This is a genomic window from Pseudoalteromonas sp. SWYJZ12 (assembly GCF_015864395.1).
Lineage (GTDB): Bacteria > Pseudomonadota > Gammaproteobacteria > Enterobacterales > Alteromonadaceae > Pseudoalteromonas > Pseudoalteromonas arctica.
In genome coordinates, this window is record NZ_JADYXH010000011.1 from 1 (window position 1) to 57,671 (window position 57,671).

The window sequence follows — 57,671 nt, forward strand, 5'->3', positions numbered from 1 at the left end:
CAGTAGTGAAACGAAACAGCGCCGATGATAGTGTAGCATTTGCTATGTGAAAGTAGGACATTACCAGGCTTCAAATTCAGTCGAAGGACTTTAATCTTAATAATTAAAAACAAGAAAATTGAAAAGAATTTTCTTGGTGACAATAGCGTTTTGGACCCACCTGATTCCATGCCGAACTCAGTAGTGAAACGAAACAGCGCCGATGATAGTGTAGCATTTGCTATGTGAAAGTAGGACATTACCAGGATTTAATTAAGAGAAACCCGTTACAGCAATGTGACGGGTTTTTTGCTATTTTAAATTAGTAAAACATTGCGCACTTAGAGATGACACGGTTAATAATAGTGTAGCATTTGCTATGTGACTCTCTATCGCTGTGGGCAATACGACATTACCAGGATTTAATTAAGAGAAACCCGTTACAGCAATGTAACGGGTTTTTTGCTTTTTGAAATTAGTAAAACTCTGCACGCTAAGAGACGACACGATTAATAATAGTGTAGCATTTGCTATGTGACTCTCTACTGCTGTGGGCACTACGACATTGCCAGGATTTAATTAAGAGAAACCCGTTACAGTAATGTAACGGGTTTTTTGCTTTTTGAAATTAGTAAAACTCTGCATACTAAGAGACGATACGATTAATAATAGTGTAGTATTTGCTATGTGACTCTCTACCTCTGTGGGCACTACGACATCCTACTGCGTAGCGCACCGACTTCACATTGTAGAGCGCTCGAATTTAAGATTCGGGCTTTTTATGTCTGCAGAAAAGTGAAAAACACGCAATTAACACACACTCACATCAACACCTATCACGTAGGTCGGGCGAGCGTAGCGACTCCCGACACTAAAATCATAAAAATCTCCGCTCGACAATGAGTTCGTAGCATTTGCACTGTGACTCTCCACCGCAGTGGGCATCATGACATTACCAGGATTTAATTAAGAGAAACCAGATACAGTAATGTGACGTTTTTTTCTATTTAAATTTAGTAAAATCTCACCGTTAAATTCGACAACAAAACTAGGTGCACCTAATAGCGCGTGTTAAAATCCAATTCTTATGAATGACGATATAGAGGTCTAGATTGCCTACAGCTGATTACCAAAAGGTGCTTGATGAAATAGCACATGAAGTACGTCCTTTATTATCACAAGGGAAAGTAGCTGATTATATACCGGCGCTTGCCGAGGTTGATCCGGAACAATTTTCTATCGCTATTTATACAACTGATGGTGAAACTGTGTGCGCAGGGGATTGTTCTCAACGCTTCACTATTCAATCAGTTTCTAAAGTTATGACACTTACTATGGCACTACAGCGTTATGGTGATGAACTTTGGCATAGAGTCGGAAAGGAACCCTCAGGTACAGCCTTTAACTCGCTTACACAGCTTGAATTTGAAAAGGGGATTCCTCGTAACCCATTCATCAATGCAGGCGCAATTGTAACGTGTGATGCATTATACAGCCGCTTATCTGCGCCAATGCATTCTATGCTCGAAACCTTCAGGTTATTAGCTGGTAATAGAGGCGTAGTAATTGATAAAAAAGTCGCTAATTCAGAGTATGAGTTCAGGCACCGAAATGCTGCGATGGCGCATTTGATGAAATCGTTTGGTAATTTTGAAAACGAAGTAGATGATGTTTTGTGGGCTTACTTTAACTTTTGCTCTATTGAGCTCAACTGTATTGAATTAGCAAAAGCTTATAATTTTTTAGCTAATAAAGGTGTTGATTATAGCTCTGGTAAACGCGTTTTAAGTAGTCGTCAGAATAAACAGCTTAATTCGCTTTTATTCACGAGTGGTTTATATGATGCTGCGGGGGATTTTGGTTACAGAGTGGGTATGCCTGGTAAGTCGGGAGTATCAGGAACTATTTTAGCTGTACTACCAAATAAGTTTACAGTGGCTGTTTATTCACCGGGGCTTAATTCGTTTGGTAATTCGGTTGCAGGAATTGCAGCGCTCGAGCTGTTATCTAAAAAACTCGATATTTCTATTTTTTAGGTAAACAAAAGGGAGCAATAATTGCTCCCTTTGTAATTTATTGTTCCCAGTAAACCTGTTCTAAACAATCTTCACGTTCAGGTAAGCCACGAGATAAACGCGGAGAGTGTTGAACTAATACTTCATAACTCGCTCGGTTAGCATATTTACTAATTTGCGATAGTGACGAGTAAGTAATAGCTTGTTGCTGATGCTTAGCTGAGTTTGCCACATTAAGTTTATGATAAACATTCGCTGACAAATCATGTAGTACAGCCGCAAGTGCACAATCGCCTGCACCATTGGTGTTTTTGATTGAATCAGGCCCGCCCATAAATGGGGCAGTATGACTGTATGCCCTGATAGGCTCATCACATTCATCTTTACGCATAGCGCGTGAAAATTCGTAACGGTTAAAATCAGGTATGGCGCCCGGTAGTAACGGGTATTCAGTTTCACGTTTTAAACTTTCATCAACGTAGCCGGCCATAAATAAGCCTTTTTCGCCAGCGGTACAAATTACCAAATCTACCCAATCAAGTGCTTTATCAGCAGCTAAAAGGGGATCTTCAAAACCCGTAATAGCTAACCCTTCTTCTTCGTTCATAGCAAGAATATCAACATGCTTTTCGACAAAGTTTGCCCACCAAGTAGGGTCTTGTTCAATTAAGAACTTAGTACCGAGTGTAAGCACAACTGGCACACCTGCATCATTAGCGTATTTAACTGCTTGCATAGTGGCTTCAGTCATTGTTTCGCTACCTTGAGTACGCATAAGGTAGGCACTAATCACTAACGCTGATGAATTCTCAATAAGGTCTTTATCGATAGATTCAGGACGTAAGTGATTCATTAGACCTGCACTTATTGCAAAAGTACGCTCACCGGTTTCATCAATTAATGTAAAACAACGGCCTACAGGCCCATCAACTGGTTGAAGGTAGTTTAAGTCTACACGGCTTGAGGTATTACATAAAAAACGGTAAGCGTAGCTACCTATTTTTATATTTTCGCTCATTACGCCTAATAAAACTGAGCGATCATCTGCAAGTACAGAGTAGTTGTGCATAGTGTTACCAATGGTTCCACCGGCAAACTCAAAATCAACCATATTGTTTAATTTTAAACGATCGTATAAGGCGTTTGTTGTATCGCTATCAATAACTTGCGACATCCCCCTACGTAGTTGAAATTCGTCAAGGAAAGCTTGATCAACTTTTGCCTCTATATCAACAACGATCTGATCGATACCCGTAATATAACTACGTTGTAATCGCTCTGTTGCGTTAAGTTGATTGGTAAGTGGATCTTTGGCTTCCACTGGAAAATAATGTTTATGCCTGCGGCGTCCAGGAAATTTCATTTGCTACCCGTGTTGTGAGCTAAATAAAAAAAGCGTGAGATTATAGCGTAAATCAGCACGAGTGAGCCATTACAAACGGGTAAATATTGTTTTATTTTTGCAATAAAGTAATGAATGGCGCACTTTAGAGTGCTAACTAGGTATAATTACAGCATAAAAGGTTATTTAAGTAGAAATAATGAACGAACCATTTGATGATTCCTACTGGATGGAACAAGCGCTTTTGTATGCAAAGCAAGCAGAGCTGCTTGATGAAATTCCGGTTGGAGCAATTGTAGTCAAAGATAACCAGCTAGTTTCAGTTGGGTATAACCGCTCAATAACGGATAATGACCCATCTGCCCATGCCGAAATGATTGCAGTGCGAGAAGCTGGAAAAGTCCTTAACAATTACCGCTTAATTGATTGCACCCTATACGTAACGTTAGAGCCTTGTTCTATGTGTGCGGGATTGTTAGTGCATAGCAGAATAAAGCGTTTAGTATTTGGAGCAGTCGATGCTAAAACAGGATCTGCGGGTTCAATTATGAATTTATTACAAGAGCCTAAGTTAAATCATCAAGTTGAGGTGTGTGGTGGTGTTTTGGCACAGCAGTGCGGTGATACTATTTCGAATTTTTTTAAACGTAGAAGAGCGCAAATTAAAGCAGCTAAGAAAGCTGCTCGTGATGATCAAATAAATAAGCCTAACTAAAGTTAACTAGCGATTGGCTCTATTTCTGATTCAGCCATTTGCTGCATAGCAAACATTCGGCGACGCCAGATGATTTTTTTGTGTAGTTTTCGCAACATAACACGACGACGTGTGGCCGTTGAATAAATGACATTGCGTTTTAATCTTTGTGTGCGTCTACGTTTTAGCATGTTTTCTCCTAATGCAAGAGTGAGAAAGGCACGGGTATATCTTATAAAATAATGATATACAATTAACACACATTAGTGATCATTTGGTGACAAGTAAACAGATATTTAATTTACTTAAATTTTGCTTACTGACATACTCAATAAACGGGTACTTATATTAATCTTAGCCATTGTTTTCACTCGACTGTTCGGGTTCGATTATAGGTTGTTTTTTTTCTGTTTGAGCTTCATCGGCCTTACTTTTTACTTCACTTTTCACTTCACTTTTTTCGTTTAGCCTTAGCTCAGTATCAGTGCTCAACTCTGTAATTGGTTCTGGCTCAGGCTCTGCAGCAATAGCATCATTTTCATCTAGCCAAACAAGTGCATCGTAATAGCGACGAATATTATCGACATATTTAACAGCTACATCGCCTCGGGCATAACCGTAGCGAGTTTTACGGTAATAGCGCTTTTTAATTAATAGCGGTAGGCGTTTTTTTACATCAGCCCATTTGTCAGGACTTGCGCCTTGCTGTTCGGTAATTATACGTGCGTCGTTAACGTGCCCCCAACCTACATTGTATCCGGCCAAAGCAAGCCATGTGCGGTCGGGTTGCGGGATACGGTCAGGAATACGTTTAATAAGCTTGCTTAAGTATTTAGCGCCACCACGAATGTTTTGCTCTGGTTCTAACCGGTTAGTAACACCTACTTGTTTGGCTGTACTGCGAGTTAGCATCATGATGCCGCGCACACCTGTTGGTGATTTAGCGCGAGGATTCCACATAGATTCTTGATAGCTTAGTGCCGCTAATAACCGCCAGTCAAGGCTACCTGCATATTGTTCAAACCATGGCTGGTATGTTGGTAAGGTTTCTTTAATTGCTTCGATATAAGCAAGGGTATTTACATAGTTAAATTGGCGTACGTGACCAAAGTATTTTTCTTCAAGTACATAGAGCTGGTTACTTTGCTTAACGTCACCAAAAAATGGCACCAACAACGCATATAAAGAGTCGTCTTTAGATTTATTAAGTATCCATGCAATCGGGTCGTTATGGCTAACTGAAAAACCAATGCTTAAATTTGGGTGATAACGGCGAAACAGCGATAGCGTGTGCGTATCAGCGAGTGTGTAATCTATCTCGCCATCAATAACTGCTTGAAGTAGTTCTTCTTCATCAAACTCTTCGCTTTCTATCCAAGTGAGATCTGGATTGTTCTTCTTCATTTTTTGTAGAGTAAGCGAGTGGCTACTTTTAGCTATAACAGTAAAGTTGCCATCTAAATCGTCAAATTCTCGAGGACGAACGCGCCCTTGTTTATAAACTAACTTTTGGCTGATTGTTCTGTAAGTTGGTCCGTAACGGTATTGCTCTGCACGGGTTTTATTATAGGTAAGTCCTGACGCTATTAAGTCTAAATCACCGCTTTCAAGGCGTTCAAACATATCAGATAAGTTAAAGAAAGGGACTATTTCAAGCTCTACACCTAAATATTCAGCGAAGGCTTGAGATAACTCATATTCAAAGCCTTGCTCACCTTGAACAGCTTGATAATAATTACTAGCACTGGCAAGGGTACCCACACGTATTTTATTGTGTTCTTTTATTTGGGCGAGTTGAGTTGGCTGCTCTTGCATATCGCATGCACATAACAGCATAACTAAAGTAATGATTATTATTAGTTTTTCTTTGAACATTGAGTGCCCCTTAAGCTCGCCAGTCACCGTTATAGCAAAACTAAGCCATCGCGTCACTTTACCTTTTATTTTATTAACCAAAAGAGGCTATAAATAAAGCTAAAAAGTTAATTTTATGAAAAGCGTAATTTTGAGTTAAATCTGAATGCTAATTGGACTATAATGCGTGCCTAAAATATCGTTCAATCCCTAACCCCGGATGAAATTACCTATGTTGATCCTTCGTGGTGCACCAGCACTGTCAGAGTTCAGAGTTAATAAAATTTTAGCGCGTTGCCAACAATCGCAACTTCCAGTCACTAACGTATACGCCGAGTATGCTCACTTTGCCGATTTAACATCGCCGTTGAGTAGCTCCGAGCAAACCAAGCTTGAAAAACTATTAACTTACGGTCCAACTATTGCTGAGCATACCCCAGCTGGCAAACTTGTACTTGTTACACCTCGCCCAGGTACCATTTCACCTTGGGCATCTAAAGCAACCGATATTGCCCATAACTGTGGTTTAAAACAGGTTCACCGTGTTGAACGCGGTATTGCTTATTATGTTGAAGGTGACTTAAACGCAGAACAACTTGCACAAGTAATTGCGTTATTACACGACCGTATGACCGAAGCCACGCATAGTGAGCTTGAAGATGCTGCACAACTGTTTCGCAGTGATGCACCGCGCCAAATGTCGTCTGTTGATATTTTAGGTGGCGGACGCGAAGCATTAGCAATAGCCAATGTTGAGCAAGGTTTTGCCCTTGCTGATGACGAAATAGATTACTTGGTAGAAAACTTTATAAAGTTAGGACGTAACCCTAACGACATCGAATTGTTTATGTTTGCACAAGCAAACTCAGAGCATTGTCGCCATAAAATATTTAATGCTGACTGGACAATCGATGGAAAAGAGCAGCCAAAATCGCTGTTTAAAATGATTAAAAATACGTTTGAGTTAAATCCTGAAAATGTATTGTCGGCGTATAAAGATAACGCGGCAGTAATGAAAGGCTCAAAAGCGGGTCGCTTCTTCCCAAATGCGCAAGGTGAATATGCGTATCATCAAGAAGACATTGAAATACTAATGAAAGTTGAAACGCATAACCACCCAACAGCTATTGCCCCATTCTCAGGTGCGGCTACAGGCTCTGGTGGTGAGATTCGCGATGAAGGCGCAACTGGTCGTGGCTCTAAGCCAAAAGCAGGTTTAGTTGGCTTTACTGTATCAAACTTACGTATTCCAGGTTACGAGCAACCATGGGAAAGCGATTTTGGTAAGCCGAGTCGTATTGTTAACGCGCTTGATATAATGACAGAGGGACCACTAGGTGGCGCTGCATTTAATAATGAGTTTGGTCGTCCTAACTTATTAGGCTACTTCCGTACTTACGAAGAAAAAGTAACAAGCCATAATGGCGAAGAAGTACGTGGTTACCATAAACCAATTATGCTTGCCGGTGGTTTAGGTAATATTCGCTCTGATCATGTTCAAAAAGGCGATATTCCTGTTGGCGCTAAATTAATTGCGCTAGGTGGACCTGCAATGAACATTGGTTTAGGCGGTGGTGCTGCATCAAGCATGGCTTCAGGTCAATCAAACGAAGATTTAGATTTTGCTTCAGTACAACGCGAAAACCCAGAAATGGAACGTCGTTGCCAAGAAGTTATCGATAAATGCTGGCAGCTAGGTGACGAAAACCCAATTGCATTCATCCACGATGTAGGTGCTGGCGGTTTATCAAATGCGTTCCCTGAGCTTGTTAATGATGGCGGACGTGGTGGTAAGTTCCAATTACGTAGCATTCCTAACGATGAGCCAGGCATGGCACCACACGAAATTTGGTGTAATGAATCACAAGAGCGTTATGTACTCGCTGTTGGCGTAGAGGACTTTGACCGCTTTGAAGCAATTTGTAAGCGTGAACGTGCCCAGTACGCTGTTATTGGTGAAGCAACCGCTGAACCTCACTTAACAGTGTCAGACAGCCACTTTGAAAATAACCCTGTTGATTTACCGCTGGACGTATTATTAGGTAAAGCACCTAAAATGCACCGCGATGTAACGTCAAAGCAAGTTGTTGGTAAAGCGCTTGATACTACATTAATAAATGCAGCAGATGCAGCGCAGCGCTTAATGCGTTTACCTGCCATTGCAGAAAAAACATTCCTAATCACAATCGGCGATCGCTCAGTTACGGGTTTAGTAGCGCGCGATCAAATGGTCGGTCCTTGGCAAGTGCCTGTTGCTAACTGTGCAGTAACTGCGGCAACGTATGATACTTACCACGGTGAAGCTATGTCACTCGGTGAGCGTACTCCTGCAGCATTACTTAATTACGGTGCATCTGCTCGTTTAGCTGTAGCTGAGTCGTTAACTAATATTGCCTGTGCAAACATCGGTAGCCTTGAAAACATTAAGTTATCGGCAAACTGGATGGCAGCAGCGGGTCACCCAGGTGAAGATGCTGGTTTATATGAAGCTGTTAAAGCCGTAGGCGAAGAGCTTTGCCCTGCGCTTGGTTTAACTATTCCAGTGGGTAAAGATTCTATGTCGATGAAAACGACATGGAAAGATGAAGGTGACTCACAAGAGAAATCAGTAACATCGCCGCTTTCACTGGTTATAACTGCATTTGGTCGTGTTGACGACGTACGCAAAACAGTAACGCCACAACTGCGCACAGATAAAGGCGATACATCGCTTATATTAGTTGATTTAGGTGCGGGTAAAAACCGCATGGGTGCATCAAGCCTTGCACAAGTTTATAAGCAATTGGGTGATGTAACACCTGATGTTGATAACCCAGAGTTATTAAAAGGCTTTTATAACGCAATGCAAGCGCTTGTGGCTGATAGTAAGTTACTTGCTTATCATGACCGCTCAGACGGTGGTTTATTTACCACGGTTGCTGAAATGGCGTTTACAGGTCATACCGGTGTAACGGTTGATTTAGCTGGTTTAACAGGCTCTGACATTGAAGCGCTTTATAACGAAGAGCTAGGTGCGGTAATTCAAGTTGCAAATGCTGATTTAGATGCAGTAAATGCGGTGTTTGAACAACATGGTATAGCAGCAATTAGCCACAACATTGGCACGCTTAACAGTGACGATACAATTATATTTAACCGTGGCGAAAATACGGTACTTAATCATACGCGTACTGAGCTTCGTACTATTTGGGCTGAAACAACGTATCAAATGCAAGCACGCCGTGATAACCCTGAATGTGCTAAGCAAGAGTTTGATGCTAAATTTGATGCAAAAGATCCAGGCTTAAACGTAAAACTAAACTTTGATTTAAACGAAGATATAGCGGCGCCATACATTGCAACCGGTGCTAAACCGCAAATGGCTATTTTACGTGAGCAAGGTGTTAACTCTCATTTAGAAATGGCTGCTGCGTTTAATCGTGCTGGTTTTGCTGCCATTGATGTACACATGAGCGACATTTTAGAAGGTCGTTTAACGCTAGAGCAATTTAAAGGTTTAGTGGCATGTGGTGGTTTCTCATACGGTGACGTACTTGGTGCGGGTGAAGGTTGGGCTAAGTCTATTTTGTTTAACGACATGGCACGCGATCAGTTCCAAAACTTCTTCCACCGCGAAGATACCTTTAGCTTAGGTGTATGTAACGGTTGCCAAATGTTATCAACATTAAAAGAGTTGATCCCTGGCACTGAACATTGGCCGCGCTTTGTAACTAATAAATCAGAGCGTTTTGAAGCACGCTTTAGTTTAGTAGAAATACAAGAAAATCCGTCTGTGTTCTTTAACGGAATGGCTGGCTCGCGTATGCCTATAGCGGTTTCTCATGGTGAAGGTCATGCTGAGTTTGCAAACGACGCAGCCACTAAAGCGGCGCTTAATAGCGGCACTGTAGCGGTTAAGTTTGTAGATAACTACGGTAACCCTACAACGCAGTACCCAGCTAACCCTAATGGTTCTCCAGAAGGTATTACAGGTATTACGTCAACTGATGGTCGCGCCACTGTAATGATGCCGCATCCAGAACGCGTATTCAGAAGCGTTGCCAACTCTTGGCATCCTGATGAGTGGATCGAGGATAGCCCGTGGATGCGTATGTTCCGTAACGCACGTAAAAACGTAGGTTAATTACATTTGCGTTTATACAAGTTAGATTCATAATCTTACTGTAAAATAAAAAAGGCTGCATTGTGCAGCCTTTTTTGATTAGTATAGTTTTAGCTAAAAGCACAAAGCATTTAAGGATAGTATGTTTAAGCGAGTTGGTTTAATTGTTGGGGCTGTATTACTAAGTACCTTGCTACTTGGTTATGTATTTCGTTTACCATTATTGCAGTGGGTTATAGCGCCTGAGCTTAAAAAAGCAGGCATTACGTTAAGTTGTCTCGATTTTTCAATTACGTCTGAACTAAATATTCATGCTGATAAAGTGTGTGTAAATTACCAAAATCAACAATTACAACTCACTGGTATTACTGCAAATACAAAGCGTGTAGATATTAAAAATGCAGTGTTAACGGTTAATACACTCCCTAAAAGTGATAATGCTAATCAAGGTGCTAAAAATCTCGATTTAGCGCTTCCCTTAAATCGCCCATTAATCAGCATTAAACAGCTTGTAGTAAAAAGTGACGAGCTCAATAAGCCACTTAAAATAAGTATATTAGAACCCGAGCTAAATCAATTTAATGTTACGGGTGATATAAACGCGAGTGCAATTTTGACTGCTAATAAAGTAAGTGGTCAGTTTTTAATTAATGACACTTTTTTAAAGCAAGTTATAAACACTAAAAATACATTAATTGCAGATTTTAACTTTAATACTCAGCAAGCATTTAGCTTTGACGGTATAAAGTTTGAGTTAAATGGCGATATTAGCTCCCAGTTTACTCACACGTATGAGTTTTCTCATACAAATCAGCAGTGCAAAGTTAACGTATTAACTACAGGTAAGTTGGCGACTCATTTTGATTTAAATAGCCAAGTGTTAATGTTTAATACCGATTTGCTTAATAACAAAATTAATTTAACACCAAGCTGTACTGAGTTAATACCACCGAGTGAATATGCAGGCTTTATTAGCAAACAAGTTCCTTTAAATTGGCAACTTAAACTCCCTCAATCAATTCGCTTAGAGAGTAGTGAGTTGAGGGTACCTGTAATTAATTTGGTAAGCGTGGGCGGTAAGCTATTTGATTTTTTAATAACAGATACAACACTAAATATTACATCTCCGCTTGAATACTTACAGACAAATTTATCAGCTCACATAAATACACCCGATATAAATAATATTAACGTTAATGCTCAGTTATCTGGCGCTGCAATTGAAGGCGATTACGCCGTTATGCTTGAAGGCTTGCCTGAGTTTGCACCTGCAACAGCAACAGCGAATGGGCTTAACCTTAGTGGTCACTTTAATATAAGTGAGTTTATAGACTCAAAACCTGTTGGGCTTATAAATGCTAAATTAACGCTTAATAATGTAGATGCGTTTGATATAAGTGCAGTGCAATACCAAGGTGATTTAACTGCAAAAATGGATAAACAGTTAAACGCAGAGGTAGCGTTAACGCAGCAATTAAAAAGCGCAGAATATAAAGAATTTAAAGTCACAGATATAAGTAACACATTAACAGCAAATGCTAATTTAGGCGTAGGTGAGTTATTTGCTGATCTAACAGCAAAAACCAATATAAAGGCTGTTAATAGCCCTGACATAAAACTTAATAATATAAAAGTAGAGTCTACAGGCTTGCAAAGCCGTGCACTAAAAGCCACGCATCACGCATTTATAAACGATGTTGAGTTAGTTGTAAATCATCATATGTCGTCGCAAGCTCATCCGTTTGAAGTCATTATTCCTGAACAAAGTACGCTGCCGTTAAATGCGTTTATTAGGCAATTTGAGCCACTTGCACAGCTAACTAAGGGCGAATTTAATGGCTATATTAGTGGCGATGTAAACTTACAAAGTGCATCGTTCAATATGGGAATTAGTCATACAAGTGCACTGTATAACGATTACCTTGCGAGTGATTTAAATAGCATGTTTAGTGGAGAATATAATTCAGGTAAGCTTAATGTAAAACCAACTACCTTTAATTTAAATGAATTTAGAGCCGGTGCTGTAGTTAAAGCGATTAAAGGGCAATGGCAAGTGAGTAACAATACCGCGCTTATAAATGATGTAAAGGGAAGTGTGTTTGGTGGCGAATTTTCGTTAGATACCTACACAATAGGGAAGCCAAACCAAGTTGCCAATGTTAAGTTTGAAAATATTGATGCAAGTAAACTCGTTACACTCGACGATAAGTCGGGCATTGTATTAACGGGACGCTTGGCGGGGTCTTTACCTGTCCATTTTGATAGTGGAAAAATTGAAATAATTGACGGTAGTTTATTTAGCCAAGGAACAGGTAATTTAAAAATCACCAATAATGCCGCGTTTGATTCAGTAATGCAGCAACAGCAAGAGTTGCAACCTGTATTAGGGCTATTAACTAATTTAGATATTCAAAAACTTAATAGCAGTGTGGCATTAAAAAACGATGGCTGGTTAAAGCTTGGGGTTAATTTACAAGGCTATAATAAACAAGAGCAGCAGCAGGTTAACTTTAATTATAACCACGAAGAAAACGTATTTACACTTTTACGCGCACTGCGTTTAAGTGACGAAATTACACAAAAAGTTGAGCAACAATACTCACAAAAAGGAAACTAATAATGAGACAGTCGTTATTGATAAAAGTACTGCTCGCGCTAGGTGCTATTAGTGCACTAAGTGCCTGCACGCACCGTGTTGAGGTGTCTGCTAAAGAGCCCATTACTATTAATTTAAATGTGAAGGTCGATCACGAAATTCGCGTAAAAGTAGATAAAGAACTCGACAGTTTGTTTAGTGACGACAGTGAGTTATTTTAAGGAGCTAAAACATGAATACGAAGAAAAAATTAAATATTATTACGTTAGTTAGTGCAGTATGTATGTCGTTCTCTGCGTGGGCTATTAGCCTTGATGATGCTAAAAACCAAGGTTTTGTAGGTGAAGATAGCTCTGGTTATTTAGGACTTGTTGTACAAAACGCAGAAGCAAAAGCAGTTGTTGATGACATAAATGCAAAGCGTAAAGCGCAGTACCTAAAGCTGGCTAAAAAGAATAACTTGTCACTTTCACAAGTAGAAGCGCTTGCTGCCGCTAAAACAATTGAAAAAACCCAAAGTGGTCATTACGTTGAAGTAAATGGTAACTGGGTTAAAAAATAAGCGTTAGTTATTGCCTTGTTTTGTAAAAAGTTTTGCACAAAGTTTTGTACAAACCAAAATAAAACCGAGCATTTAAGCGCTCGGTTTTTTACAGCCTTCAAGTAACTGCTGCCAAAAATCAATACCCTTACGCCTTGCTAGGTTTATATTGTGCTCTGGAATAGATTCGGGCTCGTTATAACTATCAAGTGCTTCGCTCATACTTGCTTCGCGAATTAAATGCAAAGTAGGAAAGGGCGCTCTATTTGTGTAATTTGCGGCATCAGTTTCATCGCTGTCGGCAAATACGTAATCAGGATGAAAGTTAGCAATTTGATACTTCCCTTCAAACCCCTGCGCGACTAAAAGTGCATTAGCTAAATCGACCAAGTCTAAAAAGTCTTCAAAATCACTAAAGCCGTTGTCAAACATGATAAGGGTTGTTTCGCGCTCTGGTTCGCGGTCAAGCTCAACACATTGCTCAAGCATATCCATTACGGCATCATCCATAGTTGCTGCAGGGCTTACTATGTAATGAATACAGTTGTTTTCTACTTCTTTTCGAGCAAATGGGCAAAAATTATATTTAACAATAACAGATGACACCCATTCACGGGTTTGGCTTATAGCTATGTTGGTCACGGTTTTGGCTCTAAATATTGATTAATAATGGTAAGTGTTTTTTGTATAGCACCTTGGTTTTTAGTTACGCATTGCGCAGCTTTAATACCTAAGGTTTGGCACGCTTTTGTGTTTTGGCTAAACGTTATGAGCTGCTTTGCTAATTCGTCGTTGCTATCAACTACTACAGCGCCTTTAAGCTTTATTAGCTCGGGGTACACATGATCAAAATTATATGTGTGTGGGCCTGTTATTACACCTACTGAAAACGCAGCTGATTCTAATGGGTTATGTCCACCTCTACGTATTAAGCTGCCACCAATAAAGCTCACATTTGCAGCGCCATATAAACACTGTAATTCACCAAGCGTATCAGCAAGGAGTACTTGTTCATTGTTGTAGTTATTTTGGCTACGACGGCTAAAACTAAGTGGGCTTTGCGTTAAAAGCTCTGCCACTTTGTCAAACTGCTCTGGATGGCGCGGGGCAATTATAAGTAATGCGTTCGGTTGCTTTTTTAGTAACTGTTGGTGAGCCGCAAGTACTAATTCATGCTCTACAGGATGTGTTGAGCCTGCTACCCATACGAAGCGTTCATCGTTATTGTCTTCATTACTGTTATAAAGCTGTTTAAGGTTGAGTACTTTGGCTAATTGCTCGTCACTTGGTGTTATATCAAATTTTATAGAGCCTGTTACATGGCTTTTTGAAGCTTCAAGACCAAGTTCAATAAAACGTTTAGCATCTGTTTTATTGTGACTCGCAAGTACCGTAATTGAGCGCATAATAATATGCGTTAATTTAGCGACCTTTTGATAGCCCTGCTGCGATTTCTCTGAGAGTCTTGCATTGATGACAAGCACTGGTATGTTTTTTTTGTGGCTTATCGCCATTAAATTTGGCCATAGCTCTGTTTCTAAAATACACAATGCTTGTGGCTTTATACGCTTTAAAAATCGGGCTGTCGCAAACGGAAAATCGATTGGTAAGTAGCTACACGCCACAGTATTTTTAAACTGGTTAAGTATTTGCTCTCTGCCTGTTGGAGTATTACAGGTTATAAGTATATTTAAATTTGGATGCGCTTTTTGAAGAGCTTTAATAAGCGGCGTTGCGGCTAGTACCTCACCAACAGAAGCACAATGAAAAACTAAAGGTTTGGTTTTAGTCGTAAATAAAGACTTACTGACAAACCCAAAGCGCTCTTTAAAGTGTGCACGATAACCTTGGTTTTTTTTACCTCGTAAAATATAGAGATAAAATACAATCAGTGGGCTAATAAAAATTAATGCTAATGAGTAAAAAATGCGTGCCATACTGATCTTTCTTTAAGGGAAGTGGCGTTAGTTTACCGTGAAATAGCCGTTTTCTAAACATACTCGCAATAAAATATGGTCAGGGTTCAGTTATAATCCGATAAAATGCACACAATTAAATAAAATTATGGAATAATGGATTTAATTTTTCCCTGCTATTTCAGTTCCTAGAGGAATTTTTCATGTCAATTATCGATTCAGTGGCAACTAGCTACGTTGAAACATTAAACCGTCATCAAGCATTATTTGAAACGATGGAAGCTTATCATCAAGAATCTATGCAACTGTTAGAAGCATGCCACAGTGCATTACAAGCTGGTGGCAAGATTGTTTGGTTTGGTAACGGCGGTAGTGCAGCCGATGCGCAGCATTTAGCAGCAGAATTTGTAGTGCGTTATAAATTAGAACGTGGTCCGCTTGCCTCAATGGCATTGACTACAGATACATCAATTTTAACAGCACACAGTAACGATTATCACTTTGATACGGTGTTTGAACGCCAAGTTCAAGCGCTATGTAAGCCAGAAGATTTAGTGATTGGTTTAACCACATCAGGTACTAGTAATAATATTAATTTAGCATTAGAAGCTGCAAATAAACTAGGCGCTTTTACAGTGGCATTAACTGGACGTGATGGCGGTAAAGTAAAAGATATTGCTAAGTTACCTATCATTATAAAAAATGACGAAACAGCACGTATTCAAGAAGCTCACATGTTTATAGGTCACTGGTTATGTGAAGCCATGGATATGGTTGTTGCGGAGCAGCAGTAATGGATTTATCGTTATTAAAAAACTTATCAGCGGCACGAATATTAGTTGTTGGCGACGTAATGCTAGACCGTTATTGGTATGGTGATACAGGTCGAATTTCGCCTGAAGCGCCAGTACCGGTTGTTAAAGTAAGTAAATTTGAAGACAAAGCGGGCGGCGCAGCTAACGTTGCAAAAAATATAGCGCGGTTAGATGCAAAAGTTGGCTTACTGGGCTTAATTGGTGAAGACGAAAGCGGGCAGATTTTAGAGACTATTCTAAAAGGTGAAAAAATAAGTTCACAATTAGTCAGTGTATGTGATTTACCGACTATTTCAAAAATGCGTGTTATTAGCCGCCACCAACAACTGGTTCGCCTTGATTTAGAGGAAACATTTACCGAGCAACATAGCCAACTTTTATTAAACCGCTTAGAGCTTGTACTTGATGAATACGATTTTATTGTGTTCTCTGATTACAGCAAAGGATCTTTAAGCTTAATTAAAGAGATGGTAAGCCTTGCTAAGAGCGCCGGAAAAACGGTTTTAATCGACCCTAAATCGCCAGATTTACATTTATATGAAGGTGCTGATTACATTACGCCTAATTTACATGAGTTTAAGTTAGCGGGTGGTCAAACCGATTCAGAAGAAGCTTTAGCAGCAAGTGCGCGTGATTTAATTAGCAAAAATGGCATTAAAGCCATGTTACTTACGCGTTCTGAGCAAGGTATGTCGTTAATTAATGCAGATGAAAAGTTTGATTTTGCAGCACAAGAACTTGAAGTAAGTGATGTGACTGGGGCCGGTGATACGGTTATAGCTACATTAGCCGTTATGCTTGGTGCGGGCATGGAACCTAAAGATGCAGTCGAAATTGCTAATTTAGCGGCAGGTATAGCGGTTAGTAAATTTGGCGCAGCTACAGTTTCGCCAGAAGAGTTAAGTCGTAAGCTTGGTCAATATTTACATACTAATGGTGAGCATTACCAAACACCATTTGATGATGTACTTCAGCATATTGAATTTGCAAAACAAAACGGCGAAACAATTGTATTTACTAATGGCTGTTTTGATATTTTACATGCTGGGCATGTGCGTTATTTAGCACAAGCTAAAGCCCGAGGCGATAGACTCGTTGTTGGATTAAATAACGATGAATCTATTACGCGCTTAAAGGGAGCAGATCGTCCTATTAACCCGCTAGATGAGCGTGCAATGGTACTTAGCGCACTTTCATCAGTTGATTGGGTTATTCCGTTTGGCAGCTTAGATGAAAACGATACTCCCGCTAAATTAATTGAGCAAATAAGCCCAGATATTTTAGTTAAGGGTGGCGACTACACCGTAGAGCAAATAGCGGGTGCTGAGCATGTACTTCGCCATGGCGGAAAAGTTGAAGTGCTTGAATTTTTAGATGGATGTTCAACATCAAAAGTAATTAGTAAAATTAAACAGTAATTACTGATTTAGTTTGCTAAAAAATACAAAAAAGGGATGAAAACACTGTTTTCATCCCTTTCTTACTTTTAATACGTTACTTTATTAAAAGTAACGTATTAAAAGTTATATTCGTACTTAGCAAACGCAGAAGTATCGTTTTCAGCACCGTCGTTGTTAGATGCAAAAGCACCTAAAGTGACGCGCCCTCCCATAGAAAGCATTCTGTAACGCAGTTCTAATTGCTTAGAGTTAAACCCTGTTTTAGTGATGGTATTTCCTAAGTCAGGATTGTTAGTATAACGATCGCGATTGTCACTATTATAATCAACACTGCGCAGTTTTACCTGCCAATCATTACCATTCGACAGCTGGCCTAATAAAGTTAAAACAACTGATTGGGCATCGTTATCATAAGTTGAACCAATTGTACGGCCGTGGTAACGATAACCCGATTTGTAATCTGAGTGCTCATAGTAGCAATTTTCATTTGTAGACTCTGCTGAACATGAAACACCTGTATCTATGTACTCTACATTTATTAATACGCTTTGATCGTATATTCGTTGTGTAGTTTGCACACCATACAAATAGGCTCTGTCAACTGGTTTTATACCGCCACTAGTATCCTCGCCTATGGTGCTGGCATAGACTGCATATGGTTGATTAAATAAAGTATCTGACCAACGTATATCTATACCCGCAAGTTGATTACCTAAGCGAGTTTCTCCTTCTTTTTGACATTGCTCAGCATTACCTACACACTCTCCGCCACCCGTAACTAAATCAATAAAATCACCGGCTGAACTAGGCTGACCGTCACCGGCCCATTGTGCAGACCAGCTAAGTGCAATTTCTAACTGTTGAATAGGGCGAAAATTAACACGAGTGCTCCACAATAACGCATCAGGAATAACTCGCGTAGACTCAAGTTTAGCCATTTGTGCTGTAAAGTTCCATTGACCAATCCAACTTAACCACGGTGTTTCAAAAGCGGTACTTTTTTCTCGAGTAACACTCAACGCAGGGAGTGGTTTTGCATTACCAGACATTATTAAGCTGTTATCAACACCTGGGCCCCAAAACTGCTCAACTGCACCGGCTCTAAAAATCCAATTACCTAAGCGGTATGCTAAGTAGCTGTCATCAAATGAGGTATCGTTACAATCAGTTAAAGCTTGCTCATCAGTGGCTATATCGTCAGTCGTTTTCCCATCAACTAAACATTTTTTACCATCTTTAAGATAATTTACAGCTATTTTAGCCGCAAAGTTATCACCTAAATAGGAATAAGCAGCAGAAAGTTCGGTTTCTTGAGTCTCGGTGGCGCCAAAGCTCGTTGCTACAATCGGGTCTGTCGCTGAAAATGCTGATAATTGAAAACTATGCGAACTACTATTTTCTGATTTATATCGATGTTTAACGCGTAATAAAGCATCTTGCAAGCTTGGAGATAATTGCTCCAGCGGCATGCTTTCAACATCACTTATAAAACTCTTCCACATAAGCGGGTATGTGGTTACAGGTGCTAAAATAACACCCGCATCAGCTAATTGTTGAATATCAGCTCTTAGACCGTAATCATCAGGCTTTACCCAGGGTTCAGCATTTACTGATGCGCTTACTGCGCAAAAAAGAGTAGAGAGAAGAAAAATTCTGTTTCGCAAAGTTCAGATCCTTGTGATTTATATTGTGGCTAAGTTTATCAATCAAAGCGGTGGAATGCAGTAAATAATCAATTTTTTGGCGTTAATTTAATGCATAAAAATGTAACCTGTCTATCGCATGAAGTATCTGATTGATATACTACTGCTCAAATAGGAAATTGAGAATGCAATGAGCAACAAACGACTTTTATTTATTCCAGTATCATCGCCAGAAGGCATTGGTGAGTATATGCGCTCGTTGTTGTTAGCTCAAAGTTTACAGGCAGAAGTTGCTGATTCTCTCGATATTCATTTTATATTAAATAAGCATACTCCTTATGCTAAAACTTGTCCTTTTAAAGCTACACTGCTCGAACACTCAGCAACTAAAGAGCTAGATTCTGTTTGCGATTTTATAGCGCAATTTAAACCTGATGTCGTTGTTTTCGATTGTGCAGGGCGCGCGGGCCACATGAAAGCAGCTAAAAAAGTTGGGGCCAAGGTAGTATTTATATCTCAGCATGCTAAAAAACGTGCCAAAGGCTTAAAGCTTAATAGGGTAAATTTAATTGATGCACATTGGGTGGTTCAACCCGATTACTGTATTGAACCACTTACATGGACAGAAACTACTAAGCTAGACATGTTTTCTTTGGCACATCCTCGCAATGTAGGTCCTTTTGTTACATTTGCCTCTTGCGCGCAAAAACGTGATGTTTTAAATCGCTATAACTTAGTACCTGAAGGCTATTTTATTGTAAATGCTGGCTCAGGCGGCCATAGTGTAAATAACCTAAACTGCGCTGATGTATATTTTGAAGCTGCACTTAAAATAACTAAACTCACAGGCTTAAAAGGCGTTGTTGTTTTTGGTCCAAATTATAATAAAATCATTCCCAAAAGTGATGAGCTAATTTGTTTAACAAGCTTGCAAAGCACTGATTTTTTGGCATTAATGAGCCAAGCTAAAATCGCATTACTAAGTGGCGGCGATACCCTACTACAAGCAATCGCCGTTAAAACACCTATTGTTGCATGTGCAATTTCTAAAGATCAAAATACACGTTTGGATCACTGTGTTAATACGGGTGTTGTAATTAAAACAAATCTTGATATAGATGAAATCACTACAAAAATAGCCCAAGTTATTACCGAACCTTTTTATAGTGAGCTTATTGATAACTACAACCGGTTTGATAATTCAAATAGTTACGATGTAATCATTAATGGCATAAAAAGTATGCTTGCAGAAGAAGGTTAATAAATATTGTTAATGTAATAGATTCATTAGTGGGGGAAGAGCTGAGAAAGTAATGCTTACTTTGGCTGAAAAAAATGGCGAAACTACATCACAATATCACTATTTTATCTCTTGCTAGCAGTGTTGAATATGATATTCCTGATATAGTTAATGTTGATAGTTTATTTACTGATAGAGCATCTAAAGTCGATAGGTTTTGGCAACGTAAAAATAGCATTTTAACACTACAAACTTGGTTAAAAAAAAACAGAGCGAGATTGGCAATATTGATTTAGTGCTTTCTAATCTTGATAGAAGTAATAACTTGCTCGCGCGTAGTAATATCAAAAATGTTCATTTTGTTATTCATAATTCTGTTAATGCAGAACTTGCTCGTCAAAAAAAGTTAGGTCCATTTTCATATTTATATCTTAAAAAAAGTAAGCAAAATTTAAATGGTAAGTCACTTATTTGTGTCTCAAAGGGGGTTGAAAAAGAAATAACACAAGGGAATTTAATTGACCCAAGTGCAATTGCGACTATTTATAACCCGTTCGATTTTGACAAGATAAAACAACAAGAAAATGAGCAAAATAACAATATTCCCAATGAGCCTTACTTGATTCATGTAGGAAGACTCGCCAAGCAAAAACGCCACGATATATTATTTTCAGCATTTGCAAAGCTTGATAAAAAATACAAGTTAGTCCTTTTATGTAATAAACCCGCAAAAGCGCTAAAGCTTGCACAGGAGTACGGCATAGAAAAACAGCTAGTAGTGCCAGGGTTTCAACAAAACCCTTATAACTGGATTAAGCAGGCCAAAGCTTTAGTGTTGAGTTCTGATTTTGAAGGACTTCCAACGGTATTAATTGAAGCTTTAGCGGTGGGTACTCCGGTAGTTAGCACTAATTGCACATTTGGCCCAAGCGAGATATTAACAGGCGAGCTAAGTAAATATTTAGTACCTGCTGGACAAAGTGAGGCATTAGCCAATGCAGTTAAGCAGGTATTAGCTGACAAACCTAATCTAGAAAACGCTGAAATTCTAAAACAAGTACAGGCAGAGCAGGTCGCTCTGCAGTATTTAGCCTTGGCTGATTAAGTTAACTTATATTAGCGAGTGCTTTAAGGTAGTTGCTGTGTAGAGTTTGAAAGTCACTCACTTGCCAATTAAATACATTATTTCGACCCTGTTCTTTTAAAAACGAGCGCTCAAGACGTGCCATATTACTTTGTTGCCATTGTGGGTTAGGCGCTCTTATTTCACCTCTATCAAAGTCGATAATATACACATCACCAGTATCATCAAACAAAATGTTATTAATGTTTAAATCGGCGTGATACACGCCTTTTGAATGAAATAGCGCGATTGTTTTAGCTATGCGCTCCAACTCATCTTCGGTCAATGGGCGTTCAATTAATATGTCGAGTACACTTTTAGCGCCTTTAACAGCCTCGGTAATAATATCACCACGGTAAATTAATCCGCTACGCGTTACTTTAGCTGCAATAGGGGTTGGTACGTTTAAACCAAGCTCTATAAGCTTACTCATTAAGCTAAACTCTTTATACACACGGGTTTGTTCAAGCCCTGGATATAAATATTGATCGCTTAGCAATTTACCCACTAAGCCTCCGCGCCAATAATGCCTAAGTACGGCTGTTAATTCGTCTTGTTTAAAAAACCACGCAGTTGCTCGGCCCTTTTTGGCACCCACAATTTTATTTTGTTGTTGCCAATAATTTGCATCAAACCAATCGAGGGTAATTTGGCTCGTGTATTTAGGGTGGCTTAATACAGTGTGATTGCCTTGCATGTGTTGTTTAAACATAGCTCTGCGTAATTGCTAAATAATGTGCCTATATTAGCGCGTTTTAAAGCTGAGGATAAGTGCTTGCAATAGCGTGATTATAATTTAAGATCGGCTTTTGTATTTAATACCTAAGGGAATGTGTGACTCAAGCTCCTAACTATTCATCTATTTGTATATTAAGACTCTCAGCCATTGGTGACGTATGTCATGGTGTGAGTGCTGTACAAGCCATTCAAAAAGCACACCCAAATGCAAAAATCACGTGGGTTATTGGTAAAATAGAAGCGATGTTACTTGCCGACTTACCGGGTGTTGAGCTGGTGGTATTTGATAAAAAACAAGGTAAAGCAGCACTTAAAAGCTTAAAGCAACGCTTTAAAGGTCAACAGTTTGATGTACTACTTAACATGCAAGTTGCATTAAGGGCTGGATTTGTAGCGCATTGTATTCCTGCAAAAGTAAAAATAGGGTTCGATTGGGCACGTTCAAAAGAATTGCACAGCTTGTTTATTAATAAACGAATAGCCCCAGAAGCTCAGGCGCATGTGCTTGAAGGCTTTAAAGGTTTTGCAAAAGCCATAGGTGTAGCTGATTATAAACCGAGTTGGGACATGCCATATACAGAGCAAGACCAAGCGGTTGCCGATGAACTACTAACACCAGAGTACCTAACTAATAAACTGTTAGTAATATCGCCAGCAGCAAGTAAAGCACAGCGCAATTGGCTCGCTGATCGTTATGCCGCATTGGCTGATTATGCAAATGAGCAAGGCTTTAAAGTTGTATTGACGGGTGGTCCAACAGAACTTGAAATTAACCTAGCAAATAGCATTATTGAGTATAGCAAAACACCTATTTTAAATTTAGTGGGTAAAACGAAACTCAAAGAATTGCTGTGCGTGTTAAAGCGTGGCAGTTTAGTGCTCGCGCCCGATACAGGCCCTGCACATATGGCGGTAACGGTTGGTACGCCGGTTATTGGTTTATATGCACATTCAAACCCAGCACGAACAGGCCCTTATTTATATCAAGATTACGTGGTTGAGGTTTACCACCAAAATTTGCTTAAGCAAACAGGTAAAACAGCTAAGCAAGTACCGTGGGGGACGCGCGTAAAAGGCGATGATTTAATGAGCCAAATTACGGTTGATGATGTAAAAGCAATGTTTGACCATGTTGTACAAAAAGAGTCTTTGCAATGAATGTACAACAAAAAAATAAAGCGCTTTTTTTAGATCGAGATGGCGTGGTAAACGTTGACCATGGTTATGTGTATCAAAGCGATAAATTTGAATTTATTGACGGTGTTTTTAACGCCTGTAAAGCATTTTATGATGCGGGCTATAAAATCATAATCGTTACTAATCAATCTGGAATTGGCCGAGGTTATTACACCGAAGCTGATTTTTTAGCACTAACGCAATGGATGAAAGCCCAATTTAGTGATCACAGTATTGAAGTTGCCGATGTGTACTTTTGCCCTCATCACCCTAAAAAAGCGCACCCTGAATATTTGAAAGAGTGCAGTTGCAGAAAGCCTGCGCCAGGTATGTTATTGCAAGGCATACAAGAGCATAACATCGACCCTGCTTGCAGTATTATGGTGGGCGATAAACTCAGTGATATGCAGGCTGCGAAAAAAGCGGGCATTACGACCCGCGTTTTAGTGCGTTCGGGTCAAAGCTTTGACGAAAACGCTAAGCAAGAGGCTGATTTAATTATCGATTCTATAAACAGTTTACCTGCACTTTTAAATACATAAATAAACTAAACAGATTAGCCTGTAAACTGGCAGGAATTACTTCCAGTCTAGGGTGTTTACGACGAACTGCAAACCGTGCATTTTTCCCATTAAACTTTTACAATACCCCTCATAATAAACAGTCGTTTAAATGTGATTGTTTACCCGTTCAAATATATGGAGAACTTAGATGAGAGCATCTGCTTTTTTTAGCCAGTTACAACAGCAAATTGAAGACGTAAAAACCGAAGGTTTGTATAAAAGCGAACGTATTATTAAATCTCAGCAGCAAGCTCAAATCGAAGTTGCGTCAGGTAAAGTAATCAACTTTTGTGCTAATAACTACTTAGGTTTAGCTAATAGCCCAGAGCTAATTGAAGCTGCGCAAAACGGTTTAAATAATCATGGTTTTGGTGTTGCGTCTGTTCGTTTTATTTGTGGTACGCAAGATATTCATAAAACACTAGAGAAAAAAATCAGTGAGTTTTTAGAAACAGAAGATACGATTTTATATTCTTCATGTTTTGATGCAAACACAGGCTTGTTTGAAACCATTTTAGGCGCAGAAGACGCTATTATTTCTGATTCATTAAACCATGCATCAATTATTGATGGTGTACGTTTGTGTAAAGCTAAGCGTTTTCGTTATGCAAATAACGACATGGCTGATCTGGAAAAGCAACTTATTGCTGCCGATGAAGCAGGTGCCAAAACGAAGTTAATAGCTACTGATGGCGTGTTTTCTATGGACGGCGTTATTTGTAATTTAGAAGCTGTGTGCGACCTAGCTGATAAATACGATGCACTTGTAATGGTTGATGACTCTCATGCTGTTGGCTTTGTTGGCGAAAACGGTAAAGGTACACCAGAGTACTGTAATGTATTAGACCGTGTAGATATTATTACCGGTACATTAGGTAAAGCGCTAGGCGGTGCATCAGGTGGTTATACATCAGGTAAAAAAGAAATTGTTGAATGGTTACGTCAGCGCTCACGCCCATACTTATTCTCAAACTCATTAGCACCTTCAATTGTTACTGCATCAATTAAAGTACTTGAAATGCTAGAAAATGGCGGCGAGCTTCGCGCTAAACTTTGGTCAAATGCTAAATATTTCCGTGAGCAAATGGAAGCTGTTGGTTTTACGTGTGCAGGTAAAGATCATGCAATCATCCCAGTAATGCTGGGAGATGCAAAAGTAGCCTCGTTAATGGCTGATAAGTTACTTGTTGAAGGTATTTACGTCACTGGTTTTTCATTCCCTGTAGTACCAAAAGGGCAAGCGCGTATTCGTACACAAATTTCAGCGGCGCATAGTATTGAGCAACTCGATATTGCTATTGATGCATTTACCCGCATTGGTAAAGAAATGGGCGTTATTTAATTTTATTTTAAGCCGAAGCCTTGCTTCGGTTTTTTAGTTGAGTGTGGACTATGAAAGCATTATCTAAATTAAAAGCAGAACCGGGCATTTGGATGACAGATGCACCAAAGCCAGAAGTCGGTCATAACGACTTACTAATTAAAATTCGTAAAACAGCTATTTGTGGTACCGACGTACATATTTACAAATGGGATGAATGGGCAAGTAAAACGATTCCTACTCCTATGGTTGTTGGTCACGAATATGTTGGTGAAGTCGTTGATATGGGCCAGGAAGTTCGTGGCTTTAAAGTAGGCGACCGCGTATCGGGTGAAGGTCATATTACGTGTGGGCACTGTCGTAACTGTCGTGCTGGGCGTGTACATTTATGCCGAAATACAACAGGCGTAGGTGTAAACCGTGAAGGTGCATTTGCAGAGTATTTAGTTATTCCTGCATTTAATGCATTTAAAATTCCAGATAACATTTCTGACGAACTGGCTTCTATTTTTGACCCGTTTGGCAATGCAGTTCATACCGCATTATCGTTCGACTTAGTTGGCGAAGATGTGCTTATTACTGGTGCAGGCCCAATTGGTATTATGGCAGCAGCTGTAGCAAAACATGTTGGAGCTCGTCACGTCGTTATTACCGACGTGAATGAATACCGCTTAGATTTAGCACGTAAAATGGGTGCATCTCGCGCGGTAAACGTGGCAAGCGAAAAGCTTGAAGATGTAATAAAAGAGCTAGGTATGACAGAGGGCTTTGATATTGGTCTCGAGATGTCAGGTGTGCCAAGCGCTTTTAATTCAATGCTTAATAACATGAACCACGGCGGTAAAATTGCCATGCTAGGTATTCCACCATCTGATATGGCGGTTGATTGGAACCAAGTTATTTTTAAAGGTTTAGTGATTAAAGGTATTTACGGTCGCGAAATGTTCGAAACGTGGTACAAAATGGCAAGCTTGATTCAATCTGGTCTTGATTTGAACCCAATCATTACACATCAGTATTCTGTGGATGACTTCCAAGCTGGCTTTGATATGATGATTTCAGGTCAGTCAGGTAAAGTAATTTTAAACTGGGATTAGTTCCTAACTAAATTACAAGAAGGGCGGCTTTAGCCGCCTTTTTTATACTATTAATTAAAGAGACTTCAATGGCATTTAAACACATTTCTATAGCGCAAACGTTAGAACTTCTAGATAAAGAAGACGTTGTAATTGCAGATATTCGCGATCCAAATTCGTATCAAGCTGGTCGTATTCCAGGCTCAGAAGCACTTTCTAACGGTAATATTGCACAATTTATGATGGAAAAAGAATTCGATCAACCAATTATTATTGTGTGTTATCACGGTATGAGCTCTCAAGGCGCTGCTAGTTATTTAGTTGAGCAAGGTTTTGAAGATGTTTACAGCATGGATGGGGGCTTTACTGCTTGGGAAGCGGCTTACAGCGAGAAAGTAGAGCGATGATAGAGCTTGGTAGTTTAAATAACCCGCGCGCAGCACAGGGCTTTATAGACTATTTAAAAAGCCAAGGCCTAGATGCAAAGGTACACTCAGCAGATGGTAGTAATGTCGTCATTAGTGTGGCTGAGGAGGACTTTCATCAAGTTCAGCCTTTATGGGTTGAGTTTACACAAAATCCTAATCATGAAAAATACCAGCAAGCATCTTGGGATGTAGGCAGCACACAGTCGCCGCTTAAATATCAAGGGCAATCACTTAATCTTATGGCGCGATTTAAAGCGCTCAGCTGGTTAAATCAAACTGTAAGTATTGTAAGCGTTATAATTTATTTTGCTTTTTTACTAGGTGGTTTTGAGACCATTTACACCATGATGCAGTTTAAACCTACGCAGCCTTTAAGTTGGTTAACGCCCGCCCTCGTACATTTTAGCGCGATGCATATAGTGTTTAATTTAATTTGGTGGATGTCGCTTGGTGACAATATCGAAAAACAATGCGGAAAACTAAGCTTAATAGGCTTGTTTTTAGTGACTGCACTTATTAGTAATTGGGCACAATATTTAATGGTTGGCCCGAATTTTGGCGGCCTAAGCGGTGTGGTGTATGGGTTACTAGGTTTTTGTTGGATTCATAGTTTTTTAAACCCTAATAAACCTGCGCTAGTTAGTACGGCTATTGTTGGTTTTATGTTGATTTGGCTGGTGCTAGGTTTTGCAGATGTATTATTTGTTGGCATGGCTAATTGGGCGCACTTAGGTGGATTAGTTAGCGGTATGGCTTTTGCCTATACCGCCAAAATATTTAACGCAAATCGTTAACCGTTAAATACTAATGATATAAATATTTAGTGAACAAGACTTCACGGATGATCTCTTGTCCTGTTTCTTCTTTTAACAGGCTTTTTAGTTTTACGGCGCACTTTGCACGTATTTCTTCTCGACCAGTAAGTGATTTTATTTTCTCTTCAGACTCTTTTGAAAATATTTCTACTAAGGCATCGCGCAGTAAAGGGGTGTGGTGCTCTACTATTGCAATATCTGAAGTGTCATTAAGCATTAAATCTATAGTTACGCGCACATAGCCCATTTTTTTACTTGATGGACCAATATAGTTAGTAATTATATCTGGCTCAAAACCAAAATAACCAACTGTGGATTCAGCTCGAGCTGTAAAGCTTATAACGCTTACAAAGAATGTAAAAAGACCTGCGTATACTATTTTTTTCATATTTAAAGCGTTTCTAAAAACCTGTTGTAAATAGTTTATACCCAATGGTGTGTAATAAACAGCGCCAAGCAGTTATTTATCTTAGTTATTTATGGCAGTAAATCATCACTTTTTCAAATGCATTGGCAATGTTATTATTGCTCCGGTTTTTATTTAATTGAGCAATTGTGACTACTTTCCCTATTTCTTTGTCTGCCAACTGGCAACATACTTCACAAGTAAGCGGCTTAACAGCGACTGAGCGTGATTGGCTATTTGAGCCTCATTCATTAACGGCTAAATTAAAAAGTCGATCGCAAAACTTCTCTGTAAAAGTACTTAGTGAGCAAACGTTTGATTTATCGGTTGAGCAACAAAAATTACTTAGTTGCACAGCAGTATCGGCACTAAATAGAGAAGTGATTTTGTTATGTGATGATAAGCCAATGGTCTACGCACAAAGTTGGCTACCCGACAATAAACGACAAAATAAATCGCATAATCCTCTGCTTAACATGGGAAATCGACCTCTTGGTGATGTTATTTTTCAAGACTCTCAATTAGTGCGTACTGATATAGAAATAGCATGTTTTAACAGCGAGCATTCATTGCAGCAGTTGGTGTCTCAATTAAATTTATCTAAACAAAACTTACTCGGTCGTCGAAGTGTGTTTTCGCTACGAGAATATAAATTTTTAGTGTGTGAAGTGTTTTTACCAGGAGCATATTTATACTCATGAAATTAGCCGTTTTAAAGCCAAAACATATTTCTTACTATATACAGCTAATGCGTATAGATAAGCCCATTGGTACCTTGTTATTACTTTGGCCAACATACTGGGCCTTATGGCTTGCTAATAGTGGGATGCCGAGCTTACTCAACTTTATTATATTTACGCTGGGCGTTGTTGTTATGCGAAGTGCAGGATGCGTAATTAATGATTTTGCAGATAGAAAAATAGACGGCTCTGTAAAACGCACTGCTCAGCGGCCGCTAGCTTCAGGGCGGGTTAGTAGTGGTGAAGCACTTAGCCTATTTTTACTGCTCATAGTTATTGCGTTTATTTTAGTATTAATGCTTAGCGTTAATACTATTTTGCTTTCTTTTGGGGCTTTGGCTTTAGCCTTTTGCTACCCTTTTATGAAACGCTATACACAATTACCACAAGTTGTTTTAGGGGCTGCATTTGGTTGGGCTATTCCAATGGCGTATATGGCTTCAATAAATGCATTACCGCAGCAGGCATGGTTATTATTTATAGCCAACATTTGCTGGACAGTCGCTTATGACACTATGTATGCGATGGTTGATAGAGATGACGATTTAAAAATAGGGGTAAAATCAACCGCTATTTTATTTGGTAAATTCGACCGCCACATAATCTTTTTACTTAATGCTGTATTTATAGCGCTGGTTGCGTTTATTGGTATAAGTAATCATTTAAGTGTCGCGTTTGGCGTTGGTTTGGGTGTAGCAGCTGGTTTATTGGCATATCAACAAACGCTTATTCATAAACGTGAAAGAGATGCCTGCTTTAAAGCGTTTTTAAATAACCATTATGTGGGTTTGGCTATCTTTATAGGGTTATTACTTTCATACCCAATAGCATTTTAAAGCCTTAGTTAAGGCTGTTAAAATGAGTTATTTAGAGCTATCGGGGCGGATCAATAATACCGCTAATAGAGGCGTTTTTTCTAAACCATCCAGCAATAGAATAGCGTTCGTCAACCGCTGGAAGCACTTCATGAGCAAAACGTTCGCTTTCAAACATAACCAATGTGCCAGCCGTTGGTTTAATGGTTATTTCTACTTCTTTACTTTTAGGTTTATAAATAACAAGTTCGCCACCTTGCTCTGGCGTATTTAAATAAAGCACCGTTGTAAATACACGATTAGATCGACCTTTAAATGCATCTAAGTGCTTTTTGTAAAAGTCCCCCTGTGTATATTTTGCATAATGACATTCGTAATCAAATAGCCCCATAAAAAAGCTACGATTTAACGTGGTTTTTATACTTTGCATTATTGCTTGATAAGTAAGCTGTGCTTGCGAGCTGCCGTCAAACCAATAGGTTTTATCAGTACGAATAGTTTTATCTATTTGTAAGTTATTTAATCGACCAATACCGGCAAGGCTAAAGTGGGGGTTTATACGATGGCAATCTGCAACTAAATCGTTAACTAAATCGGCAATAAGCGCGTTATGAATTACGGTGTATCCTTGACGTTCTATATCATCTAAATAGACATCAGGACCAAAAAGTGTGTTCATCCACATCAGCTGTTTAAAAAAGGTGCGACAGTGTAGCCGAAAAGCGATTTAAAGCTACTGTTTATTACGCCGCACTTTTTAAAAATATTGGATTAGCTAAATGTAGCTCCCGCTTTCTTTATAAGCGATAGTAAATGCTCTACATGTTCAGTAATAGAGGTTTGCTGGCTTGTTTGTACAACGAGTTGTTCGTGGTTTAAATCTTTATTTGTTTTCAGTTGCACGAGTTCAGGGTTTTCTGCGATTGTATTTGCATGTTCAATGCTTGCAATAGCAAAGTGATCTGATTTAACTACGCCAGCCATTACTTGATCAATACTGCCCACTTTAATACTTGATGATTTATTTAAAGAATCAATTGCTTCATTAAGCATGGTTTGCACTTGTTTCGATTGAGAGAAGCAGCCAAACATAGGATAGCTATCAAGGTTTTGCTTACTTATATCGTTTTTATGTGCAAGAGGGTGATTTTTTGAAACAAATAATACAAGCTGATCAGGTAGGTGAATATCACTGCCAATACTATTAATCGCTTGAGAGTATACACTTATGTCTATTTCTCCTTGTTGGAGTTTACGTGTTAGCTCTTGCTGATCTTGTAATTGCATTTCAATTTTTATATGTGGATATTGAGCTAAAAACTGCCCACAAGAAATAGGTACTATGCTGCTTGCCTTATTGGTATAGCCAATAACCAGCTTTTCGTTAGCATTACCGTTTACTGATTGAAAAATCCGTTTTTTCGTTAGCTCAAGTTCCGATAGAGTCGTTTTAGCATATTCAAGAAAAAGTTCGCCTTCTGGCGTTAATTTAACTGAACGTGTTGAGCGTTTTACTAACTCATATCCCATTTCATTTTCAAGTGTTTGAATGCTGCGCGTTAGCGCTGAAGTACTGATTTGGGTTTGTTCAGCTGCTTGTCTAAAGTGACGTAACACTCCAAGTGCTACAAATTGCTCTAATTGTTCAAATCTCACTTTATAGTCCCTTTTTATAAGTAAGTCGCAGATACAGCGGACATCAAATATATTAATTTTTATTCTAAAGTTTAGTAAAATTTTATATTGAAATATATTTGCAAGTTCATACATGTTTCCAGCAGGATACCCCCCTTTTAGTATTAATTAAAGAAAAAAGCGACCAAATAGTATTACTTTTTTAATTGAAGACTAGTTGTTTATTGCTCTTTATCGACATTTTTGCAATTGACTATTTTGATAAAGTTATTTTTAGTCAGTAGGTTAGTTGGATACTTAGAGTCTGATTGTTCTAAATAATAAAAAAGTGTGCCCCAAAATAGGGCATACATATAAGATTCTTGTGACAAATAATAGGGGGACGATAAATACAAATTCATTTCACAAAATTCCGACTAATCCTATTGCTTAATGGTTTGTTTTCAATGCTTTGTAGTTCTATTTCAATTGCATCGCAGGAAATATGTATTTCAAATAAAGACGTTAATAACGATAGACTTAAGCAAGCTAAACTAACACCAAATAAAATAATGCCCGTGGTATTAAATTCAATAAATAAAGCAAACATTGAAAATGTACACAGTAAAAAAGAGGCGACACCGTATACTTGCATTGTTCTAATTAGCTTAATGCGTTTACGTAAATTAGTGATTTGAGCCACTACAACAGGGCGAATAGATTCACCCTCGCGCGTATTTAACTCCCTAATTAATTGCGCTAAAACTAAAAATCGGTTTGTATAGGCTAGTAATAGCAGCGATATGGCCGGGAAAAGTAGGCCCGGGGTTGTAAGTGTCATGTTTATTCCTTAAAAGTGCAGCATATTAGTATGCTAATAATTTAGCGTAGGATATTGTCAACACAAAATAAATGAGGTGAATATTGCAAAATATTAATAATAAAAATTCAACTGATAGCTCTTTTCAATGGGTTACAATTTATAAAGCCGAAAATACCCTTGAAGCTAATATTATTAAAGGCTTAATACAAACCAGTGGCATCGAATGCAAAATAAAAGGTGAGATGCTTCAAGGCGCATTGGGAGAAATTCCATTTGATCAAGCACAAGTTAGTGTGCAGGTTTATGCGATAAAAGAGCGCCATGCGCGGCAAATATTGGTAAACTATCAACAAGTAAAACAATCCGCTCCAGATTGGGTATGCCCTAACTGTAATGAGCATAATGGATCAACATTTGATTTTTGTTGGTCGTGTGAGACGTTAAAGAATGACTAAAGCAAATAATTTTCAGCGTATTAGAGAGCTTAACTATTTACAAAAAGCTGTTGTAGCAAGTGCTTTAATAGAGCGAATGCTGCCAAATTACGGTTTATTTAGCGAAGCAACGGGGTTTGGTGATGAAACCTTACTTCGTAATTCGCTTAATGTTTGTTGGGAAAAAATATTACTGCCTAAAAGTAAAATAGATCTCGAAAAACAAGTTGAAAAAATAGAACCGAATGTTCCTGAACTTGCTGATTTTGATATGTTTGGTACTTATCCTGCTATTGATGCTGCAACGTCTTTACTTAGCTTAATGCATGGTTTAATGGCGCAAGATGAGCAAGAGTTCATTAGTGTCAGTAAAATATCTCAAGCAACAGTGGCCCGCTTTATTGAATATCAAATGACGGTTGAAGGTGAGGTTGCAGATAACACGGCCGTTAGAGAGCATCCATTAATGCAATACGAAATTGAAGTATTAGGTGAGCTAATTGATTTTGTAGAAAATATGGGGCGTATTACCTCTGATAGCGTGAAGGCACTTAAAAAGTTTGCCCTAGAAGATGGCCAAACAAATATTGGCCTTACGTTATAAAAACAGCGAAGTGAAATTTTAAAGGCAGGAGAAGTACAGTGCGAATTTTAGGCATTGAATCGTCATGTGATGAAACAGGTATTGCAATATACGATGACGAAAAAGGCTTGTTAGCTCATCAATTATACAGCCAGGTAAAAGTACACGCTGATTATGGCGGTGTAGTACCGGAACTTGCATCGCGCGATCATGTTCGTAAAACGCTACCACTTATAGACGCAGCTTTTGCACAAGCGGGTTGTGGCCCAGAAGACTTAGATGGCATTGCATATACTGCAGGCCCAGGTTTAGTTGGTGCGTTATTGGTAGGTACTTCTATTGGTCGTTCATTAGCATACGGTTGGGATATTCCAGCTGTTGCTGTTCATCATATGGAAGGGCATTTACTTGCTCCGATGCTTGAAGAAAATATTCCTGAGTTTCCGTTTATTGCATTGCTTGTATCGGGCGGTCATACCATGATGGTTAAAGTAGCGGGTATTGGACAATACGAAGTACTAGGTGAGTCAGTTGATGATGCCGCAGGCGAGGCCTTTGATAAAACGGCTAAGTTACTTGGTCTTGACTACCCCGGTGGTCCGCGCTTAGCTAAAATGGCCGAACAAGGCGTTGCGAAGCGCTTTATTTTTCCTCGCCCTATGACCGACAAGCCAGGTCTTGATTTTAGTTTTAGTGGTTTAAAAACAGCGGCATCAATCACGATTCGTGAAAATGACGACGACGATCAAACTAAAGCTGATATAGCGCATGCATTTCAAACGGCGGTTATTGATACGCTCGTTATTAAGTGTAAGCGTGCGCTTAAACAAACAGGTATTAAGCGTTTGGTCATCGCCGGTGGCGTAAGTGCGAATACACAGCTTCGACTGCAGCTCGAACGCGTAATGAAAGGTATGAAAGGCGAAGTGTTTTATCCGCGTACTGAATTTTGTACCGACAACGGTGCAATGATTGCTTATGCAGGAATGCAACGTTTAAAAGCAGGTCAGTTTGCAAGTCTTGATATGAAAACAAAACCTCGCTGGCCTATAGATAGCCTTGAGCCGATTTAATGACTCATATTTTAGATATTTTTGTTTTCATCAGTGGGTGCTTTTTTAGCACCCACTTTTGGTTCTTCCCCGCTAAATAGTCGAATAATATTAGTACGGTGACGAAATATAATTAACAGCGTGATAAAAGTAACGGGAAGAGTATAAAGTGGTTTTATTAGCCATGTATATAAGGGCGCTAAAGATACAGCTACAAGTGCTGCCAGTGATGAATAGCGTGTTATTGCCACTATAACTAACCAAGTGCATACAAGTAAACCAGCCAATGATAAGCCAATAGGTAATAATGAGCCAAATGCCGTTGCTACGGCTTTACCGCCTTTGAAGCTAAAAAACAGTGGGTACATATGGCCTAAGCAAGCTGCTACAGCGACTAAACCAAGCTCTAAAGGTTCAACTTCTAAAAAATAAGCCCCCCATACTGGAATAGTTCCTTTTAAAATATCAAACACTAAAACCAAGCAAGCCGGAAATGCTCCGCCTAATCTATAAACATTTGTAGCCCCTGGGTTGTTAGAACCACTATTACGAGGTTCAGGGAGTTTGAACAACCGCGACACTAAAATAGCCGACGAAATCGACCCAAGTAAATAAGCTAAAACAAACATTAAAGTGGCTAACACACGCTTCCTTATTTTTTAATTGCTATACCAATTGATAGTACTTTTAAGCTATTATTGGCAGCAAAATTTATCGTGAAAATTATTAACAGGCTATTTAATAGCTAGTTTAGTTATCTTGCTATTGTAGAAGTTATTTTCACATATTTAAACACTGGCTAAACCATATACAGTATTAATTTTATTGATGCTTTGTATAGTTGCTTAGTCGTTTGTTGTTATTTGGAGTATCAATGGATAAGGTTTTTATATCTCAATTGCACGTCGACACTATTATTGGAGTGTACGACTTTGAAAAAGAAAGTAAACAGAGCCTTTATTTTGATATTGAAATGCTTAGTGATATTAAGCCTGCAGCCGAAAATGACGATATTAATTTAGCACTGGATTACTCAAAAGTAAGCGAACGCGTTATTAAGCACTGCACTGCAAAACCTGTTGAGTTGCTAGAGACTTTGGTTGAGCAGTTGGCTGAGATTATTTTAAGCGAGTTTAATACGCCACAAGTTACTATAAGAGTAAGTAAACCTGCAGCTGTAGCACAAGCACAAACTGTGGGTGTTGAAATTACACGTGTTAAGGCAACTGACTAAATGGCTCAAATTTATATCAGCCTAGGGTCAAATATAAATAAAGCACATTATATACAATGTGCATTAATTGCACTTAAGCAGCACTTTGAGCACATTGTGCACTCGTCTGTTTTTGAAAGTGAAGCAGTTGGGTTTGCTGGCAATAATTTTTATAATTCAGTAGTTGGCGCTACAACTGATATGTCGCTTGCTGATGTATGCGCTTTATTAAAACAAATAGAGCGTGATAATGGGCGTACAGCGAACGATAAAAAATTTAGTCCACGAACGCTCGATTTAGATTTACTGTTTTATGATGATGTAATTTGCGACTCCCCAGCGCAATTACCACGTGATGAAATAACTAAAAATGCATTTGTATTACAACCTCTGAGTGAGGTTGCCCCAGATTTTTATCATCCTGTAGCTAAGCAAACGATTGCGCAGTTATGGAATGAATATAACAACCCTCAACAAAAGCTATGGAAGGTGGAGTTTTCTAACCCATGAGTATCATCGAAATAATTATTTTAGCCCTCATACAGGGATTTACTGAGTTTTTACCAATATCGAGTTCAGCGCATTTAATTCTCCCATCGCAAATTTTAGGCTGGGAAGATCAAGGGCTTGCGTTTGACGTAGCAGTACATGTTGGTACTTTAATTGCCGTTGTTATTTATTTTCGCAAAGAGGTAGTAGATATACTAAGCGCATGGTTTAAATCTTTTGGTAAGCAAGGCACTACCGATGACAGTAAATTAGGCTGGTGGATTATACTAGGTACAGTGCCTGCCGCTATTTTAGGTTTACTTTTAAAAGACTTTATTGAGTTATATTTGCGAAGCGCTTGGGTAATTGCTACTACCACCATTGTATTTGGTTTGTTGCTTTGGTACGCGGATGCAAAAGGGAAACAAATTAAAACTATTTATCAGCTCAATTGGAAAACGGCACTTATCATTGGTTTCGCACAAGCTGTTGCAATGATCCCGGGTACTTCTCGATCAGGTATCACGATGACCGCTGGTTTAATGTTGGGTATGAATAAGCAAAGCGCAGCGCGTTTTTCGTTTTTACTAGCGATTCCGATTATTTCTATGATGGGGCTTTATTATATTGCAGAGCTTGCTCTGGGTGATCATGTAGTTGATTGGAACACACTATTATTAGGTGTGGTGTTATCGTTCTTATCGGCTTATGCGTGTATATTTATGTTTTTAAAAGTAATAGAGCGAATGGGTATGTTGCCATTTGTGATATATCGTTTATTACTCGGTGTCGGTTTGATTGTATTTTTAACGCTATAAACAAACTTAATCAGTAAAATCAAAAAAGCACCTAAAGGTGCTTTTTTGGTTTAGATTAAGCCTCAGCTTATAAATTTAATAAATAAGCTTCAATAAAGCGGCGTTGGTTAGCGGCTTTTGGCGCTGTTTTAAATATAAGTGTATTACCATTTTTACGTAGTTTTAGCTCATTAGTAAATTTACATTCGATAGCATTGAACTGAGCTATGTCGTTTTTAAAACTTTGGTCTTTTTCGCACATGTATGCCATTTCGTTTGCAACTTGTGCACAAAATGAACCCACTGGATATTCTTTTAGGTTTTCATCATCAATGCTTTCCCAATCAACATTGGTATTTATTTTTAATCCGCATTGCTTATCTATTTCGCTATTAGCGGCAGCTATATTTTTTTGTTGATACCCTAAATGCTTTTCACGATTAAACTTCGCTAGTTTAGCTTGAGTACCTTTATTTAACTGTTGATCGTATTGCGCTTTTAAATCTTCAACAATGGCAGGGTTTGACTCTTCTTTTTTTGATAAGTAAATTCCATCACGAGTGTCTGGAATATAAAGATTGTAAGAGCAACAGCGGTAGCCTTCCTCAACACTTACTAAACTTCTTTGTGTACCATCGTAAGTATATTTGTAAGCTTTATTACTACCATGAGGTTTTAAATCGGTTAAAAATACAATGCCATCAATATCATGGTTTATGCCTGTTACTTTTACTAAAGCTTGTTTTTTATCTGTTGTTGGGGCAATAACAACATTAACGCCTTCGCCCGAACTTAGTTCTATTGGGTACTTAGCAAATTCCAAAGCAAAGCTTTTTTGACTAAGTAAAATACAGGCTATAAAGAATAGTTTTTTCATATTAAGTCCTTTTTAAGTTTTAAAGTTATACAGCAAGCTGGTTTATAACATTGATAATAATTGATTAAAAGCAATACAGGGTAGGTGAACGTGCCTATTTTTTGATTTTTAGCGTTTAAAAAACTAATTAACGTGTTTTTGGCACGAGTGAATTGTGCAGACGTACATAGTAACTAAGCACGAATTTTGGCATTATAGCGCCATTAAACTTTGCATAGCTGTAAAGTGAGCATACGATTTAAGGAAAGTATATGCATATACATATTTTGGGCATTTGTGGCACGTTTATGGGTGGTATTGCAGCCATTGCTAAATCATTAGGTCATAAAGTAACGGGTTCCGATCAAAACGTTTACCCACCAATGAGTACGCAACTTGAAGAGCTTGGCATTGAACTGACTCAAGGCTACGACGTATCTCAATTAGAGCCAAAACCAGATATGGTAGTTGTCGGTAATGCAATGAGCCGTGGTAACCCGTGTGTTGAATATGTGCTTGATAAAGGCCTGCCTTATACATCTGGCCCTGAATGGCTTAAACATAACCTATTACAAAACTCGTGGGTACTTGCTGTAGCCGGTACGCATGGTAAAACAACCACAGCAAGTATGCTTGCGTGGGTATTAGAGTACGCAGGTTTAAAACCAGGGTTTTTAATTGGCGGCATAGTCCAAAATTTTGGTGTATCGGCCAAAGTAGGTGAAACGCCATTTTTTGTTATTGAAGCCGATGAATACGACACTGCTTTTTTTGATAAGCGCAGTAAGTTTGTCCATTACCTTCCACGTACACTTATTTTAAATAATCTTGAATTCGATCACGCTGATATTTTCGAAGATTTGAACGCAATAAAAAAACAATTTCATCACTTAATGCGTACATTACCTCAAAGCGGCAAGGTAATTTGGCCTAAGCAAGACGTAGCGCTTAATGACGTAATAGCACAAGGGCTTTGGAGCGAAAGCGAAACGCTAGGTGATGACTGGGGCTATGAATTAATAAAAGCCGATGGTAGTGAGTTTAATGTACTTTTAAATAACGAAAAGCAGGGCACTGTTTGCTGGCAAGCAATAGGCGAGCATAACGTTAAAAATGCAATTATGACTATCGCAGCAGCGCGCCATGTGGGTATAGCTGTTGATCATAGTATTGATGCCCTAGGAGAATTTATTAGCCCTAAAAGGCGTATGGAGCTAAAGGCTGATATAAATAATATTAAGGTGTATGACGATTTTGCGCATCACCCAACAGCAATTAAAACTACGCTTGCAGGACTGCGCGCAAAAGTAGGCGATGAAAAAATTATCGCTATTTTAGAGCCGCGCTCAAATACTATGAAAATGGGTGTGCATCAATATACATTATTAGATTCACTGCGTGATGCTGACGACGTACTACTTTTTGAACCAGAGAATCTAAATTGGTCGCTAAAAGAGCAAGCAGATAAAGCTGGTATGCAATGCTTTAGCAGCACACAAACAATTATTGATACGGTGCTTGAAAATATTGAGCCTAATCAACATATTTTAATTATGAGTAATGGCGGTTTTAATGGCCTTCATCAACACCTTGTTGATGGTTTAGCTGATAAATACAGCGGAGAATAGTGTGCAATTTAAAGATAGAATTACGCTCGCTTTTAGCGGTGCATCAGGTGCGCCTTATGGTTTAAGGTTACTTGAAGTATTGCTTGAACAGCAATTTCAAGTTTACGTACTTATCTCAAGTGCAGCGCGAGTGGTGCTTGATACAGAATCAAATATTAAGCTCTCTGGTAACGAAGATAAAGCCACTGAGCAGTTAAGTACGCTGTTTAATGCTAAATCTGGGCAGTTAAAAGTATACGGTAAAGATAACTGGTTTAGCCCTGTGGCTTCGGGCTCTGCTGCACCTAAAAAAATGGTGGTGTGCCCGTGTAGTGCAGGATCGGTTTCTGCAATTGCAGTTGGGGCGTCAGATAACTTATTAGAGCGCGCCGCTGATGTGGTAATTAAAGAACGCGGACAGTTAATTTTAGTGCCGCGCGAAACACCGTTTAACGAAATTCATTTAGAAAACATGCTTAAGTTATCTCGTTTAGGTGTGACCATAATGCCAGCAGCGCCTGGCTTTTATCATAAGCCACAAAGTATTGAAGACTTAGTTGATTTTATGGTGGCGAGAATTTTAGATCATTTAAATATTGAACATAACCTAACAAAACGTTGGGGTTATGGTGAGGGTAAGTAATGAATAAGCAAAATATTGCTTTAAATATAGAAGGCCTTACCAAGGTTTATAAAAATGGTGTTGAGGCTATTAAAGGCGTTGATTTACAAGTTAAAGAGGGCGACTTTTTCGCTTTACTTGGTCCAAACGGAGCAGGTAAATCAACCACTATTGGTGTTATTTCGTCACTTGTTAATAAAACAAAAGGCAAGGTAGAAGTATTCGGTTGTAATATTGATACTGATTTAGAAGCTGCAAAAGCGCATTTAGGCTTAGTGCCGCAAGAGTTTAACTTTAGTCAGTTTGAAACGCTTAGCCAAATACTTGTTAACCAAGCCGGTTATTATGGTGTGCCACGTGGCGAAGCCCATAAACGTGCTGATAAATACTTAGCGCAACTTGGCTTACTTGAGAAAAAAGACAAACAAGCACGTACGCTTTCAGGCGGTATGAAACGCCGATTAATGATTGCGCGTGCCCTTATGCACGAACCTAAGTTGCTTATACTTGATGAGCCAACTGCGGGTGTAGACATAGAACTTCGTCGTTCAATGTGGGATTTTTTACGCCAAATAAATGAGCAAGGCGTAACTATTATTTTAACTACGCACTACCTTGAAGAAGCAGAGTTACTGTGTAAAAACATCGCCATAATCGATAATGGCCGAATTGTTGAAAACACGACCATTAAAGCACTGCTTGCAAAGCTTGATAAAGAAACCTTTATTTTAGATTTAAAAATGCCAGCAAGCCCTGTAACGCTTGAAGGCTATAAATTTACCATGACGGACGATCATACTGTTGAAGTGGAAGTCGCTAAGTCTCAAGGCTTAAATGCGGTTTTTAGTGCATTAACAACTCAAGGTAATACTGTATTGAGTATGCGAAATAAAGCAAACAGATTAGAAGAGTTATTTGTTGGATTACTAGAGCAAGGGCGGGGCGAATAAATGTTTAAATATGGCGTAGCCTTAAAGAGTTTATGGATTAAAGAGTGCATTCGTTTTTTACGTATTTGGGTGCAAACTTTAGTACCGCCAGCAATTACGATGAGCTTATATTTTGTTATTTTTGGTAACTTAATTGGTTCACGCATTGGCGACATGGGCGGCTTTAGTTATATGGAGTTTATTGTACCTGGCCTTATAATGATGTCAGTCATTACTAATTCCTATTCCAACGTAGCCTCTAGTTTTTACTCAACAAAGTTTCAAAAAAGCATTGAAGAGCTTTTAGTTGCACCTGTACCTAACTACATCATTGTTCTAGGTTATATGGGGGGCGGTATGACGCGCGGTATTATGGTGGGCTTTATAGTTACCTGTGTGTCGTTATTATTTGTTGATATTCAAATTCATAATATTTTTGTAATTATTGCGACGGTTATTTTAACCTCAGCTGTGTTTGCTTTAGGTGGTTTAATTAATGCAATTTACGCAAACAGTTTTGACGATATAAGCATTATCCCCACCTTCATACTAACGCCATTAACTTACTTAGGCGGTGTATTTTATTCAATTACGTTGCTGCCTGAATTTTGGCAGAATGTATCACAAATCAACCCTATAATTTATATGGTTAACGCATTTCGTTATGGCTTTTTAGGTGTGTCGGATGTTGATTTGAGCGTGGCTCTTGGGGTTATTTTAGTATTTATAACAGCGTTATTTACATTAGCGCTTACATTGATCAAAAAAGGTGTGGGGCTAAGACACTAATGAGTGATGCAAATTCACGTAGTATTGTATCTAATCAAGCGGGTATTCACGAAAAGCTTGATGAAATAGTAAATAAGCACTTAGATGCTGAATTTAAAAAGCCAATTGCAGCACACACCCAAGCCGCATTTGACGAGGTTAATGCTAAAGTACAAGCCTTTAGTGGCCCGCTTATTTTAGACTCGTGTTGTGGCGTAGGTGAAAGCTCAGCTAACTTAGCTAAGCGCCACCCTGATGCACTTATAATTGGTATTGATAAATCGTCGCACCGATTAGATAAGCACGATGTTGAATATAAGCAAACCGACAGTGGTCAGTACATCTTAGTGCAAGCAGACTTAAATGACTTTTGGCGTTTAGCGGTTGCTGCTAATTGGCAACCTACGCACCATTATTTGTTGTATCCAAACCCGTGGCCTAAATCTAAGCATATTCGTAGACGCTGGCATGGCGCGGCTATTTTTCCATTTATCGTTAAGTTAGGTGGAAAATTAGAAGTGCGCAGCAATTGGGATATTTACGTTAAGGAGTTTGCTCGGGCGCTTGAATTAACAGGCAACCCTTGCAATGTAACGCTTTATGAGTCAGACGATGCAATTACGCCTTTTGAGCGTAAATACTGGGCCAGTGGCCAGCAAAGCCACCGACTCGTTATTAACTTACCTCGCTAAAGTAAGTTAAAGTGCTAATTCTTCTTCTATAACCGTACTAACATGTGACACTGGGTGGGCAAAGTAGTTGCCTTGCATTAGTGTCACATTCGCCTTTTTAAGTGCGGTTACTATGGTTGCATTTTCTACCGACTCTGCCATTAATTGCAAACCAAGTTGATTAGCAAAACTGGCTATATGTTCAATAAATAAATAGATATCTTTGTCATTCACTATTTGCTTTATTAGTGCGCCATCTAGCTTAATACCATCTACTTCCAGCTTAAGTACGTTTGATATATTTGAATAACCACTACCAAAGTCATCAATAATAACCTTAACGCCTTTCGTTTTAACCATTCCAATAAATGCTTTTACCTCAGAAAAGTTGGCAATAGCTTGGGTTTCTAAAAGCTCTAGTGTGATATTACCAGGATGCGGGTAGCGCTTAAGTTCGTCCGCAATAAACTCACTTAAATTAGGGTCGAGCATATCTTGTGCTGTTATATTTAAACTCCAGCAAATATCGGTTTTTCTAAAGCGACTAACACATTGTGAAAATATAGTACGGGTAAGTATTCCGTCCATTCTTGATCGAGTAACAACATTTAAAAATGCATCAGGTTTCAACACTTCCCCTTGCGCCGTTACCATTCGAGCTAAACATTCGTATTGAACGACCTTGTTGGTATTTGTATCAATAATGGGTTGAAAGTAAGGCACTATACGGTTGTTATCAAACGCTTCACGCACCTCTTTAGCCATTTCAACATTGTATTGATATTGCGTTTTTACATCGTGTAGCGCTTTTGAGTAGTTAACTACGCTATGCCTGCCTTGTTTGGCTTGCAGCGCCGCTATATGAGCATTTTCAAGCAGTAGCGATTTATTACCACTGGCAATACCTGCACATAGGGTTATGTAAATAAAAGGGTCAGTTAACACTGGGGTATTAAAGTTATATGTTTTTACGAGATCGGTAAATTCGTCATTACTCATTTCTTTAGGCGCGAGTAATACTATTTTGTTGGTTGCTAGTCTGTATATATGGCAATGCGCAGAGCTTCTGAGTTTAAAGTGAATAAGTAAGTTTTTCATTACTTTGTCACCCACTTCAGTGCCGTAGAAACTGTTTATATCTTCTATTTCATTAACCCAAATAACGGCTAACTGCATGTGATGAGCATTACTTTTTTTAATAAAGTACTCAAGAGCAATATGATTTGAAAAACCAGTACTTGAGTCAGTTGCTAACGAGCGCTTTAGTAAATAAATATATATGGCGGCAACAAGTATCGCGATAAAAAAGAAGAAGCTAGCCATTGCAGCAGCTTTCGATACACTTTCTTTAAGTTTCTCGTTTAAATTGTAAATAGTTATATCGGCACCCGTTAGATAGGTATTGCCGTTAATAGGGTCAACGTAAGGAATAAAAATAGTTTTAAAGTGGCCCCACTGATCGCTCGATATTTCAAATACAGGCTCGGTTGAGTAAAAAGCACTTATATTGGCATCGGTAGCTTCAGGATAGAGATCTAAAAATTGAGTTACTTTGCCATTATTCTGATCTTCTTGCGTGTAGCTTGATGAGCTAAAAAGCACCTTACCGTCTTTTAAAATCATTGAATAGACATAAGCAATATCAAGTGCTTGAGCAAACTCAGAGAGTTGTTTACTTTTATCTTGATAGTAAGAAAAACTTATATTATCGCCTTGATTAACCGCACTTAAGTAATTTTCACCTAGAATATGTTTAACGCTGGTGGCGGCATTAAGTAAGCGATTATCAACCGACTGCATTATTTCAGCACGCGTGGTTTGGTAAGTGTAGTAAACATAGGTAAGCAAGCTTATTAAAAATAAGCTAAAGCCTGCCACTATCCAACTAACTTTGACTCTTCCTTCTGGCATATGTGTCCCTTTTTTGTTATCAAATTTATTATACCCAAAATAAGTAAATGCCCAATAAATAATTAGGTTTGGTAGAGTTTTAATTAAATTATCATTTTTTTGTCATCGCTTTGATTGCTTTTATAGGTTTAAACGAGACATTTTAGTTATATTGCAGTAAAGTTAGCGCAATTTTTAAAGAAACACGATTGCTCTAAATGTCCTAATAAGTAGGCGTTTTTGATGGGTAAGCGCGTGTTTTAGCTACACACACTAGGTATTGAGATGGATCAAAAGCGTTGTGCCGTCGCCTCTAAAGAAAGCCTTAAGCGTATATTTACTGTACCTGAAGCGCCAGACTCAACTTTAAGCAAAATCGAGCTTGAAATTTCGAGTAATTTAGCAGGTTTTCTAAACGAAAATATAGCGGCAATTGAAAAACCATTACATGAAATCGAAAAAGATTTTCAGTCGGCAGTGATCCCAGAGGATCCAACGTTTGTATCTGCTTATGCCCAAGACATAATGGAGCAACTTGTTGCGCATTCTGTGCATACAGCTGCGCCTAGCTTTATTGGTCACATGACCTCTGCCTTGCCGCATTTTTTATTACCTCTGTCAAAATTGATGGTAGGGCTAAATCAAAATCTAGTAAAAATAGAAACGTCTAAAGCGTTTACGCCTCTTGAACGTCAAGTGCTTGGAATGATGCATCATTTAGCTTATGGGCAAGAAGATTCATTTTATTCTAAATGGATGCACAGTGCTAAAACCTCACTAGGTGCATTTTGCTCTGGTGGAACGGTCGCTAATATTACTGCGCTTTGGATTGCTCGAAACCGCTTATTAAAACCCGATGGCGATTTTAGAGGTATCGGCGCACAAGGCCTAATTGCCGGTATGCTGCATTACGGCTATAAAGGTTTAGCAGTATTAATATCAGAACGCGGACATTACTCGTTAGGTAAATCGGTTGATTTACTCGGTATTGGCCGCGATAACTTAATTGGCATTAAAACCTGCGAAAATAATAAAGTTGATGTAGGAGCTATGCGCGAAAAAGCACGTGAGCTTGAATCGCAAGGCATTAAAGTAATGGCGATTATTGGGGTAGCGGGTACAACCGAAACCGGTAATATTGACCCACTTGATGAAATGGCCGACTTAGCACAAGACATTAACTGCCATTTTCATGTAGATGCTGCATGGGGAGGAGCAACCCTTTTATCGAACACGCATCGCCCTTTACTAAAAGGGATTGAGCGAGCAGATTCAATTACCATCGATGCACATAAACAAATGTATGTACCAATGGGAGCGGGCTTAGTTTTATTTAAAGATCCCGCTGCAACTGATGCAATAGAGCATCACGCTGAGTACATATTACGTAAAGGTTCAAAAGACTTAGGTAGCCACACGCTTGAAGGCAGCCGACCTGGTATGGCAATGTTAGTACATGCTTGCTTACGTGTTATTGGTCGTAAAGGTTACGAAATGCTGATTGATCGAAGCATCAAAAAAGCACATTACTTTGCTGATTTAATTAAAGCTGATGAAGACTTTGAGCTTATTTCAGAACCTGAATTGTGCTTATTAACGTATCGTTATGTACCTAAGCAAATTAAACAAGCAATAGCCGATGCAGATGCTGCAACTCGGTTAGATATTTTTGCCTCTCTGAATCGTTTTACTGCCAGTATGCAAAAACGTCAGCGAGAGTCTGGTCGCTCATTTGTATCACGTACTCGTTTAACGCCTTCTAAATACGATAATCAACCTACAGTTGTATTTAGGGTGGTACTTGCAAACCCGCTTACCTCAGGCGCTATTTTAAAAGAGATATTGGCTGAGCAAAAAGAGTTGGCTGCAACAGATCCGGTATTCAAAAAATACTTAAGAAAGTATATGTAATCTAAATACAAAAAAGGGTCCATAAGGACCCTTCTTAATATCAAAGTACTTATTAATGTAAAATACGTGCTCTAATTGTACCCTCAACAGCGCTTAATTCTTTAAGTGCTACTTCAGATTGATCTGTATCTACATCAATAACTACATAACCAATAGATGCGTCTGTTTGTAGGTATTGCGCAGCAATGTTAATACCATGCTGTGCAAACGCTTGGTTAATTTGCGTTAGTACACCAGGGCGGTTGTGGTGTACGTGTAATAAACGGCTACGATTAGCAAGCTCAGGCAGCGATACTTCAGGGAAGTTAACGGCAGTAATAGTTGAGCCATTATCTGAGTATTTAGCCAGTTTACCCGCTACTTCAATACCAATGTTTTCTTGCGCTTCTTGTGTAGAACCACCAATGTGCGGCGTTAAAATAACATTGTCGAATTGGCGCAGTGGCGATACAAATTCTTCATCGTTAGATTTTGGCTCAGTAGGGAACACATCGATTGCTGCACCACTTAGTTTTTTCTCTGTTAGTGCTTCTGCAAGTGCATCAATATCAACAACAGTTCCGCGTGAAGCGTTGATCAAAATAGATCCCTGCTTCATAACAGCAAGTTCTGCACTACCAATAAGATTTTTAGTTTGCGGTGTTTCTGGTACGTGTAAACTAATAATATCAGAGCGTTGTAACAGCTGAGTTAGGTTGTGAACTTGTTTTGCATTACCGAGTGATAATTTATCTTCGATATCGTAAAACTCCACGTTCATACCGATATTTTCAGCCATAATACCTAGCTGAGTTCCAATGTGACCGTAGCCAATAATACCTAATGTTTTACCACGTGCTTCAAACGAACCATTTGCTGTTTTTAACCAGCCACCACGATGAGCCGCTGCATTACGCTCTGGAATACCGCGTAATAAAAGTAGGATTTCACCAAGTACAAGTTCAGCAACTGAACGAGTATTAGAAAATGGTGCGTTAAATACAGCAATACCGCGTTCGCGTGCTGCATCTAAATCAACTTGGTTTGTACCAATACAAAAACACCCAACAGCAACTAGCTTGTCAGCTGAGTCTAATACGGCTTGGTTAATATGAGTACGAGAACGAAGTCCTACAAAGTGAACATCTTTAATGCGCTCTTTTAATTCGTCCTCAGGTAAGGATGTTTTAACGTAGTCGATATTGCTGTAACCGTTACGTTTTAGCGTTTCAACAGCGCTTTGGTGAACACCTTCAAGCAAGAGAATTTTAATTTTGTCTTTTGCTAACGATACCTTACTCATAACCTCATCCTATTTAATTTGTGGCCCATTTTTAGTACCGATAATCACTTTATCAGCACCACGCATTGCAAATAGGCCGTTGGTAACTACGCCAACAATTGAATTTATTTGTGCTTCAAGTTGTTTAGCATTGGTAATTTTTAAGTTGAATACATCTAATATAACGTTACCGTTATCGGTAACTACGCCTTGGCGATAAACAGGGTCACCACCAAGCTTTAATAATTCTCGTGCAACGTAGCTGCGAGCCATTGGAATAACTTCTACCGGAAGCGGGAAGTCGCCTAATGTTTTTACTAATTTGGTGTCATCTACAATGCACACAAATTGTTTAGCTACAGCGGCTACTATTTTTTCGCGAGTGAGGGCTGCACCGCCACCTTTAATCATTTCGTTTTGATCGTTTATTTCGTCAGCGCCGTCAACGTATACATCTAAAGCAGCAACGTTATTAAGCTCAAATACTTCAATACCTAACGCTTGTAAGCGCGCGGTTGAGGCTTCTGAGCTTGATACAGCGCCTACAATAGTGTCCTTTACTGAGCCAAGGGCATCAATAAAGTGATTAACAGTAGAGCCTGTACCCACACCTACAATAGTGTTTTCTTTTACAAACTCGAGTGCTGCCCAAGCAGCTGCTTTTTTTAATTCATCTTGTGTCATTGCTTTGTGCTCATGTATGTCAGAAATATGCGGTTAGTAATCAAATTTAATTGTTACCAACAGTATGTTTTATCTGGGGTGATAATGGTTTTAAGTGGTACATCCCACGACTCGATTGGTAGAGCCTCAACTTTTTGGCATTCATGTGCAAGGCCAATTAGTTGTGGTTTTTGCCAATTTTGTTCGTGTAAACGTGCCAATGTCCGGTCGTAAAACCCACCTCCCATTCCTAGGCGATTACCTTGTTTATCAAATGCAACTAATGGCATAAGGAGGTAATCAAGCACTGGTAATGGGCATATTTGAGAGCAGTTCAGCTTAGGCTCCAAGATACCATAGCGATTTGCTCTCATGGGTGATTTTTTCTCATAGCGCTGAAATAGTAAATTAGCGCCATTGAATGGGTGTATTATAGGTAGGTAAACGGTATGGTTTAAACTCCATAATTCTTTAATTAACAATGAAGTGTCTAGTTCCCCATCGTTACTCAAGTAAATGGCAATATGCTTTGAATTCGTTGTTTTTTCGCTTTTTAAATGTTGAATAAAATTCATTTTTAGCGATTGCGCAGCAATTATTTGCTGATTATTTGACAAGTTTTTACGGGTGTTACGAATTTCCGCTCTTATTTTTGCGCGTTTATTGCTCATTAAATTAATTAGCCATTCTTAAAAAGAGAATAAATCGGGAAAAATTAAAAAAACAGCCAGTACGACTAGCAAAATTGTGGCAGTTGCAATCAATGAATATAAAAGTAAGTTACTGCGTTTTTTAGGAGGCGCTAAATCATCATCTAGCATTAGATCGTCACCTTGCCATTCGTCAATACTTTCGTCTGGTGCTTTTAATTGAGCTTCAGGAAGGCGTTGCTCTAACTCGTCTAGCTTTTCTTCAAGGCGAATTAAGCTGCTAGTGATGTAATCGAGTGCATCAAAAATACGTTCGTCACGTTGGTTGTTATTTGCAGCTGCGGGGGAGCTATTTTGAATTGCATTTGAAACAGCTTGCAGCTTACTTTTAATACCTAAGCTTGCTAGTAACTTAGCCTGTTTTAACGCTTTGTCTTTATCGCTTGGTGCAAACAGTGGCTTACCTTTAAAAAAAAGAGCTACTTTTTCATCTGACGTTTTTAATTTTACAGCTAAATTTGTACATGCTGTTTTTATGTCAACGTTATCGGCAAGTCCTGCAAATATAACGCGAAAGTTATCGGCCATTTAACTGTCCCTAAAGCTTTATAATGAAGCGAGTATAAACCGAACCCCTTTATAAATGTATCTCTATGTAAAATAAAATTGTTAAACGTATCGGTTTCCTAAAATATTACTTACAAAAAAGTTGGTTAATATTTCAATAGAATATTTCATTACTTGCAATTAAATGTGAACGAAATATTTTACATGTAAATTTTTCTCTTTAATTACAGGTGATTACAGCTATTTCCTTGTTGAAATAGCTTAAACAAGTAAAATTGTTTTCCTAGGGGTATAATATATTAGGTACAGGATTTTGCTAAAAACACACACACTTCCATCTAGTCGTTGGCTAGAATTTGTAAAAGAAAGCGGACGTATCGCCACACTTTGGTTTGCTGGTGTACTGCTTTTTATGGGCTTTCGGATTTTCTTTTTAATTCATTTTAGTGATCGTATTACTTCAGAACTAGATATTGATTCAATAATCGCGACATTAAAAGTGGGTCTAGCATTTGATTCTGCCGCGACGGGAGTCTGTTTTAGTATTGTTTTTATTTTAAACTGTATTTTACAGCCTCTGCGTTTAGGACAATGGGTTAGAAAAGCACGTATATATACAAGCCGAATATTTTTCATTACGGCAATAATACTATGTATAACGAGTATTACTTACATTGCTGAATATGGAAGCCAGTTTAACTTTTTTATGTTTGAAGGACTAAATGACGATCAACAAGCTATTGCATTAACTGTAATTGAGCAATATAAACCGTGGGGGAGTCTACTTAGTTTAGTTGTTTTATTAGCGATGGCATTTAAAATAAATAAACTAGTTGATAGGAAAAACTATAGTGTTATCAATCATCTTTTCACCACTAATATATTAAAGCGTACGATTTTAGTTGCATTGATTATTGTTTTATTTGTTTGTGCAATAAGAGGGTCATTTGAAACTCGTCCGGCTTCTCGAAAATGGTCAGCAGTAACAACAGATGCTTTTGTAAATAATCTTGTAATAAATCCATTTCGAAGCTTTATATATGCCATTAAAGATTATAATGATTTACAAAGTTTTGGTTTAAATGGTCATAATCCTTACTTACGAAAAAGTGCACCTGACATAGATAACCCTTTAGCGGCGCTTGAGAAAAAAACGAATACGCCAATGTTAGCGGCACCTTCACAAGTATTTTTTATTGTTATGGAAAGTTATGATGCTTGGCCGTTACAGCAAAAATATACATCGCTCAATTTAACTAATGAACTACGTAATTTAGCTAGTAAAGGTATATATTTAAATAATGTATTACCTGCAGCAAGCAGTACTATGAATTCGCTATCTAGCCTTATGTCTGGTATTGCGTTTTCGGGCGTTAACATGAGCCGTATTGGACCACAAAAACCAGCGAGTAAGTTATCAATATTTAATCAACTTGAGCAACTAGGTTATCAAAGTCGATTTTATTATGGCGGCTTGCTGTCATGGCAAAATGTAGGCGAATATGTGCTTTCACAAGGAGCTGATAAAGTATTTTCGGCTGCAGACACTGGAGGTAAAGGAAGTGCTGGTGTGTGGGGAATTGATGATGGTCAGTTATTTGATTTAGTCGATACTAAAACAGATGAAAAAAGTTTTAACTTAATCATGAGTGGGAGTTACCACGGGCCATTTAACTTAGATTTAGATAAGTATGGGTATCCTTTAAAATCAGTTGCTGACTATCCAAAAGAAATTCAAGCTTTAGATGATGACTTATTAGACCCTTACGTATTAGGGCATTTATGGTATGCCGATAAAATGCTTGGTCAATTTGTTCGTAAAATGGAGCAGCGCTATCCAGATGCATTATTTGTAATTACAGGTGATCATTATAGTCGCCGTTATTTACATCATCGCCCGGGTCTATATGAGCTAACACATGTACCGCTTGTTATTTATGGTAAAGGTGTAAATCCAAACTGGGTATCGAGTGATCAATTAGCGAGTCATATGGATATTGCGCCTACATTATTAAACTTAATAGCGCCGCAAAAGACGACATTTTATAGCATGGGCCAGTCACTATTAACTCAACCTAAAGATCGTACTGTATTTGGTTTTCAAACTGTACGTAAACCAGAACAGCTTTGGCGTGGTGATTTTTCGTCAATGTATGAGTATCAAAAAGTTAACCCAGAGGATCGGATTAACTTAGTCCCACTTGAGCCACAACCTTTTGAACCAATCGATGTAGCAACAGAGCAAGCTTATAATAAGTATATGGCTACAGCGTGGCAGTTACTTACTAAAGGAATGGATTAATAGATTTAAAAGTAGCTTTTAAAGCTGCTTTTACTCAATTAGTTTACATATAAAAAAAGCGCCAATTGGCGCTTTTTTTGTATTTACTTAGCCAATCAAAGGCCGGCAGCTGCGCGAAGTGCTTCAGCTTTATCTGTACGTTCCCAAGGGAATTCGTCACGACCAAAGTGGCCGTAAGCCGCTGTAGGAAGGTAGATAGGGCGCTCTAAATCAAGCATTTGAATTAAGCCGTAAGGACGTAAGTCAAAGTGTTCACGAATAAGCTCGATTAAACGGCTTTCTTCTAGCTTGCTTGTACCAAACGTTTCAACGCTAATAGAAGTAGGCTCTGCAACACCAATTGCGTAAGAAACTTGTAGCTCACACTTGTCAGCAAGACCAGCAGCAACAATGTTTTTAGCAACGTAACGTGCAGCGTATGCTGCTGAACGGTCAACTTTTGATGGATCTTTACCAGAGAAAGCACCACCACCGTGACGAGCCATACCACCGTATGTATCTACAATGATTTTACGACCAGTTAAACCACAATCGCCCATTGGTCCGCCAATAACAAAGCGACCTGTTGGGTTAATGAAAAACTTAGTTGCACTTGTAATAAGTTCTGCAGGAAGTACCGGCTTGATGATTGTTTCCATCACAGCTTCTACTAAATCTTTTTGCGAAATGTCTTCGCTGTGCTGAGTAGAAAGTACAACAGCATCAATACCTACTGGCTTGCCGTTTTCGTATGCAAAAGTAACTTGAGATTTTGCATCTGGACGTAACCAGTTAAGCTCGCCACTTTTACGTACTTGCGCTTGGCGCTGTACTAAACGGTGTGAGTAAGTAATTGGAGCAGGCATTAGTACTTCTGTTTCGTTACATGCGTAACCAAACATTAAGCCTTGGTCGCCAGCGCCTTGTTCTTCAGGACTAGTACGGTCAACACCTTGGTTAATGTCTGGAGACTGTTTACCAATAGTGTTTAAAATTGCACATGAATCGGCATCAAAGCCCATGTCTGAATTTGTGTAGCCAATGTCACGAATTGTTTTACGTGTAATTTCTTCGATATCAACCCATGCGCTAGTAGTGATTTCACCACCAACCATAACCATACCTGTTTTCACGTAAGTTTCACACGCTACGCGAGCCTGAGAGTCTTGCTCTAGGATTGCATCAAGTACCGCATCAGAGATTTGATCGGCGATTTTATCCGGATGACCTTCAGAAACTGATTCAGAAGTAAATAAATGTTTTGCCATTGTATTTCTGCTCACAAATATTGCGCTTCACAAATGTCGGTATTAGCGCTAAAAAATTAAGGGGCGTATTTTATCGAAAACAAAACTAATTGCATAGTGTTTTTACGCCTAGACGTCTAAATAAAATTACTAATGTCGTTCTGGTCTCAAAAAAAATTCATAATGCTCCCTTTTCTGGGGTTTTTAATTGCACACCGCCCCCACATTAAGTAAGAATGGATGTATAGCAGTATCCAAGATATTTGGTTACATAAACGATTACATAAATACCCGCGCAAATACACATATAAGGTAGGAGAATTCATGCCATCTCGCAAAGAACTTGCAAATGCTATTCGCGTCTTGTCAATGGACGCAGTACAAAAGGCCAAATCTGGTCACCCTGGAGCCCCTATGGGCATGGCTGATATCGCAGAAGTATTATGGCGCGATTATCTAAAGCATAACCCAACAAATCCAGAGTGGGCTGACCGAGATCGATTTATATTATCGAACGGCCACGGTTCAATGCTTATATATTCTCTATTGCACCTAAGTGGTTATGATTTACCACTAGACGAAATTAAAAACTTCCGTCAAATGCATTCTAAAACACCAGGTCACCCTGAATATGGCTATGCACCAGGAATCGAAACTACTACGGGTCCATTAGGTCAAGGGATCACAAATGCCGTAGGTATGGCAATTGCCGAAAAAGCACTTGCTGCACAGTTTAACCGTGAAGGTCACGATATTGTTGATCACTTTACCTATGCATTTATGGGCGATGGCTGCCTTATGGAAGGTATTTCTCATGAAGCAGGTTCACTTGCAGGCACATTAGGTCTGGGTAAACTTGTTGCATTTTGGGATGACAACGGCATCTCAATCGATGGCGAAGTAGAAGGTTGGTTTACAGATGATACACCGGCTCGCTTTAAAGCATACGGTTGGCATGTAATTAGTGGTGTTGATGGCCACGACAGCGATGCTGTAAGTGCTGCAATAGCAGAAGCAAAAAGCGTTACCGATAAACCTTCACTAATTTGTTGTAAAACAATTATTGGTTACGGCTCACCTAATAAATCAGGTAGCCATGATTGTCACGGTGCTCCACTAGGTGATGACGAAATTAAAGCATCTCGCGAATTTTTAGGTTGGACTGGCGATGCGTTCGAAATTCCTGATGATATTTACGCACAATGGGATAGCAAAGAAAAAGGTCAGCAGCTTGAATCAAGCTGGGACGAAAAATTTGCAGCATACGCAAAAGCATACCCAGAGCTTGCAGCTGAATATAAGCGTCGTATTAATAACGAACTGCCTGGCGATTGGGCTGAAAAATCTCAAGCGTACATTGAGCAATTACAAGCAAACCCTGCAAACCCAGCGTCTCGTAAAGCATCGCAAAATGCATTAAACGCATTTGGTCCGTTATTACCAGAATTTATGGGTGGCTCAGCCGATTTAGCTGGCTCAAACTTAACAATTTGGGATGGCTCTAAAGGTTTAACACGCGATGATGCAAGCGGTAACTACATTTACTACGGTGTACGTGAGTTTGGTATGTCAGCAATTATGAATGGTATTGCGCTTCATAAAGGCTTTATTCCTTACGGTGCTACGTTCTTAATGTTTGTTGAATATGCAAAAAATGCCGTACGTATGGCTGCATTAATGAAGCAACCAAGCATTTTTGTATACACGCACGATTCAATTGGTTTAGGTGAAGATGGCCCAACTCACCAACCAGTAGAGCAAATTGCAAGCATGCGTTTAACGCCTAACTTATATAACTGGCGTCCATGTGACCAAGTTGAGTCGGCAATTGCATGGCAACAAGCTATTGAGCGTAAAGACGGTCCTACATCGCTTATCTTTACTCGCCAAGGTCTTGAGCAACAAGCACGTGACGCACAGCAATTAAGTGACGTTAAAAAGGGTGGTTACATCCTTAGCTGTGACGGCAACCCAGAGATTATCTTTATTGCGACGGGCTCTGAAGTGCAACTAGCACAAGATTCAGCAAGCGAACTACGCAGCCAAGGTAAAAAGGTACGTGTTGTGTCTATGCCATGTACTGATGCCTTTGAAGATCAAAGCGCAGCATACAAAGAAAGCGTATTACCGGCATCTGTTTCACGCCGCGTAGCAGTAGAAGCAGGTATTGCTGACTACTGGTACAAGTACGTTGGTCTAAACGGCGCAGTAGTAGGTATGACCACCTTTGGTGAGTCAGCACCAGCTAATGAGTTGTTTGAACACTTTGGTTTTACAGTGGCAAACATTGTAAGCAAAGCAAACGAGCTTTTTTAATCGCTTTTGATTAAACAAAGTAAGTAATTGAAAAACTCGCACATGTTGCGGGTTTTTTTATGCCCTTACATGAAGCAACTTCACCTTGGTCAATGCTGCTTTCCTTGCAAGAAAGTAAGCTATCAGGCAAGGTAGTGCGATAAAATTTATAAATAAAAATCTTAAATTAATAGCAGGAGCTAAAAATGCCAAAGTTCGATAACGTAAGTGTAGTAAAAAAAGCCAATGTATATTTTGACGGAAAAGTGTCAAGTCGTACCGTTATTTTAGGTGATGGCGAAGCGAAAACATTAGGTTTTATGCAACCAGGTGAGTTTGTTTTTGATACAAACCAAAAAGAATGCATGGAGCTTTTAGCTGGCCAATGGGATATTTTATTACCAGACGCAAGCGAGTGGAAAACATTTAACGCAGGTGAGTCGTTTAATGTGGACGCAAATGTAAGCTTTAAAGTAAAAGTATCTGATTTTGCTGACTACTGTTGTTCGTACACAGATTAATCAGTACAGCTAGACGTCTGAAAGCCCATGCACTATGGGCTTTGCATAAACTTTGCGCAACACATGATTTAAATCACCAAAAACCGCAAATAAACCTCAAATATCTCTCTTTTTTCCTTGTGTTAATCTAAATAGCCCCCAATACTATTTATGAGGTAACAAATAAAAGGATACCCTATGAAAATTAATCTTTCTGGTCACCATGTTGAAGTTACTGACTCTATTAGAGAGCACATCAACGAAAAATTTTCAAAAATCGAGAGCCATTTCCCATCGCTTATTGCACTCGAAATTATTTTGTCTAAAGAACATCATAAAATCCAAGCTGAAATTAGCACTAATTATGAAGGCACGCGCATATCGGTAAAAGGGGAAAACGAAGTTATGTACCCTGCCATTGCAAGTGCAGCTAAAAAACTCGATGCAGCACTAAAACATCGAAAAGGGCAGATAAAAGCAAACTTACACGAAAAGCCTGTTAGCACTACACCTGAAATCGCACACGAGATCATCCAAGAGATGGATCTTAAATAAAATTTAGTCACAAAGTATTGTAAAAAAGAGCCGTATGGCTCTTTTTTATTGCCTGTAATTTAGGTAAGTTATGCGTTCTTGCAGTTTATTAATTATAAAAATTGATAAAAAGAACACACAACACACATATTTTGAGAAATTAATGCACACAACAAAAGCAGTATGGAAGTCTCGACTAGGTGCGCTTGGGCCTGGAATACTCATGGCAACAGCCGCTATTGGCGGTTCTCACTTAGTTGCCTCTACACAAGCTGGGGCAATATTTGGCTGGCAATTATTTTGGCTTATCCTCGTTGTTAATGTTTTAAAGTACCCGTTTTTTCGCTTTGGTATGGAATACACACTCGCCACTAAAAATAGCCTAGTGGAGGGCTATAAAAGCAAAGGCCCGTTTTACTTCTACAGTTTTATTGGCTTAAACATTGTTGCCGCTGTTGTTAATACCGCCGGCGTATTACTGCTTACCGCAAGCTTACTGCATTACGCCTTACCCGTGGTTATTGAAGTAACCTTGCTTTGTTGGATGCTGCTGGGTGTATGTTTAGTTATATTGCTACTTGGACACTTTAAAGCGCTAGATAACGTTGCCAAAGGCATTATGGGGCTGCTTACGCTCGCTACTTTGATTGCCCTTGCCATTGCATTTAGTAACGGCCCAATGGCACCTGCTGATTATGTGGGACCTTCACCGTATGAACTTGCCATGCTTAGCTTTATGGTGGCTTTAATGGGCTGGATGCCCGCGCCTATCGAAATATCTGCATTAAGTTCTTTATGGCTAAAAGAAAAACAAGCGCAGCAAACTGTTTCTAAAAGCCAAGGCTTGTTCGATTTTAACGTAGGCTATTGGCTTACAGCAGGCTTAGCCTTAGTATTTTTTAGCTTAGGTGTATTAGTGCAATACGGGCAAACCAGCAGTATAGAACTCGGTGGTGTCGCGTTTGCCAAGCAGCTTATTGATATGTATGCATTAACAATAGGCGAGTGGGCACGCCCGCTTGTATCAGCCATTGCTTTTTTATGTATGTTTGGCACCACACTCACTGTGCTTGACGGCTACGCCCGCACGCTCAATGAGTCTCATAAGTTACTTGGCTTTAAGCAATCAAAACACAGCTTAAATATTTGGTTAATACTACAAGCTCTTGCCGGTATGGCGGTTATTTTATTTTTTAAATCAGCCCTTGGCCCAATGCTTACCTTTGCGATGACGCTTTCATTTGTTACAACGCCTGTGTTTGCATGGCTTAACTTTAGCCTTGTGCGATCAGAGCCAGCTATTAAGCACAGCGTGCTATTACGTAGTTTAACTTGGTTAGGCTTAGTGTACTTGGTTGGTTTTGCTGTTGCGTTTGTACTCTGGAAGTTAGACTAGGCACTGTATTTTAAATAAATTTAAAGTGTTTCTATTTTGGGTTCTTTTATGTATGCTTAAAAATAACTAGTTTTAGTTAGCCCTTACAATTTGGATAGATAGGGCATTTAATTAGTACTGAATATTTAGTCGCTGTTCTAATAGCTTTATTTAGCTAAATTACATAATTTAAATGGAATTAATATGTACAGTTCAAGTAAACGAGCACTTAAGCTAATTTGTGTGTTGGTAAGTTTTTTGTTTTCAACATTTTTGTATGCAATCCCACCAGTTAGTACGCAACAAGCTGTATTCCACTGTAAGGCGATAGATTTTGACCCTACTACTGCCTCTCCAGAATTTGAACATTGGTATCCAATAAAAAGCATTACCAATGCTGGCAGTATATTGATCAGAGGTGAGCTAACAAGTTTTGATGCGGCGATGCGATACCATAATCTTTTATTAGACCAATCACTGCACAAAGAGATATTAAGTGGTCCAAACTATAATGATGTATTACAACGATGTACAGAGTATGTTGAAAGTTATAATTCTTTTATAAAAGAGCAAGGTACTTGTGATATTACACTAGATGGCAAAACCACTTATGGCACTATCAATACCATCGCAGGGGAATTTCGAGATCCACCAGACGGCAGGCCTGCAACAGTTCAAGAACTAATTAATGGGGCCAATGG

54 protein-coding genes, 1 rRNA gene and 1 pseudogene (1 of these 56 running past the window's edge) are annotated in these 57,671 nt (G+C 38.9%); 37 read left to right on the forward strand and 19 right to left on the reverse strand.

The annotated features are described in order from the left end of the window. Nucleotides 1-132 precede the first annotated feature (132 nt). Both rrf and glsB read left to right on the forward strand, forming a co-directional pair. A 5S ribosomal RNA gene (gene rrf, locus I6F42_RS12800) occupies nt 133-247 on the forward strand. An 844-nt stretch (nt 248-1,091) separates the two neighbouring features. Continuing rightward, complete coding sequence (gene glsB / locus I6F42_RS12805) at nt 1,092-2,015, forward strand: glutaminase B (RefSeq protein WP_010554382.1); 924 nt, start codon at nt 1,092-1,094, stop codon at nt 2,013-2,015. Between the two features lie 37 nt (nt 2,016-2,052). Here glsB and I6F42_RS12810 read toward each other — a convergent pair whose 3' ends face one another. Continuing rightward, entirely contained in the window at nt 2,053-3,357 is a 1,305-nt protein-coding gene (locus I6F42_RS12810; protein ID WP_010554383.1) for an inosine/guanosine kinase, read from the reverse strand. A gap of 178 nt (nt 3,358-3,535) precedes the next feature. On the opposite strand from I6F42_RS12810, the gene tadA reads away from it, so the two are divergent. Beyond that, entirely contained in the window at nt 3,536-4,051 is a 516-nt protein-coding gene (tadA, locus tag I6F42_RS12815; RefSeq protein WP_010554384.1) for a tRNA adenosine(34) deaminase TadA, read from the forward strand. 2 nt (nt 4,052-4,053) lie between these two features. On the opposite strand, the gene I6F42_RS12820 is transcribed toward tadA, so the two are convergent. After that, complete coding sequence (locus I6F42_RS12820; protein WP_007584688.1) at nt 4,054-4,221, reverse strand: hypothetical protein; 168 nt, start codon at nt 4,219-4,221, stop codon at nt 4,054-4,056. A 163-nt stretch (nt 4,222-4,384) separates the two neighbouring features. Further along, complete coding sequence (gene mltF / locus I6F42_RS12825; protein ID WP_197152363.1) at nt 4,385-5,905, reverse strand: membrane-bound lytic murein transglycosylase MltF; 1,521 nt, start codon at nt 5,903-5,905, stop codon at nt 4,385-4,387. A 211-nt stretch (nt 5,906-6,116) separates the two neighbouring features. Between mltF and purL the strand changes: the two genes are divergently transcribed. The 4 genes from purL to I6F42_RS12845 all read left to right on the forward strand — a co-directional run bounded on the left by purL (nt 6,117) and on the right by I6F42_RS12845 (nt 13,144). Further along, entirely contained in the window at nt 6,117-10,007 is a 3,891-nt protein-coding gene (gene purL, locus I6F42_RS12830) for a phosphoribosylformylglycinamidine synthase (protein ID WP_197152364.1), read from the forward strand. A gap of 121 nt (nt 10,008-10,128) precedes the next feature. Beyond that, nucleotides 10,129-12,603 (forward strand): YdbH domain-containing protein, encoded by a 2,475-nt coding sequence (locus I6F42_RS12835; protein WP_197152365.1) that lies wholly within the window; start codon nt 10,129-10,131, stop codon nt 12,601-12,603. Nucleotides 12,604-12,605: 2 nt separating this feature from the next. Beyond that, nucleotides 12,606-12,803 (forward strand): YnbE family lipoprotein, encoded by a 198-nt coding sequence (locus I6F42_RS12840; RefSeq protein WP_007584699.1) that lies wholly within the window; start codon nt 12,606-12,608, stop codon nt 12,801-12,803. Between the two features lie 11 nt (nt 12,804-12,814). Continuing rightward, entirely contained in the window at nt 12,815-13,144 is a 330-nt protein-coding gene (locus I6F42_RS12845) for a YdbL family protein (protein ID WP_007584701.1), read from the forward strand. Between the two features lie 72 nt (nt 13,145-13,216). Here the strand turns inward: I6F42_RS12845 and I6F42_RS12850 are convergent, their stop codons facing one another. Together I6F42_RS12850 and waaA are read right to left on the reverse strand one after the other, a co-directional pair. After that, nucleotides 13,217-13,765 carry a DUF1415 domain-containing protein gene (locus I6F42_RS12850; RefSeq protein ID WP_024591451.1) on the reverse strand — a complete coding sequence of 183 codons (549 nt, stop codon included), beginning with the start codon at nt 13,763-13,765 and terminating at the stop codon, nt 13,217-13,219. After that, a complete protein-coding gene (waaA, locus tag I6F42_RS12855; RefSeq protein WP_197152366.1) occupies nt 13,762-15,060 on the reverse strand; it encodes a lipid IV(A) 3-deoxy-D-manno-octulosonic acid transferase in 1,299 nt (432 codons plus the stop codon). Before waaA ends, I6F42_RS12850 begins: the two co-directional genes overlap by 4 nt. Nucleotides 15,061-15,242: 182 nt before the next feature. On the opposite strand from waaA, the gene I6F42_RS12860 reads away from it, so the two are divergent. Both I6F42_RS12860 and hldE read left to right on the forward strand, forming a co-directional pair. After that, nucleotides 15,243-15,833: an SIS domain-containing protein gene (locus I6F42_RS12860; protein ID WP_002961065.1), complete on the forward strand. Its 591-nt coding sequence runs from the start codon at nt 15,243-15,245 to the stop codon at nt 15,831-15,833. Continuing rightward, entirely contained in the window at nt 15,833-17,272 is a 1,440-nt protein-coding gene (hldE, locus tag I6F42_RS12865; RefSeq protein ID WP_197152367.1) for a bifunctional D-glycero-beta-D-manno-heptose-7-phosphate kinase/D-glycero-beta-D-manno-heptose 1-phosphate adenylyltransferase HldE, read from the forward strand. The genes I6F42_RS12860 and hldE overlap by 1 nt, the downstream gene beginning before the upstream one ends. Nucleotides 17,273-17,370: 98 nt before the next feature. Here hldE and I6F42_RS12870 read toward each other — a convergent pair whose 3' ends face one another. Next, on the reverse strand, nt 17,371-18,918 hold the full coding sequence (locus tag I6F42_RS12870; protein WP_197152369.1) for a capsule assembly Wzi family protein: 1,548 nt from the start codon (nt 18,916-18,918) through the stop codon (nt 17,371-17,373). A gap of 169 nt (nt 18,919-19,087) precedes the next feature. Here I6F42_RS12870 and I6F42_RS12875 point away from each other — a divergent pair, with 169 nt between their 5' ends. Further along, nucleotides 19,088-20,158 carry a glycosyltransferase family 1 protein gene (locus tag I6F42_RS12875; protein WP_197152371.1) on the forward strand — a complete coding sequence of 357 codons (1,071 nt, stop codon included), beginning with the start codon at nt 19,088-19,090 and terminating at the stop codon, nt 20,156-20,158. Beyond that, a pseudogene (locus I6F42_RS12880) lies at nt 20,158-21,242 on the forward strand (glycosyltransferase). Before I6F42_RS12875 ends, I6F42_RS12880 begins: the two are co-directional and overlap by 1 nt. A 1-nt stretch (nt 21,243) precedes the next feature. Here the strand turns inward: I6F42_RS12880 and I6F42_RS12885 are convergent. Then, on the reverse strand, nt 21,244-21,972 hold the full coding sequence (locus I6F42_RS12885) for a 3-deoxy-D-manno-octulosonic acid kinase (protein ID WP_197152373.1): 729 nt from the start codon (nt 21,970-21,972) through the stop codon (nt 21,244-21,246). Between the two features lie 122 nt (nt 21,973-22,094). On the opposite strand from I6F42_RS12885, the gene I6F42_RS12890 reads away from it, so the two are divergent. From I6F42_RS12890 to glpG, 6 genes are all read left to right on the forward strand, one after another. Beyond that, nucleotides 22,095-23,156, forward strand: a complete 1,062-nt coding sequence (locus I6F42_RS12890; RefSeq protein ID WP_197152375.1) for a glycosyltransferase family 9 protein — start codon at nt 22,095-22,097, stop codon at nt 23,154-23,156. Next, nucleotides 23,153-23,716 (forward strand): D-glycero-beta-D-manno-heptose 1,7-bisphosphate 7-phosphatase, encoded by a 564-nt coding sequence (gene gmhB / locus I6F42_RS12895; RefSeq protein WP_197152378.1) that lies wholly within the window; start codon nt 23,153-23,155, stop codon nt 23,714-23,716. The genes I6F42_RS12890 and gmhB overlap by 4 nt, the downstream gene beginning before the upstream one ends. A gap of 169 nt (nt 23,717-23,885) precedes the next feature. After that, nucleotides 23,886-25,079 (forward strand): glycine C-acetyltransferase, encoded by a 1,194-nt coding sequence (locus I6F42_RS12900; RefSeq protein WP_010554396.1) that lies wholly within the window; start codon nt 23,886-23,888, stop codon nt 25,077-25,079. Nucleotides 25,080-25,129: 50 nt separating this feature from the next. After that, on the forward strand, nt 25,130-26,155 hold the full coding sequence (gene tdh / locus I6F42_RS12905; protein WP_197114204.1) for an L-threonine 3-dehydrogenase: 1,026 nt from the start codon (nt 25,130-25,132) through the stop codon (nt 26,153-26,155). Between the two features lie 68 nt (nt 26,156-26,223). Then, nucleotides 26,224-26,541 carry a thiosulfate sulfurtransferase GlpE gene (gene glpE / locus I6F42_RS12910; RefSeq protein ID WP_010554397.1) on the forward strand — a complete coding sequence of 106 codons (318 nt, stop codon included), beginning with the start codon at nt 26,224-26,226 and terminating at the stop codon, nt 26,539-26,541. Next, on the forward strand, nt 26,538-27,356 hold the full coding sequence (glpG, locus tag I6F42_RS12915; RefSeq protein WP_010554398.1) for a rhomboid family intramembrane serine protease GlpG: 819 nt from the start codon (nt 26,538-26,540) through the stop codon (nt 27,354-27,356). The genes glpE and glpG overlap by 4 nt, the downstream gene beginning before the upstream one ends. 10 nt (nt 27,357-27,366) lie before the next feature. Here the strand turns inward: glpG and I6F42_RS12920 are convergent, their stop codons facing one another. Beyond that, entirely contained in the window at nt 27,367-27,765 is a 399-nt protein-coding gene (locus I6F42_RS12920) for a flagellar basal body-associated protein FliL (RefSeq protein WP_010554399.1), read from the reverse strand. Nucleotides 27,766-27,932: 167 nt separating this feature from the next. Between I6F42_RS12920 and I6F42_RS12925 the strand changes: the two genes are divergently transcribed. Beyond that, nucleotides 27,933-28,484 carry a chorismate lyase gene (locus I6F42_RS12925; RefSeq protein ID WP_010554400.1) on the forward strand — a complete coding sequence of 184 codons (552 nt, stop codon included), beginning with the start codon at nt 27,933-27,935 and terminating at the stop codon, nt 28,482-28,484. After that, the gene (ubiA, locus tag I6F42_RS12930; protein WP_010554401.1) at nt 28,481-29,359 is read left to right on the forward strand and encodes a 4-hydroxybenzoate octaprenyltransferase; all 879 of its coding nucleotides are present in this window, start codon (nt 28,481-28,483) and stop codon (nt 29,357-29,359) included. The genes I6F42_RS12925 and ubiA overlap by 4 nt, the downstream gene beginning before the upstream one ends. A gap of 37 nt (nt 29,360-29,396) precedes the next feature. On the opposite strand, the gene I6F42_RS12935 is transcribed toward ubiA, so the two are convergent. The 3 genes from I6F42_RS12935 to I6F42_RS12945 all read right to left on the reverse strand — a co-directional run bounded on the left by I6F42_RS12935 (nt 29,397) and on the right by I6F42_RS12945 (nt 31,793). After that, nucleotides 29,397-30,017, reverse strand: coding sequence for a 2OG-Fe(II) oxygenase (locus tag I6F42_RS12935; RefSeq protein WP_007584723.1), 621 nt, complete (start codon nt 30,015-30,017; stop codon nt 29,397-29,399). Nucleotides 30,018-30,109: 92 nt separating this feature from the next. After that, nucleotides 30,110-30,994: a LysR family transcriptional regulator gene (locus tag I6F42_RS12940; RefSeq protein ID WP_165736228.1), complete on the reverse strand. Its 885-nt coding sequence runs from the start codon at nt 30,992-30,994 to the stop codon at nt 30,110-30,112. A gap of 376 nt (nt 30,995-31,370) precedes the next feature. After that, nucleotides 31,371-31,793, reverse strand: coding sequence for a DUF2721 domain-containing protein (locus I6F42_RS12945; RefSeq protein WP_010554403.1), 423 nt, complete (start codon nt 31,791-31,793; stop codon nt 31,371-31,373). Between the two features lie 83 nt (nt 31,794-31,876). On the opposite strand from I6F42_RS12945, the gene I6F42_RS12950 reads away from it, so the two are divergent. Genes I6F42_RS12950 through tsaD form a run of 3 tightly spaced genes read left to right on the forward strand, consistent with a single transcriptional unit; the run spans nt 31,877 to nt 33,865 of the window. Then, nucleotides 31,877-32,230 carry a DUF2007 domain-containing protein gene (locus tag I6F42_RS12950; protein WP_010554404.1) on the forward strand — a complete coding sequence of 118 codons (354 nt, stop codon included), beginning with the start codon at nt 31,877-31,879 and terminating at the stop codon, nt 32,228-32,230. Beyond that, entirely contained in the window at nt 32,223-32,813 is a 591-nt protein-coding gene (locus I6F42_RS12955; protein ID WP_197152382.1) for a YjaG family protein, read from the forward strand. Before I6F42_RS12950 ends, I6F42_RS12955 begins: the two co-directional genes overlap by 8 nt. Nucleotides 32,814-32,851: 38 nt before the next feature. Further along, a complete protein-coding gene (gene tsaD / locus I6F42_RS12960) occupies nt 32,852-33,865 on the forward strand; it encodes a tRNA (adenosine(37)-N6)-threonylcarbamoyltransferase complex transferase subunit TsaD (RefSeq protein WP_010554406.1) in 1,014 nt (337 codons plus the stop codon). A gap of 11 nt (nt 33,866-33,876) precedes the next feature. On the opposite strand, the gene plsY is transcribed toward tsaD, so the two are convergent. Further along, complete coding sequence (gene plsY / locus I6F42_RS12965; protein ID WP_197152384.1) at nt 33,877-34,488, reverse strand: glycerol-3-phosphate 1-O-acyltransferase PlsY; 612 nt, start codon at nt 34,486-34,488, stop codon at nt 33,877-33,879. A 230-nt stretch (nt 34,489-34,718) separates the two neighbouring features. On the opposite strand from plsY, the gene folB reads away from it, so the two are divergent. Genes folB through I6F42_RS12980 form a run of 3 tightly spaced genes read left to right on the forward strand, consistent with a single transcriptional unit; the run spans nt 34,719 to nt 36,364 of the window. Further along, complete coding sequence (gene folB, locus I6F42_RS12970; protein WP_007584738.1) at nt 34,719-35,078, forward strand: dihydroneopterin aldolase; 360 nt, start codon at nt 34,719-34,721, stop codon at nt 35,076-35,078. Further along, a complete protein-coding gene (gene folK / locus I6F42_RS12975) occupies nt 35,079-35,567 on the forward strand; it encodes a 2-amino-4-hydroxy-6-hydroxymethyldihydropteridine diphosphokinase (protein ID WP_010554408.1) in 489 nt (162 codons plus the stop codon). It begins immediately after the preceding gene. Further along, on the forward strand, nt 35,564-36,364 hold the full coding sequence (locus tag I6F42_RS12980; protein ID WP_007584742.1) for an undecaprenyl-diphosphate phosphatase: 801 nt from the start codon (nt 35,564-35,566) through the stop codon (nt 36,362-36,364). Before folK ends, I6F42_RS12980 begins: the two co-directional genes overlap by 4 nt. A gap of 67 nt (nt 36,365-36,431) precedes the next feature. Here the strand turns inward: I6F42_RS12980 and I6F42_RS12985 are convergent, their stop codons facing one another. Next, complete coding sequence (locus I6F42_RS12985; RefSeq protein ID WP_007584744.1) at nt 36,432-37,220, reverse strand: hypothetical protein; 789 nt, start codon at nt 37,218-37,220, stop codon at nt 36,432-36,434. A gap of 251 nt (nt 37,221-37,471) precedes the next feature. On the opposite strand from I6F42_RS12985, the gene mpl reads away from it, so the two are divergent. The 5 genes from mpl to I6F42_RS13010 are packed head-to-tail and all read left to right on the forward strand — an operon-like array spanning nt 37,472 to nt 41,817. Further along, on the forward strand, nt 37,472-38,827 hold the full coding sequence (gene mpl, locus I6F42_RS12990; RefSeq protein ID WP_197152386.1) for a UDP-N-acetylmuramate:L-alanyl-gamma-D-glutamyl-meso-diaminopimelate ligase: 1,356 nt from the start codon (nt 37,472-37,474) through the stop codon (nt 38,825-38,827). A gap of 1 nt (nt 38,828) precedes the next feature. Beyond that, nucleotides 38,829-39,449, forward strand: a complete 621-nt coding sequence (locus tag I6F42_RS12995; RefSeq protein WP_007584746.1) for a flavin prenyltransferase UbiX — start codon at nt 38,829-38,831, stop codon at nt 39,447-39,449. Then, nucleotides 39,449-40,378 carry an ABC transporter ATP-binding protein gene (locus tag I6F42_RS13000; protein WP_165736231.1) on the forward strand — a complete coding sequence of 310 codons (930 nt, stop codon included), beginning with the start codon at nt 39,449-39,451 and terminating at the stop codon, nt 40,376-40,378. Before I6F42_RS12995 ends, I6F42_RS13000 begins: the two co-directional genes overlap by 1 nt. Further along, nucleotides 40,379-41,146 carry an ABC transporter permease gene (locus I6F42_RS13005; protein WP_010554413.1) on the forward strand — a complete coding sequence of 256 codons (768 nt, stop codon included), beginning with the start codon at nt 40,379-40,381 and terminating at the stop codon, nt 41,144-41,146. Beyond that, nucleotides 41,146-41,817, forward strand: coding sequence for a tRNA (guanosine(46)-N(7))-methyltransferase TrmB (locus tag I6F42_RS13010; protein WP_197152388.1), 672 nt, complete (start codon nt 41,146-41,148; stop codon nt 41,815-41,817). The genes I6F42_RS13005 and I6F42_RS13010 overlap by 1 nt, the downstream gene beginning before the upstream one ends. A 6-nt stretch (nt 41,818-41,823) precedes the next feature. Here I6F42_RS13010 and I6F42_RS13015 read toward each other — a convergent pair whose 3' ends face one another. After that, nucleotides 41,824-43,707: a GGDEF domain-containing protein gene (locus I6F42_RS13015; RefSeq protein WP_197152390.1), complete on the reverse strand. Its 1,884-nt coding sequence runs from the start codon at nt 43,705-43,707 to the stop codon at nt 41,824-41,826. A gap of 264 nt (nt 43,708-43,971) precedes the next feature. Between I6F42_RS13015 and panP the strand changes: the two genes are divergently transcribed. Further along, nucleotides 43,972-45,597, forward strand: a complete 1,626-nt coding sequence (panP, locus tag I6F42_RS13020) for a pyridoxal-dependent aspartate 1-decarboxylase PanP (protein ID WP_024594075.1) — start codon at nt 43,972-43,974, stop codon at nt 45,595-45,597. A 52-nt stretch (nt 45,598-45,649) separates the two neighbouring features. Here panP and serA read toward each other — a convergent pair whose 3' ends face one another. From serA to I6F42_RS13040, 4 genes are read right to left on the reverse strand one after another with little or no spacing between them, the layout of a single operon-like run. Next, the gene (serA, locus tag I6F42_RS13025) at nt 45,650-46,879 is read right to left on the reverse strand and encodes a phosphoglycerate dehydrogenase (RefSeq protein WP_007584756.1); all 1,230 of its coding nucleotides are present in this window, start codon (nt 46,877-46,879) and stop codon (nt 45,650-45,652) included. 9 nt (nt 46,880-46,888) lie between these two features. Beyond that, nucleotides 46,889-47,542: a ribose-5-phosphate isomerase RpiA gene (rpiA, locus tag I6F42_RS13030; RefSeq protein WP_024591469.1), complete on the reverse strand. Its 654-nt coding sequence runs from the start codon at nt 47,540-47,542 to the stop codon at nt 46,889-46,891. A gap of 53 nt (nt 47,543-47,595) precedes the next feature. Beyond that, nucleotides 47,596-48,192: a 5-formyltetrahydrofolate cyclo-ligase gene (locus I6F42_RS13035; RefSeq protein ID WP_197152392.1), complete on the reverse strand. Its 597-nt coding sequence runs from the start codon at nt 48,190-48,192 to the stop codon at nt 47,596-47,598. Between the two features lie 18 nt (nt 48,193-48,210). Continuing rightward, nucleotides 48,211-48,759: a hypothetical protein gene (locus tag I6F42_RS13040; protein ID WP_010554419.1), complete on the reverse strand. Its 549-nt coding sequence runs from the start codon at nt 48,757-48,759 to the stop codon at nt 48,211-48,213. Between the two features lie 292 nt (nt 48,760-49,051). Between I6F42_RS13040 and I6F42_RS13045 the strand changes: the two genes are divergently transcribed. After that, on the forward strand, nt 49,052-51,040 hold the full coding sequence (locus I6F42_RS13045) for an LTA synthase family protein (RefSeq protein WP_197152394.1): 1,989 nt from the start codon (nt 49,052-49,054) through the stop codon (nt 51,038-51,040). Nucleotides 51,041-51,135: 95 nt separating this feature from the next. On the opposite strand, the gene metK is transcribed toward I6F42_RS13045, so the two are convergent. Then, nucleotides 51,136-52,287, reverse strand: coding sequence for a methionine adenosyltransferase (metK, locus tag I6F42_RS13050; RefSeq protein WP_197152396.1), 1,152 nt, complete (start codon nt 52,285-52,287; stop codon nt 51,136-51,138). Between the two features lie 303 nt (nt 52,288-52,590). On the opposite strand from metK, the gene tkt reads away from it, so the two are divergent. The 5 genes from tkt to I6F42_RS13075 form a co-directional block, all read left to right on the forward strand. After that, the gene (gene tkt, locus I6F42_RS13055) at nt 52,591-54,582 is read left to right on the forward strand and encodes a transketolase (RefSeq protein WP_197152398.1); all 1,992 of its coding nucleotides are present in this window, start codon (nt 52,591-52,593) and stop codon (nt 54,580-54,582) included. A 185-nt stretch (nt 54,583-54,767) separates the two neighbouring features. Next, nucleotides 54,768-55,082, forward strand: a complete 315-nt coding sequence (locus tag I6F42_RS13060) for a pyrimidine/purine nucleoside phosphorylase (protein WP_165736236.1) — start codon at nt 54,768-54,770, stop codon at nt 55,080-55,082. 177 nt (nt 55,083-55,259) lie between these two features. Next, on the forward strand, nt 55,260-55,616 hold the full coding sequence (gene hpf / locus I6F42_RS13065; RefSeq protein WP_007584763.1) for a ribosome hibernation-promoting factor, HPF/YfiA family: 357 nt from the start codon (nt 55,260-55,262) through the stop codon (nt 55,614-55,616). Nucleotides 55,617-55,818: 202 nt separating this feature from the next. Continuing rightward, the gene (locus I6F42_RS13070; RefSeq protein ID WP_197152438.1) at nt 55,819-56,991 is read left to right on the forward strand and encodes an NRAMP family divalent metal transporter; all 1,173 of its coding nucleotides are present in this window, start codon (nt 55,819-55,821) and stop codon (nt 56,989-56,991) included. A gap of 183 nt (nt 56,992-57,174) precedes the next feature. Then, nucleotides 57,175-57,671 carry the 5' end (the start) of an RHS repeat-associated core domain-containing protein gene (locus I6F42_RS13075; RefSeq protein ID WP_197152401.1) on the forward strand. 3,919 nt of this gene lie beyond the right edge of the window, so only the first 497 of its 4,416 coding nucleotides appear in the window; the start codon lies at nt 57,175-57,177; the stop codon falls past the right edge of the window.

Bases quoted from the DNA above. Each gene is read 5' to 3' on its own strand.
- I6F42_RS12810 (WP_010554383.1), bottom strand. From the start codon at position 3,357: ATGAAATTTCCTGGACGCCGCAGGCATAAACATTATTTTCCAGTGGAA.
- tadA (WP_010554384.1), top strand. From the start codon at position 3,536: ATGAACGAACCATTTGATGATTCCTACTGGATGGAACAAGCGCTTTTG.
- I6F42_RS12820 (WP_007584688.1), bottom strand. From the start codon at position 4,221: ATGCTAAAACGTAGACGCACACAAAGATTAAAACGCAATGTCATTTAT.
- mltF (WP_197152363.1), bottom strand. From the start codon at position 5,905: ATGTTCAAAGAAAAACTAATAATAATCATTACTTTAGTTATGCTGTTA.
- purL (WP_197152364.1), top strand. From the start codon at position 6,117: ATGTTGATCCTTCGTGGTGCACCAGCACTGTCAGAGTTCAGAGTTAAT.
- I6F42_RS12835 (WP_197152365.1), top strand. From the start codon at position 10,129: ATGTTTAAGCGAGTTGGTTTAATTGTTGGGGCTGTATTACTAAGTACC.
- I6F42_RS12840 (WP_007584699.1), top strand. From the start codon at position 12,606: ATGAGACAGTCGTTATTGATAAAAGTACTGCTCGCGCTAGGTGCTATT.
- I6F42_RS12845 (WP_007584701.1), top strand. From the start codon at position 12,815: ATGAATACGAAGAAAAAATTAAATATTATTACGTTAGTTAGTGCAGTA.
- waaA (WP_197152366.1), bottom strand. From the start codon at position 15,060: ATGGCACGCATTTTTTACTCATTAGCATTAATTTTTATTAGCCCACTG.
- I6F42_RS12860 (WP_002961065.1), top strand. From the start codon at position 15,243: ATGTCAATTATCGATTCAGTGGCAACTAGCTACGTTGAAACATTAAAC.
- hldE (WP_197152367.1), top strand. From the start codon at position 15,833: ATGGATTTATCGTTATTAAAAAACTTATCAGCGGCACGAATATTAGTT.
- I6F42_RS12875 (WP_197152371.1), top strand. From the start codon at position 19,088: ATGAGCAACAAACGACTTTTATTTATTCCAGTATCATCGCCAGAAGGC.
- I6F42_RS12885 (WP_197152373.1), bottom strand. From the start codon at position 21,972: ATGTTTAAACAACACATGCAAGGCAATCACACTGTATTAAGCCACCCT.
- gmhB (WP_197152378.1), top strand. From the start codon at position 23,153: ATGAATGTACAACAAAAAAATAAAGCGCTTTTTTTAGATCGAGATGGC.
- I6F42_RS12900 (WP_010554396.1), top strand. From the start codon at position 23,886: ATGAGAGCATCTGCTTTTTTTAGCCAGTTACAACAGCAAATTGAAGAC.
- tdh (WP_197114204.1), top strand. From the start codon at position 25,130: ATGAAAGCATTATCTAAATTAAAAGCAGAACCGGGCATTTGGATGACA.
- glpE (WP_010554397.1), top strand. From the start codon at position 26,224: ATGGCATTTAAACACATTTCTATAGCGCAAACGTTAGAACTTCTAGAT.
- glpG (WP_010554398.1), top strand. From the start codon at position 26,538: ATGATAGAGCTTGGTAGTTTAAATAACCCGCGCGCAGCACAGGGCTTT.
- I6F42_RS12920 (WP_010554399.1), bottom strand. From the start codon at position 27,765: ATGAAAAAAATAGTATACGCAGGTCTTTTTACATTCTTTGTAAGCGTT.
- ubiA (WP_010554401.1), top strand. From the start codon at position 28,481: ATGAAATTAGCCGTTTTAAAGCCAAAACATATTTCTTACTATATACAG.
- I6F42_RS12935 (WP_007584723.1), bottom strand. From the start codon at position 30,017: ATGAACACACTTTTTGGTCCTGATGTCTATTTAGATGATATAGAACGT.
- I6F42_RS12945 (WP_010554403.1), bottom strand. From the start codon at position 31,793: ATGACACTTACAACCCCGGGCCTACTTTTCCCGGCCATATCGCTGCTA.
- I6F42_RS12955 (WP_197152382.1), top strand. From the start codon at position 32,223: ATGACTAAAGCAAATAATTTTCAGCGTATTAGAGAGCTTAACTATTTA.
- folB (WP_007584738.1), top strand. From the start codon at position 34,719: ATGGATAAGGTTTTTATATCTCAATTGCACGTCGACACTATTATTGGA.
- folK (WP_010554408.1), top strand. From the start codon at position 35,079: ATGGCTCAAATTTATATCAGCCTAGGGTCAAATATAAATAAAGCACAT.
- I6F42_RS12980 (WP_007584742.1), top strand. From the start codon at position 35,564: ATGAGTATCATCGAAATAATTATTTTAGCCCTCATACAGGGATTTACT.
- I6F42_RS12985 (WP_007584744.1), bottom strand. From the start codon at position 37,220: ATGAAAAAACTATTCTTTATAGCCTGTATTTTACTTAGTCAAAAAAGC.
- mpl (WP_197152386.1), top strand. From the start codon at position 37,472: ATGCATATACATATTTTGGGCATTTGTGGCACGTTTATGGGTGGTATT.
- I6F42_RS13000 (WP_165736231.1), top strand. From the start codon at position 39,449: ATGAATAAGCAAAATATTGCTTTAAATATAGAAGGCCTTACCAAGGTT.
- I6F42_RS13005 (WP_010554413.1), top strand. From the start codon at position 40,379: ATGTTTAAATATGGCGTAGCCTTAAAGAGTTTATGGATTAAAGAGTGC.
- I6F42_RS13010 (WP_197152388.1), top strand. From the start codon at position 41,146: ATGAGTGATGCAAATTCACGTAGTATTGTATCTAATCAAGCGGGTATT.
- I6F42_RS13015 (WP_197152390.1), bottom strand. From the start codon at position 43,707: ATGCCAGAAGGAAGAGTCAAAGTTAGTTGGATAGTGGCAGGCTTTAGC.
- panP (WP_024594075.1), top strand. From the start codon at position 43,972: ATGGATCAAAAGCGTTGTGCCGTCGCCTCTAAAGAAAGCCTTAAGCGT.
- serA (WP_007584756.1), bottom strand. From the start codon at position 46,879: ATGAGTAAGGTATCGTTAGCAAAAGACAAAATTAAAATTCTCTTGCTT.
- rpiA (WP_024591469.1), bottom strand. From the start codon at position 47,542: ATGACACAAGATGAATTAAAAAAAGCAGCTGCTTGGGCAGCACTCGAG.
- I6F42_RS13035 (WP_197152392.1), bottom strand. From the start codon at position 48,192: ATGAGCAATAAACGCGCAAAAATAAGAGCGGAAATTCGTAACACCCGT.
- I6F42_RS13040 (WP_010554419.1), bottom strand. From the start codon at position 48,759: ATGGCCGATAACTTTCGCGTTATATTTGCAGGACTTGCCGATAACGTT.
- metK (WP_197152396.1), bottom strand. From the start codon at position 52,287: ATGGCAAAACATTTATTTACTTCTGAATCAGTTTCTGAAGGTCATCCG.
- tkt (WP_197152398.1), top strand. From the start codon at position 52,591: ATGCCATCTCGCAAAGAACTTGCAAATGCTATTCGCGTCTTGTCAATG.
- I6F42_RS13060 (WP_165736236.1), top strand. From the start codon at position 54,768: ATGCCAAAGTTCGATAACGTAAGTGTAGTAAAAAAAGCCAATGTATAT.
- hpf (WP_007584763.1), top strand. From the start codon at position 55,260: ATGAAAATTAATCTTTCTGGTCACCATGTTGAAGTTACTGACTCTATT.
- I6F42_RS13070 (WP_197152438.1), top strand. From the start codon at position 55,819: ATGGCAACAGCCGCTATTGGCGGTTCTCACTTAGTTGCCTCTACACAA.